At 69.8% G+C, this 57,671-nt stretch carries 46 protein-coding genes and 5 pseudogenes (2 of these 51 cut by a window edge); 25 read left to right on the top strand and 26 right to left on the bottom strand.

Going from position 1 to position 57,671, the window contains the following annotated elements; translation table 11 throughout:
• The 4 genes from glmU to pth form a co-directional block, all read left to right on the top strand.
• Window positions 1–945 carry the 3' portion of a bifunctional UDP-N-acetylglucosamine diphosphorylase/glucosamine-1-phosphate N-acetyltransferase GlmU gene (gene glmU / locus C4B68_RS23565; RefSeq protein ID WP_099501829.1) on the top strand. The gene continues 504 nt to the left of window position 1, outside the view, so only the last 945 of its 1,449 coding nucleotides appear in the window; its start codon lies off the left edge, out of view; the stop codon is at window positions 943–945.
• Between the two features lie 143 nt (window positions 946–1,088).
• On the top strand, window positions 1,089–2,063 hold the full coding sequence (locus tag C4B68_RS23560) for a ribose-phosphate diphosphokinase (protein WP_099501831.1): 975 nt from the start codon (window positions 1,089–1,091) through the stop codon (window positions 2,061–2,063).
• Window positions 2,064–2,258: 195 nt separating this feature from the next.
• Window positions 2,259–2,852 (top strand): 50S ribosomal protein L25/general stress protein Ctc, encoded by a 594-nt coding sequence (locus C4B68_RS23555; RefSeq protein ID WP_099501832.1) that lies wholly within the window; start codon window positions 2,259–2,261, stop codon window positions 2,850–2,852.
• 73 nt (window positions 2,853–2,925) lie between these two features.
• Window positions 2,926–3,537 (top strand): aminoacyl-tRNA hydrolase, encoded by a 612-nt coding sequence (gene pth, locus C4B68_RS23550; RefSeq protein WP_099501834.1) that lies wholly within the window; start codon window positions 2,926–2,928, stop codon window positions 3,535–3,537.
• 6 nt (window positions 3,538–3,543) lie between these two features.
• On the opposite strand, the gene C4B68_RS23545 is transcribed toward pth, so the two are convergent.
• Window positions 3,544–8,007, bottom strand: coding sequence for a caspase family protein (locus C4B68_RS23545; RefSeq protein WP_099501835.1), 4,464 nt, complete (start codon window positions 8,005–8,007; stop codon window positions 3,544–3,546).
• A complete protein-coding gene (locus C4B68_RS23540) occupies window positions 8,004–9,242 on the bottom strand; it encodes a lipase family protein (RefSeq protein WP_099501837.1) in 1,239 nt (412 codons plus the stop codon). The genes C4B68_RS23545 and C4B68_RS23540 overlap by 4 nt, the downstream gene beginning before the upstream one ends.
• Before the next feature lie 146 nt (window positions 9,243–9,388).
• Here C4B68_RS23540 and C4B68_RS23535 point away from each other — a divergent pair, with 146 nt between their 5' ends.
• On the top strand, window positions 9,389–9,874 hold the full coding sequence (locus C4B68_RS23535; RefSeq protein WP_099501839.1) for a hypothetical protein: 486 nt from the start codon (window positions 9,389–9,391) through the stop codon (window positions 9,872–9,874).
• Between the two features lie 199 nt (window positions 9,875–10,073).
• Window positions 10,074–10,754 (top strand): LPXTG cell wall anchor domain-containing protein, encoded by a 681-nt coding sequence (locus tag C4B68_RS23530; protein WP_099501841.1) that lies wholly within the window; start codon window positions 10,074–10,076, stop codon window positions 10,752–10,754.
• Window positions 10,755–10,813: 59 nt separating this feature from the next.
• Here the strand turns inward: C4B68_RS23530 and ppc are convergent, their stop codons facing one another.
• The gene (ppc, locus tag C4B68_RS23525; protein ID WP_099501843.1) at window positions 10,814–13,546 is read right to left on the bottom strand and encodes a phosphoenolpyruvate carboxylase; all 2,733 of its coding nucleotides are present in this window, start codon (window positions 13,544–13,546) and stop codon (window positions 10,814–10,816) included.
• Between the two features lie 335 nt (window positions 13,547–13,881).
• On the opposite strand from ppc, the pseudogene C4B68_RS23520 reads away from it, so the two are divergent.
• A pseudogene (locus C4B68_RS23520) lies at window positions 13,882–14,891 on the top strand (acyl-CoA desaturase).
• Window positions 14,888–15,568 (top strand): TetR/AcrR family transcriptional regulator, encoded by a 681-nt coding sequence (locus tag C4B68_RS23515; protein WP_099501847.1) that lies wholly within the window; start codon window positions 14,888–14,890, stop codon window positions 15,566–15,568. Before C4B68_RS23520 ends, C4B68_RS23515 begins: the two are co-directional and overlap by 4 nt.
• A 148-nt stretch (window positions 15,569–15,716) precedes the next feature.
• On the opposite strand, the gene C4B68_RS23510 is transcribed toward C4B68_RS23515, so the two are convergent.
• Window positions 15,717–16,529, bottom strand: a complete 813-nt coding sequence (locus C4B68_RS23510; protein WP_099501849.1) for a trans-aconitate 2-methyltransferase — start codon at window positions 16,527–16,529, stop codon at window positions 15,717–15,719.
• A 137-nt stretch (window positions 16,530–16,666) separates the two neighbouring features.
• On the opposite strand from C4B68_RS23510, the gene tamR reads away from it, so the two are divergent.
• Entirely contained in the window at window positions 16,667–17,164 is a 498-nt protein-coding gene (gene tamR / locus C4B68_RS23505; protein ID WP_099501851.1) for a MarR family transcriptional regulator TamR, read from the top strand.
• Window positions 17,165–17,235: 71 nt separating this feature from the next.
• Here tamR and C4B68_RS23500 read toward each other — a convergent pair whose 3' ends face one another.
• The gene (locus C4B68_RS23500) at window positions 17,236–18,012 is read right to left on the bottom strand and encodes a LuxR C-terminal-related transcriptional regulator (protein ID WP_099501853.1); all 777 of its coding nucleotides are present in this window, start codon (window positions 18,010–18,012) and stop codon (window positions 17,236–17,238) included.
• Window positions 18,013–18,268: 256 nt separating this feature from the next.
• Between C4B68_RS23500 and C4B68_RS23495 the strand changes: the two genes are divergently transcribed.
• On the top strand, window positions 18,269–18,763 hold the full coding sequence (locus C4B68_RS23495) for a GNAT family N-acetyltransferase (protein ID WP_180289248.1): 495 nt from the start codon (window positions 18,269–18,271) through the stop codon (window positions 18,761–18,763).
• Window positions 18,764–18,852: 89 nt separating this feature from the next.
• Here C4B68_RS23495 and galK read toward each other — a convergent pair whose 3' ends face one another.
• Genes galK through galT form a run of 3 tightly spaced genes read right to left on the bottom strand, consistent with a single transcriptional unit; the run spans window position 18,853 to window position 22,048 of the window.
• Window positions 18,853–20,016 (bottom strand): galactokinase, encoded by a 1,164-nt coding sequence (galK, locus tag C4B68_RS23490; protein WP_373682218.1) that lies wholly within the window; start codon window positions 20,014–20,016, stop codon window positions 18,853–18,855.
• A gap of 11 nt (window positions 20,017–20,027) precedes the next feature.
• Window positions 20,028–20,987 (bottom strand): UDP-glucose 4-epimerase GalE, encoded by a 960-nt coding sequence (galE, locus tag C4B68_RS23485; protein WP_099501857.1) that lies wholly within the window; start codon window positions 20,985–20,987, stop codon window positions 20,028–20,030.
• Window positions 20,984–22,048 carry a galactose-1-phosphate uridylyltransferase gene (galT, locus tag C4B68_RS23480; protein ID WP_099501859.1) on the bottom strand — a complete coding sequence of 355 codons (1,065 nt, stop codon included), beginning with the start codon at window positions 22,046–22,048 and terminating at the stop codon, window positions 20,984–20,986. Before galT ends, galE begins: the two co-directional genes overlap by 4 nt.
• Before the next feature lie 175 nt (window positions 22,049–22,223).
• Here galT and C4B68_RS23475 point away from each other — a divergent pair, with 175 nt between their 5' ends.
• Both C4B68_RS23475 and C4B68_RS23470 read left to right on the top strand, forming a co-directional pair.
• Window positions 22,224–23,981, top strand: coding sequence for a sodium:solute symporter family protein (locus C4B68_RS23475; RefSeq protein ID WP_240634447.1), 1,758 nt, complete (start codon window positions 22,224–22,226; stop codon window positions 23,979–23,981).
• A gap of 80 nt (window positions 23,982–24,061) precedes the next feature.
• Window positions 24,062–24,382, top strand: coding sequence for a hypothetical protein (locus tag C4B68_RS23470; RefSeq protein WP_099501861.1), 321 nt, complete (start codon window positions 24,062–24,064; stop codon window positions 24,380–24,382).
• 215 nt (window positions 24,383–24,597) lie between these two features.
• Here C4B68_RS23470 and C4B68_RS23465 read toward each other — a convergent pair whose 3' ends face one another.
• Window positions 24,598–24,999, bottom strand: a complete 402-nt coding sequence (locus C4B68_RS23465) for an ATP-binding protein (protein WP_099501863.1) — start codon at window positions 24,997–24,999, stop codon at window positions 24,598–24,600.
• A 235-nt stretch (window positions 25,000–25,234) separates the two neighbouring features.
• Here C4B68_RS23465 and C4B68_RS23460 point away from each other — a divergent pair, with 235 nt between their 5' ends.
• The 5 genes and pseudogenes from C4B68_RS23460 to C4B68_RS23440 all read left to right on the top strand — a co-directional run bounded on the left by C4B68_RS23460 (window position 25,235) and on the right by C4B68_RS23440 (window position 28,719).
• Entirely contained in the window at window positions 25,235–26,086 is an 852-nt protein-coding gene (locus C4B68_RS23460; RefSeq protein ID WP_099501865.1) for a helix-turn-helix domain-containing protein, read from the top strand.
• 8 nt (window positions 26,087–26,094) lie between these two features.
• Window positions 26,095–26,370: a DUF397 domain-containing protein gene (locus tag C4B68_RS23455; protein ID WP_099501867.1), complete on the top strand. Its 276-nt coding sequence runs from the start codon at window positions 26,095–26,097 to the stop codon at window positions 26,368–26,370.
• Window positions 26,371–26,609: 239 nt separating this feature from the next.
• Window positions 26,610–27,206, top strand: a pseudogene (locus C4B68_RS23450) (replication initiator); the annotation flags it as partial.
• A complete protein-coding gene (locus C4B68_RS23445) occupies window positions 27,206–27,433 on the top strand; it encodes a helix-turn-helix domain-containing protein (RefSeq protein WP_180289249.1) in 228 nt (75 codons plus the stop codon). The pseudogene C4B68_RS23450 and the gene C4B68_RS23445, both read left to right, overlap by 1 nt.
• A complete protein-coding gene (locus C4B68_RS23440; RefSeq protein ID WP_099501868.1) occupies window positions 27,433–28,719 on the top strand; it encodes a tyrosine-type recombinase/integrase in 1,287 nt (428 codons plus the stop codon). The genes C4B68_RS23445 and C4B68_RS23440 overlap by 1 nt, the downstream gene beginning before the upstream one ends.
• Before the next feature lie 169 nt (window positions 28,720–28,888).
• Here C4B68_RS23440 and C4B68_RS23435 read toward each other — a convergent pair whose 3' ends face one another.
• The 3 genes and pseudogenes from C4B68_RS23435 to C4B68_RS42500 form a co-directional block, all read right to left on the bottom strand.
• The gene (locus tag C4B68_RS23435) at window positions 28,889–29,353 is read right to left on the bottom strand and encodes a hypothetical protein (RefSeq protein ID WP_099501870.1); all 465 of its coding nucleotides are present in this window, start codon (window positions 29,351–29,353) and stop codon (window positions 28,889–28,891) included.
• A pseudogene (locus C4B68_RS23430) lies at window positions 29,340–33,227 on the bottom strand (polymorphic toxin-type HINT domain-containing protein); the annotation flags it as partial. The gene C4B68_RS23435 and the pseudogene C4B68_RS23430, both read right to left, overlap by 14 nt.
• The gene (locus tag C4B68_RS42500) at window positions 33,208–33,456 is read right to left on the bottom strand and encodes a hypothetical protein (RefSeq protein WP_206337088.1); all 249 of its coding nucleotides are present in this window, start codon (window positions 33,454–33,456) and stop codon (window positions 33,208–33,210) included. The gene C4B68_RS42500 and the pseudogene C4B68_RS23430, both read right to left, overlap by 20 nt.
• Before the next feature lie 514 nt (window positions 33,457–33,970).
• On the opposite strand from C4B68_RS42500, the gene C4B68_RS44795 reads away from it, so the two are divergent.
• From C4B68_RS44795 to C4B68_RS23415, 3 genes are all read left to right on the top strand, one after another.
• On the top strand, window positions 33,971–34,099 hold the full coding sequence (locus C4B68_RS44795; protein ID WP_373682219.1) for a hypothetical protein: 129 nt from the start codon (window positions 33,971–33,973) through the stop codon (window positions 34,097–34,099).
• A gap of 286 nt (window positions 34,100–34,385) precedes the next feature.
• Window positions 34,386–34,799 (top strand): cytidine/deoxycytidylate deaminase family protein, encoded by a 414-nt coding sequence (locus C4B68_RS23420; protein ID WP_099501873.1) that lies wholly within the window; start codon window positions 34,386–34,388, stop codon window positions 34,797–34,799.
• Between the two features lie 165 nt (window positions 34,800–34,964).
• Entirely contained in the window at window positions 34,965–35,207 is a 243-nt protein-coding gene (locus C4B68_RS23415) for a hypothetical protein (protein WP_099501875.1), read from the top strand.
• A gap of 22 nt (window positions 35,208–35,229) precedes the next feature.
• Here C4B68_RS23415 and C4B68_RS23410 read toward each other — a convergent pair whose 3' ends face one another.
• The 10 genes from C4B68_RS23410 to rsmI form a co-directional block, all read right to left on the bottom strand.
• Complete coding sequence (locus C4B68_RS23410; protein ID WP_099501876.1) at window positions 35,230–35,937, bottom strand: helix-turn-helix transcriptional regulator; 708 nt, start codon at window positions 35,935–35,937, stop codon at window positions 35,230–35,232.
• A 240-nt stretch (window positions 35,938–36,177) separates the two neighbouring features.
• A complete protein-coding gene (locus C4B68_RS23405; RefSeq protein WP_099501877.1) occupies window positions 36,178–37,992 on the bottom strand; it encodes an outer membrane protein assembly factor BamB family protein in 1,815 nt (604 codons plus the stop codon).
• A gap of 117 nt (window positions 37,993–38,109) precedes the next feature.
• The gene (locus tag C4B68_RS23400; protein WP_099501878.1) at window positions 38,110–39,966 is read right to left on the bottom strand and encodes an outer membrane protein assembly factor BamB family protein; all 1,857 of its coding nucleotides are present in this window, start codon (window positions 39,964–39,966) and stop codon (window positions 38,110–38,112) included.
• Window positions 39,967–40,265: 299 nt separating this feature from the next.
• The gene (locus C4B68_RS23395; protein ID WP_099501879.1) at window positions 40,266–42,074 is read right to left on the bottom strand and encodes an ABC-F family ATP-binding cassette domain-containing protein; all 1,809 of its coding nucleotides are present in this window, start codon (window positions 42,072–42,074) and stop codon (window positions 40,266–40,268) included.
• Window positions 42,075–42,213: 139 nt separating this feature from the next.
• Window positions 42,214–43,128 carry a 4-(cytidine 5'-diphospho)-2-C-methyl-D-erythritol kinase gene (locus C4B68_RS23390; RefSeq protein ID WP_099501880.1) on the bottom strand — a complete coding sequence of 305 codons (915 nt, stop codon included), beginning with the start codon at window positions 43,126–43,128 and terminating at the stop codon, window positions 42,214–42,216.
• Complete coding sequence (gene rsmA / locus C4B68_RS23385; RefSeq protein ID WP_099501881.1) at window positions 43,125–44,024, bottom strand: 16S rRNA (adenine(1518)-N(6)/adenine(1519)-N(6))-dimethyltransferase RsmA; 900 nt, start codon at window positions 44,022–44,024, stop codon at window positions 43,125–43,127. Before rsmA ends, C4B68_RS23390 begins: the two co-directional genes overlap by 4 nt.
• 155 nt (window positions 44,025–44,179) lie before the next feature.
• The gene (locus C4B68_RS23380) at window positions 44,180–45,592 is read right to left on the bottom strand and encodes a resuscitation-promoting factor (protein WP_099501882.1); all 1,413 of its coding nucleotides are present in this window, start codon (window positions 45,590–45,592) and stop codon (window positions 44,180–44,182) included.
• 152 nt (window positions 45,593–45,744) lie between these two features.
• Complete coding sequence (locus C4B68_RS23375) at window positions 45,745–46,638, bottom strand: TatD family hydrolase (protein WP_099501883.1); 894 nt, start codon at window positions 46,636–46,638, stop codon at window positions 45,745–45,747.
• A 46-nt stretch (window positions 46,639–46,684) separates the two neighbouring features.
• Entirely contained in the window at window positions 46,685–47,074 is a 390-nt protein-coding gene (locus C4B68_RS23370; RefSeq protein WP_099501884.1) for a hypothetical protein, read from the bottom strand.
• A 502-nt stretch (window positions 47,075–47,576) separates the two neighbouring features.
• Window positions 47,577–48,425 carry a 16S rRNA (cytidine(1402)-2'-O)-methyltransferase gene (rsmI, locus tag C4B68_RS23365; protein ID WP_099501885.1) on the bottom strand — a complete coding sequence of 283 codons (849 nt, stop codon included), beginning with the start codon at window positions 48,423–48,425 and terminating at the stop codon, window positions 47,577–47,579.
• Between the two features lie 62 nt (window positions 48,426–48,487).
• Here rsmI and C4B68_RS23360 point away from each other — a divergent pair, with 62 nt between their 5' ends.
• From C4B68_RS23360 to C4B68_RS23345, 5 genes and pseudogenes are all read left to right on the top strand, one after another.
• Complete coding sequence (locus C4B68_RS23360; RefSeq protein ID WP_099501886.1) at window positions 48,488–50,230, top strand: dolichyl-phosphate-mannose--protein mannosyltransferase; 1,743 nt, start codon at window positions 48,488–48,490, stop codon at window positions 50,228–50,230.
• Window positions 50,231–50,393: 163 nt separating this feature from the next.
• Window positions 50,394–52,037, top strand: a complete 1,644-nt coding sequence (locus C4B68_RS23355) for a penicillin-binding transpeptidase domain-containing protein (RefSeq protein ID WP_099501887.1) — start codon at window positions 50,394–50,396, stop codon at window positions 52,035–52,037.
• A 92-nt stretch (window positions 52,038–52,129) separates the two neighbouring features.
• Complete coding sequence (locus C4B68_RS23350) at window positions 52,130–53,803, top strand: penicillin-binding transpeptidase domain-containing protein (protein ID WP_099501888.1); 1,674 nt, start codon at window positions 52,130–52,132, stop codon at window positions 53,801–53,803.
• A gap of 46 nt (window positions 53,804–53,849) precedes the next feature.
• Window positions 53,850–53,957 (top strand): annotated as a pseudogene (locus C4B68_RS44430) (YbaK/EbsC family protein); the annotation flags it as partial.
• Window positions 53,958–54,299: pseudogene (locus C4B68_RS23345) on the top strand (EamA family transporter); the annotation flags it as partial.
• Window positions 54,300–54,642: 343 nt separating this feature from the next.
• On the opposite strand, the gene C4B68_RS23340 reads toward C4B68_RS23345, so the two are convergent.
• The 4 genes from C4B68_RS23340 to C4B68_RS23325 all read right to left on the bottom strand — a co-directional run.
• Complete coding sequence (locus C4B68_RS23340) at window positions 54,643–55,803, bottom strand: serine hydrolase domain-containing protein (RefSeq protein ID WP_099501947.1); 1,161 nt, start codon at window positions 55,801–55,803, stop codon at window positions 54,643–54,645.
• A 148-nt stretch (window positions 55,804–55,951) separates the two neighbouring features.
• Complete coding sequence (locus C4B68_RS23335) at window positions 55,952–56,356, bottom strand: organic hydroperoxide resistance protein (protein ID WP_206337134.1); 405 nt, start codon at window positions 56,354–56,356, stop codon at window positions 55,952–55,954.
• A gap of 300 nt (window positions 56,357–56,656) precedes the next feature.
• Window positions 56,657–57,136, bottom strand: a complete 480-nt coding sequence (locus tag C4B68_RS23330; RefSeq protein ID WP_206337133.1) for a MarR family winged helix-turn-helix transcriptional regulator — start codon at window positions 57,134–57,136, stop codon at window positions 56,657–56,659.
• A gap of 29 nt (window positions 57,137–57,165) precedes the next feature.
• Window positions 57,166–57,671, bottom strand: the 3' portion of a protein-coding gene (locus tag C4B68_RS23325; protein ID WP_099501890.1) for an energy-coupling factor ABC transporter ATP-binding protein. Its footprint extends 256 nt past the window's final position; only the last 506 of its 762 coding nucleotides appear in the window; the start codon falls outside the window, past its right edge; the stop codon is at window positions 57,166–57,168.

Genomic DNA, 57,671 nt, shown 5'->3' with positions numbered 1-57,671 from the left:
GACTCGCAGCGTGCCATCCGCGAGATCAACTCCGGGGTCTTCGCCTTCGACGGGCAGCTCCTCGCGGACGCGCTCGGCAAGGTGCGTACGGACAACAGCCAGGGCGAGGAGTACCTGACCGACGTCCTCGGGATCCTGCGCGAGGCGGGGCACCGCGTCGGCGCGGCCGTCGCCGCCGACCATCACGAGATCGCCGGCATCAACAACCGCGTCCAGCTCGCCGAGGCCCGCCGGATCCTGAACGACCGGCTGCTCACGCGGGCCATGCTCGCCGGGGTGACCGTCATCGACCCGGCCACCACCTGGGTCGACGTCACCGTCACCTTCGAGCAGGACGCGATCGTGCACCCGGGGACGCAGCTCCAGGGCGCGACGCACATCGCGGAGGGCGCCGAGGTCGGCCCCAACTCCCGCCTCAAGGACACGAAGGTCGGCTCCGGCGCCCGCGTCGACAACACCGTCGCCGACAACGCCGAGGTCGGCCCGCAGGCCACCGTCGGCCCGTACGCCTACCTCCGCCCCGGTACGTGCCTCGGGCTGAAGGCCAAGGTCGGTACGTACGTCGAGCTGAAGAACGCGAAGATCGGCGACGGGACCAAGGTTCCCCATCTCTCGTACGTCGGTGACGCGACGATCGGCGAGTACACCAACATCGGTGCCGCCAGTGTCTTCGTGAACTACGACGGACAGGACAAACACCACACCACGATCGGGTCGCACTGCCGTACCGGTGCGGACAACATGTTTGTGGCTCCTGTCACGGTCGGGGACGGCGCGTACACCGCGGCGGGCTCGGTCATCACCAAGGACGTACCGCCCGGTTCGCTGGCCGTAGCCCGTGGCCAGCAGCGGAATATCGAGGGTTGGGTGGCCCGCAAGCGTCCGGGGAGCGCGGCCGCGAAGGCGGCGGAGGCGGCTTCCCGGGAGCCGGAGGGCGAAGGCTGACCGGAAACGGGCACGTCTGACACGGCGTACCGTGATAAGTGCACATCGCACCGTGCACCCGCACCCCAGCTGAGACGACCTTTCACGCCCAGTGGAGATGTCGGCTCAACGCCCAGCTGAGACACCTCTGAGGAGACAGTGCTGTGACCGGGATCAAGACGACCGGCAAGAAGAAGATGATGTTCTTCTCCGGCCGCGCCCACCCCGAACTTGCCGAGGAGGTCGCCCACCAGCTGGGTGTCGGGGTCGTCCCGACGAAGGCCTTCGACTTCGCCAATGGCGAGATCTACATCCGCTACCAGGAGTCCGCGCGCGGCGCCGACTGCTTCCTGATGCAGAGCCACACGGCTCCCATCAACAAGTGGATCATGGAGCAGCTGATCATGATCGACGCTCTGAAGCGGGCTTCGGCGCGGAGCATCACCGTGATCGTGCCCTTCTACGGTTACGCGCGGCAGGACAAGAAGCACCGCGGACGTGAACCGATCTCGGCGCGTCTGATCGCCGACCTGATGAAGACGGCGGGTGCGGACCGCATCCTCACGGTCGACCTGCACACCGACCAGATCCAGGGCTTCTTCGACGGCCCGGTCGACCACCTCTTCGCCCTGCCGATCCTCGCGGACTACGTGGGCGCGAAGGTCGACCGCGACAAGCTGACCGTCGTCTCCCCCGACGCCGGCCGGGTGCGCGTGGCCGACCGCTGGTGCGACCGCCTCGACGCCCCGCTGGCGATCGTGCACAAGCGCCGCGACAAGGACGTCGCCAACCAGGTCACCGTCCACGAGGTCGTCGGTGACGTGAAGGGCCGTGTGTGTGTCCTGGTCGACGACATGATCGACACCGGTGGCACGATCTGCGCCGCCGCGGACGCGCTGTTCGCGCACGGTGCGGAGGACGTCATCGTGACGGCGACGCACGGTGTGCTCTCCGGCCCCGCGGCCGACCGTCTGAAGAACTCCCAGGTGAGCGAGTTCGTCCTCACGGACACCCTGCCCACGCCGGGTGAGCTGGAGCTCGACAAGATCAAGGTGCTGTCGATCGCGCCGACGATCGCGAACGCGGTCCGTGAGGTCTTCGAGGACGGTTCGGTGACGAGCCTGTTCGAGGAGCAGTAGACCTCGGTCTACTGCGATCCCCTAGATCGATTTCTGGTACGGCCTTCCCGCCCAGTAAGCTGTCACAGTTGCTCGGCGAGGGAGGCCGTACCGCTTGAAAAGGCGTACGGCGGTCCGTTATCGACGCGCTCTTCGTAGCAGGCCGATGGTTTTGGCCGGGTGACCACCTTCCCCAGCTATCTACGAGGAGTGAACATGTCCGAGGTCAAGCTCGTCGCCGAGACCCGTACCGAGTTCGGCAAGGGCGCCGCCCGCCGCATCCGCCGTGAGAACAAGGTTCCCGGCGTTGTCTACGGCCACGGTGCCGACCCGGTCCACATCGCGCTGCCGGGCCACGAGCTGCTGCTCGCCCTGCGCACCTCGAACGTCCTGCTCTCCCTGGACATCGAGGGCAAGACCGAGCTGGCGATCCCGAAGGCCGTCCAGCGTGACGCGATCAAGGGCTTCCTCGAGCACGTCGACCTGCTCCTCGTGAAGCGCGGCGAGAAGGTCACCGTCGAGATCCCGGTCCACGCCCAGGGCGAGCTGGCCGCCGGCGGCAACCTGCTGGAGCACGTGCTCAACACCCTGACGGTCGAGGCCGAGGCCACCCACATCCCGGAGTCGGTCACCGTCTCCGTCGAGGGCCTGGAGGCCGGTGCCTCCGTCCTCGCCAAGGACATCACCCTCCCGAACGGCACCACGCTGGCGATCGACGAGGACGCGGTCGTCCTGCAGGTCCTGGCCGCCCAGGCCGAGGAGCCCGCCGCCGAGGGCGAGGGTGAGGGCGAAGTGGCCGCCGAGGCCTGATTCCCCCCGGAATCTTCATCTGTGTCAGCCGCCGCTCCCACCAGGAGCGGCGGCTGGCGCGTATCAAGGACATATGGGAGACACGGACGTGACGACCGATGCCAACGCGCCCTGGCTGATCGTGGGCCTGGGCAACCCCGGCCCCGACTACGCCATGAACCGGCACAACGTGGGCTTCATGGTGGCCGACCTGCTGGCGGAGCGGATCGGCGGGAAGTTCAAGCGCGCCGGCAAGGCGCAGGCGCAGGTGATCGAGGGGCGCATCGGTCCGCCCGGTCCGGCGAACCGCCGGGTGATCCTGGCCAAGCCGATGTCGTACATGAACCTGTCCGGGGGCCCGGTGAACGCGCTGCGGGACTTCTACAAGGTGCCGGTGGCGAACATCGTGGCCGTCCACGACGAGCTGGACATCGACTACGGCGTCCTGCGCCTCAAGCTCGGCGGCGGCGACAACGGCCACAACGGGCTGAAGTCCATGACGAAGGCGATGGGCCCGGACTACCACCGGGTGCGGTTCGGCATCGGACGTCCTCCAGGCCGTCAGCAGGTCGCCGATTTCGTCCTGAAGGACTTCTCGTCGACCGAGCGCAAGGAGCTCGGCTACTTCGTGGACCGGGCGGCGGACGCCGTGGAGAGCCTGGTCATCGAGGGCCTGGAGCGGGCGCAGTCGACGTACAACTCGTGACCTCCGTCAGCTCGGAGTCGTGACTCCCGCCGAACTCGTGGCTCCCGTGGCCTGGAGCGCCTCGTTGAGGTACGCGTGTTCCTCAAGGGCGTCGGGGTAGGCCGCGATCCAGCGCCCGGCGTAGTCCTGGAGGGCCGTGTGATGGGGTGCTGAGGGGGCGTATTCGGCGAGGCGCCTGATGACGCGCCAGGCCTCCTCGCCGTCCCCGTGCTGCTGGAGCCAGTCCAGTGCCTGCTGGACCGTGCCCCGGTCCGGTGCCTCGAGCTGCCGTTTCTGGAAGAGCAGCGGGGCGATGACGAAGGACGCCTCCTGGGTCGTGCGGTGCTCTTCCCTCAGCCAGGCCTCGCCGTAGCCGATGGCGCGTTCGGCGTACTTCGGTGGGAGGTTGCGCAGCTTGAGCAGCTGGCGCAGGACGAAACTGGCGTCCGCCGTGCGGCCGAGTTCCCTGAGCCAGCGCAGTGCCCGCCGGATCGCGGGGTCGTGCGGGGCTTCGGCCTCCCTGAGCCGGTGCAGGAGCCGGTTGAGGACGAAGGATTCGGCCAGGTCCGCCTTCTGTCCGTTGGGTCCGAGCCAGACCATCGCGTACTGGATGAGGCGTTCCTCGAGGGGCGCGGGCAGGGGCGGCAGCGTGAGGGTGTACTCCAGCAGGTGGTTCTGCTCGCTGGGGCCCGACCGGCGCTGTCCTTCGAGCCGGTCGAGCAGCAGGCCCCCGATCTGTGCCGCCTGTTCGTCCGTCACCTCGTCGGTGCGCGGAATCAGGCCGTTGAGGACGCGGATGCTCACCTCGGGGTTCTGGGGCTCCGCCAGCCAGGCCAGCACGTACTGGAGGGTGAGGCGCGCCACCTCGGAGGCTTCGAGTTCGTCGGTGGCGACGTCCTTGCAGCGCAGCAGGACGCGCAGGACGTAGCTGGCCCCGTCGGTGAGGCCGAAGGTTTCCAGCCAGGTCAGTGCCCGGGTGACGCCGAAGCGCAGGGCGGTCGGCGCCTCGCTGACGCGGGAGCGGTGGATGTACGGGGCGAGGACGAAGGAGGCGTTGCAGGTCGTCTCGCAGAGGTCGGCGCATCCGCTGTCGTGGGCGCGGATCCAGGTCTCCGCGCGCTCCATGATGGGGTCCCGCTGCTCGGGCGGGAGTTCCTCCAGTTCCAGCAGTTCGCGCAGAACGTAGGTGTGGCCGGGTTCGGGCGGTACGCCGGTGCCGCCGTGTTCCGGCGTGGACTTCTTGCTCATCGGGTGTCTGCTCATCCGGTCGAGCGCGATGGCGGCCCCCCGCATGCGCTGATCCCGTGTCATCTCCGCGCCGCGGCCGAGCAGGCGGCTGAGGAGCATGGTGTTGTCGACAGTCGTGCCGTGTTTCTTCAGCCAGCGCAGGGAGCGTTCGAAGGTGGTGTCGGCGACGGTCTGCGGGTCCAGGTCGTCGGTGGCGATGTTCCGGCAGAGGAGGAGTTCGCGCAGGACGAAGTCGGCCTGTTTGTTCTCGACGTTGATGTCGAGCCACTTCAGGGCGCGGTCGACGGTCTTTCCCGGGTCGTACGGGTCGGTGCCGGTGCCGGCGCGGTGGAGCAGCCGGGCGAGGACGAAGGACGCCGCCGGTCGTGTGCCGTGGTCGACAAGCCAGGTGTGGGCGGACTCGGCGGCTTTGCGGACGAGCTTGATGTTGGGGAGGTCGTTGCGGCCGACGATGGCGGCGAGTACGTAGTTGGCGAGTTGTTTGGGGCTGTGGACGACGAGCCAGCCGAAGCCGAGCCGGACGATGTACTCGGCGCCGGAGGCGGGGATCTCGCGTTGGCGCAGCGCCGCGGAGAGGACGAACGCGGCGCGTTCGCGGGTCTGGTGTTCCTTGAGCCACTGTTGTGTGGCGGTGGAGATACGGCGCCAGTCGTCCTCGGCCACGTGGCGGGATCGCAGCAGGGGGATCAGCAGGCGTTCGGTGCCGAGGTCGCGGGGGAATCGCTCGGCCAGTGCGATGGCGGTGCGGGTGATCTCCTCCGCCATGGCCGGGCGGTGGTCGTCGACCTGGAGCAGGGCTTCGACGCGTATGCGGGCCTCAGCGGTGGTCCCGTACTTCTGGAGCCAGTCGCGGGTGCGGGCTTCGAGGTGGTCGCGGTCCTCGTCGGCCAGCGGGCGGGCCAGGTTGTTGATCAGGTGGACGGCGTCGATGTCGGTGGTGGCGTTCTCGTCCAGCCAGGTCAGCGCGGCGGCCGTGAGGGGGGCGGGCGGGCGGTCGTCGCAGTTGCGGATGGCGTTGGCGAGGAAGACGCGGGTGAGGGCGGGCTGGGGAACCTCTCGCGTCCAGGGGGCGATGACGGTGTCCCAGTTGTCGGTGATCCCTTGCCGCCAGGGGGTGGTGGAGATCATCGCCACGAGGAGGCGCATGCCGTGCTCGGGAGCGGTGAGCAGCATGGCCACGAAGGCCTCGGCGTGCTCACCCAGCCAGCGTGAACAGGCTGCCGCGAGCCGTTCCTGTGCCTGCTCGTGGAGATCGGCGGCCCAGCGGGTGAGGTGTCGGGTGGCCCGGCGGAAGGAGCGCAGGTCGCCGAGGAGTGCGGCGAGGAGTTTGCGCAGGGTGGCGGAGTGGACGGATACGTCGTCCTTCAGACAGGTCTGCTGGAGGAAGGCGTCGGTGACGATGTCGTGGACGGTGTCGATGGTGTCGGGGCTGTCGGCCTTGGTGGGCACGAGCCAGCCGAGCGCTTCGAGATGGTTGACGATGGTTTCGCCGTCGTCGTCGGGTTCGCGGGCGTAGGAGTCCAGGAACCGGTCGACGGCCGCTTCGACGGCTTGCCGCTCCTGGGCGCAGGAGAGGGCGGCGACGGTGGCGGCGAGCAGCGCGGTGCGGTCTGGGGTTCCGTCGGGCTGGGAGCCGAGGCCTTCGGGGGTGCGCCGGTCGAGCCAGTTGACGAGGTCGCGGGGGCGGGGTGGGGCGGCCGGTGGTCCGTCGGGGCCGACGAGTTGTTCCACGGCGAGGGCGTGCAGCAGGGCGAAGATGGGCCGTTCTCCGCAGATCTCGGCCATCTTCGGGTAGCCCCAGGCTTCGAGGGCGCGGGGTGCGGCCTTGGCGAAGATCTGTGCGGCGACGGCCTCCCGGTAGGCGTCGTCCTGGGAGAGACCGATTTCCTCGAAGAGGTCCTGGGAGCCGTGTTTGCGGACGTCGCGCAGGGCGCCGGGGCGCACGGAGGCGAGGCAGGCGATGCGTCCGCCGGCCTGGTCCTCGGTGTAGAGGTCGCGGACGAGGGCTTTGAGGTCGAGGCCCTGGTGCTGGTCGAGGTAGTCGAAGATCAGCAGGAGGGGCCGGTCGGGCCGGGCCTTGATCTCTTCCTGGACTTCGGCGAGCAGGTCGGCGGCGGAGAGTCCGGCGTCCTGTTCGAGGTGCAGTACCTGCCACTTCTTCTCGTGGGCGCGCCGGGCAACTTCCAGGCAGGTACGAGTTTTTCCGGCGCCGGCGGGTGCGGTGAGCAGGACGCCGCGCAGGGGTCCGCCGTATCCGGAGGTGGTGGGCGGGTCGGCGAGCCGGGCCAGCAGGTTGTCGGGGTGGGCGCGGTCGTCGGGGTTGTCGGGGGCGACGTAGGGGAGCGTGTCGCCGCTGAGGTAGGTGCCCTTGGGGCCGAGTTTGCGCAGGGCCTCGCGGTGGTCGAGGAGTCCGGGGGCGCGCGGGGTGGGCGCGTCCCATCGGTAGGGGGTGCCGTTCCAGTCGCGGGCGTCGATGCGGGGGGTCTGCCGGCCGGCGAGGTCGGCGGTGCGGGCCCGGACCGGTTCGATCAGCTGGGTGAGGTCCGGTGGCCAGGCGCTCGCCGATGCAGTGGCGGAGTTCAGCTCGTCGAGCAGGGCGCGGGTGAAGGCCCCGCCGTCCGGGTCGCTGTTGGCGAGGGCGCCGTCCTGGACCGCGTACATGTTCAGCAGGAGTGACTGGGCTCCCTCACCGGGGGCGGGGACGGAGAGGTGGCTGCCGGCGTAGCCGCCGACGGTGGCCATGAAGCCCCGGCAGGCGTCGACGAAGAGCGCCTTGCGCCCGGTGTTCTGGAAGCGGGTGCTGTGCTGGAGTGCCTTTTGGAGGTTGTCCAGGTTGAGGGTGTACTCCCGGTCGGGGGCGGCGTCGGCGTAGAACAGATGGTGTTCGTCGCTGCGCGGATCGAGCGCCCCGTGCCCGCTCCAGGCGAACCACAGCAGGTCGTCGTGGCGTTCGGGCAGCTCCTTGTCGATGATCGTCCACACCGCGTCGTGGGTGGCGGGCAGGACGGGGATGCCCATGGCGTGGGCCCGGGTGCGGACGTCGGTGTCGTTGTGGCGCATGGCGGAGACGCACAGCCGGATGTTCCGCGCGGGTACGCCGCTGTCGAGCAGCCACTGGGCGTGGCCGAGGGCGTCCTGGGCGGGACCGTCGAGATCGGTGATCTTCCGGTGGGTGTACGTCTCCACGGCGACGAGCAGCGCGAAGGTCCGTTCCGGATCGAGCTGGGGCGGCTGCGGGCTCATGCGCCGCTCTGCAGGATGCCCGCGAGCAGCCGGTGGACCTCCGGGTTGGGGAAGTAGCCGCTGTGCGCGGCAGGGAAGGGCTGTCCGCTGGACAGCTCGATGTCCGTCACGCGCCCGGGGAACACCGGTTCGGCGGTGAAGCCGAGCAGGTCGCGGCGGTCGTACACGTTGGTCCAGGCGGGGAAGTGCCCGGGCAGCGGGCTGCCGGGGACCAGGCCGGGCAGCGCGCCGATCTCGTGCAGGTGGGCGGCCTGCGATCCGACGGTGACCAGATGCCGTACGCCGGGCAGTTCCTCCTGGGCGAGCAGGTCCACGGCGGCGATGCCGCCGAGGCTGTGCGCGAGCAGCACGACGGGGCCGTGGGTGCGGGCGACCTCGGTGACGCGGTCCTTGATGAGGGTGCGCAGGCCGTGGCCGCGCGCCAGGTACTTGAGGATGTCGCCGGCGTTGGGGTGGCTGCGTGTCATCAGCCATGCCCGGCGCTTCTCGAGCGCGCGCATCACGCCGAGTTTGTGGGCGACGTAGCCGTGCCCGAGGACCAGGAAGAAGCCCACTCCGCGGGTCTGGCCGCCGAGTTCGCCGGTGATGATCCGGACGGCCTCGTCGCGCTCGTCCTTGGTCCACAGCAGGGGCGCGCCACGCCGCTGGGCGCTGCCGGCGAGCTGGGCGACGGCCGCGGTGGCGACCGCCTGGGGCAGCTGGCCGGGGCCCAGCCCGTGCGTGAGGGCGTCGCTGCCTTCGGGGCTGTCGAGGACGGTCGTCAGGGCGACGGCGAACTCCTCGCGGGCGCCCGCGATGTCGAGGAGCCGCTCCAGCGGGGCCGGGGGGCCGGCGGCGAGAGCACGCGCGCGGTCCTCGACCCGCTTGCCCGAGCGGTCGCCGAGCATCAGGCCTCCGGCGTCGTCGAGACCGCCGTCGTCCCCCTTCTGGCGGCGGAGCGGCACCAGCGGGTCCTCGTAGAGCACACCCCAGGTCACGGCGTCCCGGTCGTCCTCGGCGAGTTCCTCGACCACGACGGGTTCCGGTTCGGGTTCCGGTTCGGGCGCGGGGACGGGAGCGCCGGGCAGCACCGCGGTCCCCACGTTCGGCGGCACACCGAAGGCGTCGCCCCAGTAGCAGTCGTGCACCGGGGTGCCGGGGACGATGGCTCCGAGCCGGTCGCGCAGCAGTGTCAGCGTCTCTCCGTAGGCCGGCTGCCGTACGCCCGTACCGTGAATGAACAGCAACGCGCTCATCGCTCTCCCCCGAAGCCCGAAGTCCGAAGTCCGTCATGGCTTCACTGCCATGTCCCGTTCATTTTAAGGAAGTTGCGGGATGGCTCTGAAGTTCCCGATCGGACCAACATTGACTTCCAGTGACCCCATGGCCAAGGATCGCGGCCATGCCTGCCGTCACCTCCAGTCAGAGCGCGTACGCCGCGCTGCGGTTCGGACGGATCGCGGCGATGAGCGCGGTCGCGGCGCTGATCCTGATCGCGGGCGTCTGGGCCTCCTGGGACACCGCCCAGCACGTGATGCTGAGCAAGGGCCGGGAACAGGGGACGATCACCGTGAAGGCGTGCTCGGGCGAGCGTTGTACGGGGCCGTACACGCCGGTGTCGGTGGGGTCGACGGCACGGGCGCGCGTCACCATCGAGTCGTCGGTCGCGGTGAAGAAGGGCGGCACGTACACGGTCACCGTCAAGCCCGGCAGCAGCAAGGTCGTCCGCAGCGGCCCGGCCGGCCTCCTCTACGCCTGGGTCCCGCTCGGCGGCGCGCTGCTGCTCACCTCCGTGGTGGTCGCGGGCGGCCTGCGGCTCACCCGCGCGGCATGGGTGATGGCGGGGGTGGGGATCGCCCAGCTGACGGCGACGTTTCTGGTTCTGTGACCAGGGCAAAGACCACTTCGCCCGTCTCCACATTCGTGGAAGATCTGTGCGTTCCCTGATCGTTATCCGTGACCATTGGGGCGATACGACACACAGGGCGCGTATGGGGCCAGCTTCGGCTTGACCGGCTGTCAGCGGAACAGGAAGCTGAGCCGCCCCCTCCACACCTTCCGTTCCCTCTCTCGAAGACGGACTGCCCATGCGTACCCTCACCCGCGCCGGCTCCCTCGTCGCCGCCGCCTCAGCAGCCCTGCTGATCGCTCCCTCCGCCCACGCCACCGCCCCCGGCGACAACGGCACAGTGAAGATCCACGACGCCACCACAGGCGAGGAGCTTCGCAAGAACGAGCCGCACGTCTGCACCTTCTACCTCGACGCCTTCGGCTTCGACGGCACGCAGCAGGTCGACTGGCACATCGAGGCCTGGGCACCGACCGCCGCGACCAAGGGCGAGACCGTGAAGTCCGGCGCGCTCACGCTGGACGCCGACGGCCACGGCCGCACCGCGGACCTGTCCCTGCCCGACGGGCACTACAAGCTGTTCTGGAACTTCGACGGCGAGAACGGCTCCGCGAAGCACAAGGTGTTCTGGACGGACTGCACGGACGACGAGAAGGGCGGCACCGCGCCGTCCGGCTCGGCGACGCCGTCCGCCACGCCGTCCGCCTCCGCGACCGGCGCCGCGGATGCGAGCGCCGCTCCGACCTCGTCCACGTCCGAAGCGGCGTCCCCGTCCTCCGCCCCGTCCGCGCAGGGCGGCGGCGACCTCGCCGAGACCGGCAGCGGCGCCCCGGTCGGCGCTCTCTCGGCCGCGGCGGCCGCGCTCGTCGCCGCGGGCGGCTACCTGGTGTTCCGCCGCCGCAAGGCGAACCAGGGCTGATACACGGCGGCGCCCCCGTGTTCTCGTACGTACGACAACACGGGGGCGCCGGCACACGCTCAGCCGGTGTTGCGCAGCCCGGCCGCCACACCGTTGACGGTGAGCAGCAGCGCGCGCGACAGCAGCGGGTCGGGCTCGGCGCCGGCCGCCGCCTCGTCGCGCTGGCGCTTGAGCAGGGCGACCTGGAGGTAGGAGATCGGGTCCAGGTAGGCGTCGCGGATGGAAAAGGTCTGCTGGAGCACGGGGTTGGTGTCCAGGAGCTTCTCGCCGCCGGTGACGCGGAGCACCTCACGGACGGTCAGCTCGTGCTCGGCCTCGATCGTGTCGAACACGTGCTTGAGCTCGTCCGGCACCAGGGTGTCGACGTAGTGGCGGGCGATCCGCAGGTCCGTCTTGGCCAGCGTCATCTCGACGTTGGAGATGAAGTTGCGGAAGAAGTGCCACTGCTCGCGCATCTCGTCGAGCACCGTGTCCAGGCCGGCTTCGCGCAGCGCCTTCAGGCCGGAGCCGACACCGAACCAGCCCGGCACGATCTGCCGCGACTGGGTCCAGCCGAAGACCCACGGGATGGCCCGCAGACCGTCGAGCCCGGCGCCGGAATCCGGCCTCCGCGAGGGCCGCGAGCCGAGGTGCAGGTCGGCGAGCTGGTCGACGGGCGTGGCGGCGAAGAAGTACGCCGGCAGGTCCGGGTCCTCGACCAGCCTGCGGTACGCCGAGTGCGCGGCGTCCGAGACCACGTCCATCGCCGCGTCCCAGCGGGCCAGCGCCTCGTCGGACTGGCGCGGGGCGGTGTGCAGCGCGGACGCCTGGAGCGTGGCGGCGACGGTCAGCTCCAGGTTCTCGCGGGCCAGCGAGGGCACCAGGTACTTGTCGGAGATGACCTCGCCCTGCTCGGTCACCTTGATCTCGCCCTCCAGCGTGCCCCACGGCTGCGCGAGGATCGCGTCGTGCGAGGGGCCGCCACCGCGGCCGACGGTGCCGCCGCGGCCGTGGAAGAGCCGCAGCCGTACGCCGTACCGGTGCGCCACGTCACGCAGCCGCCGCTGGGCACGGTGGATCTCCCACTGCGAGGTGGTGATGCCGCCGAACTTGGAGGAGTCCGAGTAGCCGAGCATGACCTCCTGGACGTCGCCGCGCAGCGCGACCAGCCGCCGGTAGGACGGGTCGGAGAGCATGTCCTCCAGGATCGTGTCGGCGGCCTTGAGCTCGTCCGTCGTCTCCAGCAGCGGCACGATCCCGATCTTCGCCCAGCTGGCGTGCAGGTCCAGCAGCCCCGCCTCGCGGGCCAGCACGGCGGCGGCGAACACGTCGTCGGCGCCCTGGCACATCGAGATGATGTACGACTCGATGACCTCGGGCCCGAAGATCTCCAGGGCCTTCTTGACCGTCTCGAACACACCGAGGGTCTTCTGACCGGCGGCGTCCAGCGGCGCGGGGGTCGAGGCGAGCGGCCGCCGGGACCGCAGCTCCTTGGCGAGCAGCTTGGCCCGGTAATCGCGGGGCATGTCCGCATACCGCCACGACTCCTCGCCGAGGCGGTCGAAGAGCTGGCCGAGCGCGTGGTGGTGGGCGTCCGCGTGCTCGCGTACGTCCATGGTGGCGAGCTGGAGGCCGAAGGCGGCGAGCGTGCGGATCGTACGGTTCATCCGGCCGTCGGCGAACAGGGCGCCGCGGTGCTCGCGCAGCGAGGTCTGGATGAGCGTGAGATCGCGCAGCAGCTCGGCCGTGCCCAGGAAGTCGCGGCCCGGCTCGTACGGGGTGCCCTTGGCGAGGCGCTGCTTGGTGTTCTCCAGCTTCTGCCGGATGCAGGTGGCCTTGAGCCGGTAGGGCTCCTCGGCGTTGAGGCGCTTGTAGCGGGGGCTGATCTCCGGCAGCCGCTCCAGGTCGGTCTGGAGGGACTCCAGCAGCTCCTCCGTGGCACCCGTGTAGCGGATCGAGTTCGACAGGAAGCCCCGCAGCTCGTCGATCAGCTCCAGCGCGTCGTTGATGCCGTGCTCGTGCTGGAGGATCAGGACGTCCCAGGTGACGTCCGGGGTGACGTTCGGGTTGCCGTCGCGGTCGCCGCCGATCCAGGTGCCGAAGGTGAGCGGGCGGGTGTCGTCCGGCAGGACGACACCGACGCGCTCCAGCTCGGCGGTCAGGTCCTCCAGTACGTCGCCCACGGCCCCCGCGTGCAGTTCGTCGAGGTAGTAGATGGCGTTGCGGGCCTCGTCGGAGGGCTCGGGGCGTACGACGCGCAGCTCGTCCGTCTGCCACACCAGGTCGATGTTCTCGGCCAGGCGGGTGTCGTGGCGGCGGCGGTCGGCCTCGATGACCGGGGTCTCCAGGAGGGCGGCGATCCGGCGCAGCTTGTTGAGGACCGAGCGGCGGGCGGCCTCCGTCGGGTGGGCGGTGAAGACCGGGCGGACGTTCAGGTGCTTGACCGTCTGGCGCAGGTGCTCGGGGTCGGCGTCCTTGAGCCGGTCGGCCGTACGGGCGAGCAGACCGCCCTCGGCGGCACGCTTGGCGCGCAGCTCGCGGCCACGGTGCACCTGCTCGGTGACGTTCGCCAGGTGGAAGTAGGTCGAGAAGGCGCGGACCAGCTTGGCCGCGGTCTCCAGCTCGGTGCCGCGCAGCAGCTCGGCGGCGGCCTCTCCGTCCTCGCGGGTCAGTCGGCGGACCCTCTCGACCAGTTCCAGCAGCTCGGGGCCCTCCTGCCGGACGAGGGCTTCACCCAGCAGATCACCCAGACGGCGGATGTCGGCACGCAGCTCGCTGCTGGTCGTCGTGGTCTGGTCGTCGGCACTGCTCACAGGTGCGGCTCCTTGCAGTGTTGCGTCTGAAGAGTGTGGAAGCTCGTCTGAAGCTCGTCTGGGAGGAAACCCGGGTGGCGACCGCGCGGCGGTTGCCGCTTAGGGACGTGGCATCCGGGAAGAAAACAGAACGGACCGCGCTGTCCGACCGACTCCAAGGATAGGTGTCCACAGGGACGCGCAGGCTCACGGGCTCTTGCCGCCAAGCTACGCGCTGCCATACTTACGACGCCGTAGGTTACGGAGCCGTAGGTCTTCCCGTCAGACGGAGGGCGGACCCTGGTGTTCCGCGCTCGGCCACTCTCCACACCCTCGAAACCCCACAGGGGACGCCCATGACCACGAGCTCCGATGTGATCGACGACGCCCCACAGGCGAACAACGACACCTCCCTCCCCTCCGCCACGCTGGGCGGCGAGAAGAAGGGGTCACTCGAACAGATCACCCTTCTCCTCTTCATCATCGTCCCGTTCCTCGCGCTGGTCGCGGCGGTGCCCCTGGCCTGGGGCCGGGGGGTGAGCTGGCTGGATCTCGGCCTGCTGGTCTTCTTCTACTACCTGGGGTGCCACGGCGTCACGATCGGCTACCACCGCTACTTCACGCACGGGTCCTTCAAGGCGAAACGCCCGCTGCGGATCGCGCTCGCCATCGCCGGCTCGATGGCGGTCGAGGGACCCCTGGTCCGCTGGGTCGCCGACCACCGCAAGCACCATAAGTTCTCCGACGCGGAGGGTGACCCGCACTCCCCGTGGCGCTACGGCGAGACGGTTCCGGCCCTGATCAAGGGCCTGTGGTGGGCACACATCGCCTGGATGTTCGACGAGGAGCGGACTCCGCAGGACAAGTACGCGCCGGATCTGATCAAGGACCCGGCGATCCGTGCGATCTCCCGCCAGTTCATCTACTGGACGTTGCTGTCACTCGCGCTGCCGCCGCTGATCGGGGGCCTGGCGACGATGTCGTGGTGGGGCGCCTTCACCGGTTTCTTCTGGGGCTCACTCGTACGGGTGGCTCTGCTGCACCACGTGACGTGGTCGATCAACTCGATCTGCCACGCGGTCGGCAAGCGCCCCTTCAAGTCGCGTGACCGTTCGGGCAACGTGTGGTGGCTGGCCGTGCTCTCCTGCGGCGAGTCCTGGCACAACCTGCACCACGCCGACCCGACCTCGGCGCGCCACGGTGTGCAGCGCGGCCAGCTGGACTCCTCGGCGCGGATCATCCGCTGGTGCGAGCAGCTGGGCTGGGCGTACGACGTGCGCTGGCCGTCACGGTCGCGTATCGATTCCCGCCGCAACCCCGACCCGTCCGGCTCCCGCGCAAGCCGGAAACCGCTGACGCGGCATGATTGACGGCGTGGCGACCGACTCCAGCAGAACCCCGAGCAGCAACGAAAAGCCGCGGCGCACGCGCCGCACCCGCATGACCGGTGCCGAGCGCCGTCAGCAGCTGCTGGAGATCGGCCGCACCCTGTTCGCGGCCAAGGGCTTCGAAGGCACGTCGGTGGAGGAGATCGCGGCGAAGGCCGGGGTCTCCAAGCCGGTGGTGTACGAGCACTTCGGCGGCAAGGAGGGCCTGTACGCGGTGGTGGTGGACCGCGAGATGCGCCGCCTGCTGGACATGGTGACCGGCTCCCTGACCGCCGGCCATCCCCGCGAACTGTGCGAACAGGCCGCCTTCGCCCTCCTCGACTACATCGAGGAGTACACGGACGGCTTCCGCATCCTCGTCCGCGACTCCCCGATCCCCCAGTCGACGGGTTCGTTCGCGTCGTTGATCTCGGACATCGCCACCCAGGTGGAGGACATCCTGGGCCGCGAATTCAAAAGCCGCGGCTTCGACCCGAAACTGGCCCCGCTGTACGCCCAGGCCCTGGTCGGCATGGTCGCCCTGACCGGCCAGTGGTGGCTGGACGTCCGCAAACCCCGCAAGGCCGAGGTCGCCGCCCACCTGGTGAACCTCGCCTGGCACGGCCTGGACGGCCTGGAGCCGAAGCCACGCCTGATAGGCCACCGCAAGGCGTAGACGTCCTCAGCGCGGAGGGGCTGGTTCTGAGCCCGTCCGGCCTTTGAGGACGAGCGCGAAGCGCGACAGCGGGGGTCTGGGGGCGGCAGCCCCCGGGGACGGGACGGGAAGGGGCGGAGGGGGCGAAAAACCCTCTCGGCGGCAAGCGTCACCCCGCTTTCCGCGCCACGGCGAACAGCCGCCGGAACGGCAGGACAGTCCCGTACGACTGAGCCGGATAGGCGCCGCGCAGCAGATCCCGGTACTCGGCGACGAAGGCATCCCGGGCCTCCGGGTCCTCGGCGAGGACGGTGAGGACGGGCCGCAGTGCCGTGCCCTTCGCCCAGTCGAGAACCGGATCCTCGCCCGCCAGCACCTGCAGGTACGCCGTCTCCCACACATCGACCTCGCGGCAGCCGAGGCGGGCCAGCCGGTCGAGGTACACCAGAGGATCGTGGACGGAGTCCTCGTGCCGCAGTACGCCCTCCACGCGGCCCTTCCAGCGGGCGGTGGCGGCGAGTTCGCGCAACAGCGCGTGCAGGGGCGCGTCGATGTTGTGCGGAACCTGGAAGGCGAAGGTGCCGCCCGGGGCGAGTGCGTCGAGCCAGGCCGGGAAGGAGCCGAGATGCCCCGGCACCCACTGCAGCGCCGCGTTCGACACGATCAGGTCGTACGTCTGCGGGGGCACCCACGTCGTGAGGTCGGCGTGGGCGAAGTCGAGCCGGCCGCCGCCGGACGTGGGGCCGGCGTACTCCTCGGTCCTGGCGAGCATCTCCGGGGAGTTGTCGTAGCCGGTGATGTGCGCGGCGGGCCAGCGTTCGGCGAGCTGGACGGTGACGTTGCCGGGGCCGCAGCCGAGGTCGGCGATGCGGGCCGGGTCACGGGGCAGCGCGGGGACGCGGGCGAGGAGGTCGGCGAAGGGGCGGGTGCGGTGCTCCGCGTGGCGGAGATACTGGGCGGGATCCCAGGTGGCGGCAGGCATGGGTGAGCCTCCTCGAGGTCGGTCGCTGTCAGCCGTACGCGATACCCCGAGCATAGAATCTCGATATCAAGAGATTCAACAACAAGAGGGTCGACATCAAGAGACTTCATGTCGACAGAACCATTACAATGATCCTCATGGAGGACGAGGTCGATCGGCTGGTCGGAGCGTGGCGCCGGGAGCGCCCTGACCTCGACGTGGAACCGCTCGAGGTGCTCAGCCGGGTGAGCAGACTGGCCCGGCATCTGGACCGTGCCCGCCGCCTGGCGTTCTCCGAGCACAGCCTGGAACCCTGGGAGTTCGACGTCCTGACGGCGCTGCGGCGCGCGGGAACCCCCTACCAGCTCTCCCCCGGCCAACTGCTCACCCAGACCCTGGTCACCTCGGGCACGATGACGAACCGCATCGACCGGCTGGCGAAGAAGGGCCTGGTGGAGCGCCTCCCCGACCCGAGCGACCGCAGAGGCGTGCTCGTACGTCTGACGGACGAGGGCCGCGACCGCGCGGACCAGGCCCTGGCAGGCCTGCTGGACCAGGAGCGTGCGATCCTCGGGGAACTGTCACGCGCCCAGCGGATCGAACTGGCGGCCCTGCTACGCCAGTTGACCGCCCCGTTCGACAACATCCCCGGCTGAGGGCCCACCGGGCGGATCATGCCGGAGACGCGGGACCTGGCACGCACACCTGGCCCCGCTCGCCGCGTTGATCAGGCGCTGTTGGTTTCCTCCGGCCTGATCCGCCCGGCAGACCCCAGGTCGACGGGCCCGACCCCGGCGCGGCGGGCGAGCGCTACGGCGGCGAGGGTCGAGTGGACGCCGAGCTTCCCGAGCACGTTCTGCATATGTGTACGGACGGTGTGCGGGGAGAGGAACAGCCGCTCCGCGACGGCTTTCCGGCCCAGCCCGGCGACCATGCACCGCAGCACTTCGCGCTCCCGGGGCGTGAGCGACTCGACGAGCCGCTCGCTCTCGGTGCGGTGCTTGCGCGCGGCGGTGAGTTCGCGCAGGACGCCGGTGAGCAGGGCCGGCGGGAGATGGGTCTCGTCCCGCAGCACTCCCCGTATGACGGTGAGCAGCCGCGACAGGGAACAGTCCTTGGCGACCCACCCGGAGGCCCCCGCCTGCAGGGCAAGGGCGGCCCGGCGTGGATCGTCCTTCTCGGCGAGCACGACCGTTCGTACGCTCGGCTGCCCGGACCGCACACCGGCGACGAGCGAGATCCCGTCCACCAGTCCGTCCTCGTTGCTGTCCTGGACGGGGACGGCCGCCGGACGCGGGCCGGGCAGCTGGCCGCCCAGGTCGGCGTCGACGAGCAGTACGTCGAACCTGCGGCCCTCCGCCGCCGCGCGCTCCAGGCAGCGCAGTGCGGCGGGGCCGCTGCCGGCCGCGGACACGTCGACGTCGGGCTCGGCCGCGAGGGCGGCCGCGAGCGACTCGGCGAAGATGCGGTGGTCGTCGACGACCAGTACTCGGATGCGAACCACTGAAACCCCCACTGTCGGGGGACGGCCGGTGCGGGTACGGCGCCCGAAGTGATCCAGAGCCGCTCGAACGGCTCGGAAGCGGGGTGCCGCAGCCGCACGGCCGCCGCCGTGCTGGAACTGCTACCCCCACTTCGGGCGTCGTACCCGACTGTCTCGCCCCCTGATCAGCACCAGCCCCCACCGGCGCCGTTCATCAGAGTACGGCCGGGGGCGGGGAGCGGAAGGCAATTCGCAGAACTGGCCTGCCAGCGCGTTTATGGTGAGCCGTATGTTTCGTATTGAGACAGGAGTCGACAACGACCGCCGGGATCTGCTCCGCCGTCGCCTACGGGACACCAACACGGCGGCGTCCGCGGTCCTGCGCGCCCTGCGCGGAACCTCAGGTGAACGCGAACGCCCCCTCCACGTCTGGGCGTTGGACGAGACAGGGAGCCTGGCGGGCGGCCTGGTCGGCCACACCTGGACGACCTGGCTCCACGTCACCTACCTCTGGGTCGACGAGCCCCACCGCGGCACGGGCCTCGGCTCCCACCTCCTCGCCCAGGCCGAACGCATCGCCCGCGAGGACCGCGGCTGCCTCAACTCACGCCTGGAAACCTGGGACTTCCAGGCCCCCGACTTCTACAAGAAGCGGGGCTACGAGGTGGTGTGCGAAATCCCGGACTATCCACCGGGGATCACGGAGTACACGCTGACGAAGAGGCTGAGGAGGTTCAGCCCGTCTGGGGGTACCCCCTCTGGGGGAGTTTGAGGACGAGCGCGAAGCGCGACAGCGGGGGTCTGGGGGGAGCCCCCGGGTACGGGACGGGTAGGGGCGGAGGGGGCGAAAAAAGCCCTGCCTCAGCTCAACCGCCGCGCCCCCGCCGAGGCCACCGCCGGAAACACCCGCGGCGCAGTGAACCCCACCGCGGCAAAGGCCTCCGTCACCGCCTTGGTGACCGTGTCCGCGTCGGCGGACTCGACCAGCACGACGGCGGAACCGCCGAAGCCACCGCCCGTCATCCGGGCGCCCACCGCGCCGGCGGCATTGGCCGCGGAGACCGCAAGATCCAGCTCATCACAGGAGATACGCAGGTCGTCCCGCAGGGACAGATGCCCCTCCGTCAGGACGGGGCCGATGGCGCGGACGTCGCCCGCGTCCAGCAGGGCGATGACCTGGTCCACACGGTGGTCGTCGGACACGACGTGGCGCACGTAGCGGCGTACGCGCTCGTCGGACAGGCGCGCGAGCGCCGCGTCGAGCTCCCCGTACGCGACATCCCGCAGATGCGAGACCCCGAGCAGCCGCGCGCCCTCCTCGCACCCCGCACGCCGCTCGGCGTACGCCCCGTCGCCCAGCGCGTGCTTCACGCGCGTGTCGACGACCAGCAGCTCAAGGCCGTGAGCGGACAGGTCGAAGGGGACCTGGCGGATGGACAGGTCACGGCAGTCGAGGTGCAGGGCGTGCCCCTCCGTGCAGCACGCCGAGGCCGTCTGGTCCATCACGCCGCAGGGGACGCCGACGAAGTCGTTCTCGGCGCGCTGGGCGAGGCGGGCCAGCTCGGGGCGGGTGAGGCCGAGTTCGTACAGGTCGTTGAGGGCGAGCGCCGTCACGACCTCGAGGGCGGCGGAAGAGGACAGGCCCGCACCCGTGGGGACCGTCGACGCGAGGTGCACATCGGCGCCGCCCACCGCGTGGCCCGCCGAGCGCAGCGCCCACACCACGCCCGCCGGGTAGGCGGCCCAGCCGGCGTTGGCCAGGGGCTCCAGCGACGCCGCGTCCAGTTCGACGACCGGCCCCTCGATGTCGGCCGAGTGCAGCCGCAGCACGCCGTCACCGCGCCGCGCCACGGCCGCGACCGCCGTGTGCGGCAGGGCGAGCGGCATCACGAAGCCCTCGTTGAAGTCGGTGTACTCGCCGATCAGGTTGACCCGGCCCGGTGCGGCCCAGACACCGTCCGGCGCCGCCCCGTACAACTCCTCGAAGCCCTCGCGAACCTCAGTGTGCCCCACCGCATGCCCCACGTCGTTACTCCTCAGTCCCGGTTCTGAGCGAACGCCCACGCGTCCGCGACGATCCCCGCGAGATCCGCGCGGGACGGGTTCCAGCCGAGCCGCTCGCGGGCCGTCTCCGCCGAGGCGACCAGGACAGCCGGGTCGCCGCCGCGGCGCGGGGCCATGACCTCGGGGATCGGGTGCCCGGTCACCTGGCGCACCGTCTCGATGACCTCGCGGACGGAGAAGCCGTTGCCGTTGCCGAGGTTGCAGATCAGGTGCTCACCGGGCGAGGCGGCGGCCACGGCGAGCAGGTGGGCCTCCGCCAGGTCGGCCACGTGGATGTAGTCGCGGACGCACGTGCCGTCGGGCGTCGGGTAGTCGTCGCCGTAGACGGAGATGGCCTCACGCTTGCCCTGCGCCACCTGCAGGACCAGGGGAATCAGGTGCGACTCGGGGTCGTGCCGCTCGCCGCACTCCCCGTACGCGCCCGCCACGTTGAAGTAGCGGAGCGAGACCGCGCCCAGGCCGTGGGCCTTCGCCTCGCCGGTGATCATGTGGTCGACGGCGAGCTTGGAGGCGCCGTACGGGCTGGTCGGCTGGGTCGGCGCGGTCTCGACGATGGGTGTCGTCTCGGGCTCGCCGTACGTGGCGGCCGTGGAGGAGAAGACCAGCTTGCGGACGCCCGCGTCGCGCATCGCGGCGAGCAGCGCCATCGTGCCGCCGACGTTGTTGTCCCAGTACTTCTCGGGCTTCACGACCGACTCGCCGACCTGCGAGAACGCGGCGAAGTGGAGCACGGCGTCGAAGGAGGAGTCCAGCCACTTGGCGGCGTCGCGGATGTCGCCCTCGATGAAGGAAGCGCCCGTCGGCACACCCTCGCGGAAGCCGGTGGAGAGGTTGTCGAGGACGACAACCTCGTGGCCGGCCTCCAGCAGGTGCTGCGCGACCACGCTTCCGACATAGCCCGCGCCGCCGGTGACCAAGTACTTCCCACTCATGAACTCGCTACCTCTCGCAGTCGCTCGGCCGCGGTTTCCGGCGGCACGTCGTTGATGAACACATTCATGCCGGACTCGGAACCCGCGAGGAACTTCAGCTTGCCGGAAGTTCGGCGAATGGTGAAAAGCTCGAGGTGAAGCGCGAAGTCGTCCCGGTTGACGCTCTCGAACTCCTCCAGCGACCCGAACGGCGCCTGGTGCCAGGCGGCGATGTACGGCGTCGGCGGCTCCCCCGCTCCGAAGATCCGGTCGAAGCGCCTCAAGAGTTCCAGATAGACCTGAGGGAATTCTTTGCGCGCGTCCTCGTCGAGGCCGAGAAGGTCGGGCACCCGCCGCCGGGGATAGAGGTGGACCTCGTACGGCCAGTGCGCGGCGTACGGCACGAAGGCGACCCAGTGGTCACTCGACAGGACGACCCGGGAGCCGTCCGCCAGCTCGCGGGCGACGACCTCGTCGAAGAGGTTCTCGCCGCCGGTCGCCTGCTTGTGCGCGGCGAGCGAGCGCAGCATCAGCGCCGTACGCGGGGTGGTGAAGGGGTAGGCGTAGATCTGGCCGTGCGGGTGGCCGAGGGTGACGCCGATCTCGGCGCCGCGGTTCTCGAAGCAGAAGACCTGTTCGACGGAGGAGAGGTGCGACAGCTCCGCCGTCCGGTCCGTCCACGCGTCCAGGACCAGGCCCGCCTGCTCCTCGCTCAGGTCGGCGAAGGACGCGTCGTGGTCGGAGGTGAAGCACACGACCTCGCAGCGGCCGGAGTCACCGGCGAGCGAGGGAAAGCGGTTCTCGAAGACCACGACGTCGTACGAGGAGTCCGGGATCTCGCTCAGGCGGTCACCGGAGGACGGGCACAGGGGGCACTCGCCCGCCGGAGGGTGGTAGGTGCGGCCCTGGCGGTGCGAGGCGATGGCGACGGAGTCGCCGAGCAGCGGGTCGCGGCGCACCTCGGAGGTGGTGACGGTCGGGTCGAGCGGGCGCCGGTCCACCGCGTCGCGCACGACGTCGTCGCGCGAGTCGTAGTAGATGAGCTCACGACCGTCGGCCAGCCGGGTCGAGGTCTTCTTCACAGTCGGACTCCCCATCCGCGCCCAGTCTTACAGGTTCTTCAACCTTGGAGGCTCTTCAAACATAACCGAACACAACAAACCACAAGGCAACAGTAGCGTCAATGCCTGTGGGGTTTTGGGGGGCGTCTGTGAACCACGGGCAGCCTTCTGGGGCGCGTGGGGCATAGATACCGGCATGCCTACCCCCACGTATCTGGCAGACGGGGCCCGGAGCTACCTGGCCGAGGGAGCCAGGACCTACCCGGCGGACGGGTTCCCGCCCCACCTCGCCGCCGAGCTCCGGCTCCCCACGAACTGGCTCGACTACACGATCCTCGGCATCTACTTCGCCGTCGTCCTCGGCATCGGCTTCGCCGCACGCCGGTCCGTCAAGACAAGCCTCGACTTCTTCCTCTCCGGGCGCTCGCTGCCCGCCTGGGTCACCGGGCTCGCGTTCATCGCCGCCAACCTGGGCGCCACCGAGATCCTCGGCATGGCCGCGAACAGCGCACAGTACGGCGTCTACACCGTGCACTGGTACTGGATCGGCGCCATCCCGGCCATGGTCTTCCTCGGCCTGGTGATGATGCCCTTCTACTACGGCTCGAAGGTCCGCTCGGTCCCGGAGTTCCTGCTGCTGCGCTTCGACAGAGCGGCGCACCTGCTGAGTTCGATCCTGTTCGCCTTCGCGGCGATCCTGATCGCCGGTGTGAACCTCTACGCCCTCGCGATCGTCGTCGAGGCGCTGCTCGGCTGGCCGCAGTGGGTGGCGATCGTCGTCGCGGGCCTGTTCGTGCTCGCGTACATCACCCTCGGCGGCCTGTCGTCCGCGATCTACAACGAGGTGCTGCAGTTCTTCGTCATCCTCGCCGCGCTCATCCCGATCTCCGTACTCGGCCTGAAGAAGGTCGGCGGCTGGGACGGTCTGACCGACTCGCTCACGGCGACCCACGGCGACAACTTCGTCACCGCGTGGGGCGGTACCGGCATCGGCGACCCCAACCCGCTGGGCGCGAACTGGCTGACGATCGTCCTCGGCCTCGGCTTCGTGCTGTCCTTCGGCTACTGGACGACGAACTTCGCCGAGGTGCAGCGCGCGCTGTCCGCGAGGAACCTGTCCGCGGCCCAGCGCACCCCGCTGATCGCCGCGTTCCCGAAGATCTTCATCGTCTTCCTGGTGATGATCCCGGGCCTGGTGGCGGCGGTCCTGGTCCCGAAGATCGGCACGGCGGACTCGGACCTCCAGTACAACGACGCGATCCCGTACCTGATGGAGGCGCTGCTGCCCAACGGCGTCCTCGGCATCGCGGTCACCGGCCTGCTCGCGGCGTTCATGGCGGGCATGGCGGCCAACATCTCGTCCTTCAACACGGTGTTCACGACCGACATCTGGGCGAAGTACGTGGTGAAGGGCCGCGAGGACTCGTACTACGTACGCTTCGGCCGCCTGATCACGGCGATCGGCGTCCTCGCGTCCATCGGCGCGGCGTTCCTGGCCTCGTCGTTCTCGAACATCATGGCCTACCTGCAGGCCCTCTTCTCCTTCTTCAACGTGCCGATGTTCGTGGTCTTCATCATCGGCATGTTCTGGAGGCGGGCGTCGATGAAGTCGGGCTTCTGGGGGCTGCTGGCCGGCACGACGGCCGCGATGGTGAATTACTTCGTGTTCTACCGGCAGGGCATCATCGGCATCCCCTCCGACCAGGGCGCCAACTTCGTCTCGGCCATCGCGGGCTTCGTAGCCGGCGCGGTGGTCATGGTCGCGGTCTCGCTCTTCACCGCCCCGAAGCCGGAGGAGGACCTCCAGGGCCTGGTGTACGGCACACGCTCACCCGGCATGGCCGAACCGCCCGCCGCCGGCGACGACGCGTGGTACCGCAAGCCGGCGCTGCTGGGCTGGGGGGCGGTGATCCTGGCGGCGGCGTGCTACATCCCGTTCTCGTTCTCGCTCTGACGCCTTCCGCCAACTTCCGACGACTTCTGACGGCTTCTCACGGCTTCTCACGGCTTCTCACAAGGGAGGACTGACGGACCATGTCCGAGTACTCGGAGCGCGACGTCCAGCGCGCGGTCACGGAACTGGAGCACAAGTCCGCGACCGCCGCCCGCCTCTTCGACATCCGCCGCATCATCGGCGCCCTGTTCGTCCTCTACGGCATCATCGTCACGATCGCCGGCATCACCGTCTCCGACGCCAACCTCGACAAGGCCGAGGGCATCAACATCAACCTCTGGACGGGCCTGGGCATGCTCGCCCTGGGGCTGTTCTTCCTGGCATGGCTGTGGCTACGACCACTGACACCGGCGCCGATGCCGGAGGAGGGGGAGGAGCAGCAGCCGCCACCCTCGGGGTGACTGCTGCGAGCGGGGCCGGAGTTCTTGAGGGGACTGCGGCCCCCGTACGGCTCTTCAGATCCGTTCAGCCGTGAACAGCTCGGCCGGATCTGTCACTCTTCGGCGAACAGGTCTTCCGCGTCGGGCATATGTTCGGCGCGCACGGCATGGACCATCTCGGCCCACCGAGAGCTGTTCACGTCCGGGCGCCACCCGGCCACGGCCAGCACTGGCCCCTACGCCGCGGACAGGTCGCACCACACGTACTTGCCGCAGTCACCACCCTGCCGCAGCGGATGCCAGCCCCAGTCGTCGGCGCAGGCCCGGACGAGCCCGAGCCCGCGGCCCGTCTCCGCGTCGGAGGCAACCGTCAGGTCGTACGGCGGCGGCACCGGGCTCGCGTCCCACGCACCGATACGCAGGACGCCGTCCCGCCAGTGCAGCCGCAGAGCCGCCGGGCCCTTCGTATGCCGTACGGCATTGGAGACCAGCTCCGCCGCCAGCAACTCGGCGACGTCCGCCAGGCGGATCAGGCCGTGCATCGTGAGGACCAAGCGGACGGTACGGCGGCAGACGGTGACCGCTCGGACGTCATGGGGGATGTGGAGCACGTATTCCCAGGGTTCGGTTTTGGGCATGGGTGAACTCCGATCCAGGAGTGGGGGGTTGAGAGTTCGCGGCGGGCCCGGGCAGTGGCAGTGTCACAGCCGTCCTGGCAGGACGGAGTGGTGCGCTTCCGGGAATCCCGACGTTCCGCAGCGTGTGCGTCGCGTCACTGACGGTAGAGACCAAAATTGGTCTCGCGCAACCCGCTGCCATAATCTGCCCCCGAACGAGTCACCGTTCCAAGGCCGTTGAGACGAGGAGGAATCCATGGCCCGCAGGCGGCAACCCACCGCGCGCCAGATGCGTCTCGGCGCCGAGCTGCAGAAACTGCGCGAGGCCGCAGGGCTCAAGGGACGCGAAGCCGCCGCGGCTCTGGGAACGGACTCGGCCCGGTTGAGCCAGATCGAGTCCGGGGTCGTAGGCATGAGCGAGAACACCGTTCGCCGGCTCGCTGCCAATTACGCCTGCACGGACGAGGAGTTGACCGAGGCCATGGTAGCGATGGCTACGGACCGGACCCGCGGCTGGTGGGAGAAGTATCAGGGCCTGCTGCCAGTTCCGTTTCTGGACATCGCCGAGTTGGAGCACCACGCCACGTACCGTTTCGACGTCGAGTTCCTGCATGTCCCCGGCCTCTTTCAGACGGAGGACTACGCTCGCGGCATCTTCTCGTACCGCGTCCCCGAACTCCCCGACAACGACTTGGCGTTGCGAGTAAGCCACCGCATGGAACGCAAGGTGATCATCACGGGCCCGGCCCTCATCCCGTACGAAGCAGTGATCCACGAGGCGGCTCTGCGTATCCGTGTCGGCAACCGAAGCGCCACACGAACTCAACTGACCCGCATCCTGGAACTCTCCGAAGCGGACCACATCACGGTGCGCGTCATCCCCTTCGACTTGGACGACTTCGGCGGAGCCTGGAGCGCCATGACGTACGCGGGTGGCGCGGTACCCAAACTGGACACCGCGCTTCGCGACACAGCCCACGGCACCGCCTTCATCGACTCCGAATCCCAACTCGGCGCCTTTCGAACGCTCTTCCGTAAGGTGGAGGCGGTATCACTCGAACCCGCACGTTCGCGTGACTTCATCCACAGGCTTGCGAAGGAACTGTGAGGAGCGTCGTGACCACCCCCGGCAACTGGCAGAAGTCGTCCTTCTCAGGCGGCGCCGACGGCAACAACTGCCTCGAACTCGCCGCCACGCCCGCCCACTGGCAGAAGTCCTCCTTCTCGGAGGGAGGCGAGGGAAACACCTGCGTCGAACTCACCGCCACCCCGACCGCCCTGCACCTGCGCGAAAGCGACGACCCCGCCGCCATCCTCACCACAACGCCGCCCCCCCTCGCCCACCTCCTCCACCACATAAAGACCGGCGGGCCCCGCACACCCAGCGCGTGAGGTGACGATTAGCCGCGCGGCGTAACCACCGAAGACGCACCAACGACGCGGCCTCGGTCACCGCGGCGCACCGCCCGAGGAGCCCGCCGCTACCTCCTTCTACGCAGGCCCCCCTCTTCCCATGTCGCCGCCAAATCGCCGGCGACGACGAAGAGGGAGCCGTTCGTAAACGCGATTTCATGGGTGAATCCGGCCGGGTGCGGCAGGATCTCGTCCAGTTGGAAACTCCCTAGCCGGGGCTCGACGTACGCGAGATCGCCGCCTTCGGCACCGACGCCGAACTCACCGATCAGGCCGTGGCCGCCTACGTGGCGAAGTACGCCACCAAGTCCGCCGACGCCTCCGGCGCCCTCGACCGCGCCCTGTTCTGCCGTCCCTGCCAGGGACGCGGCGCCACCGTGCTGCCTCACGGGACTCCGCTCCCCTGCACCGCCTGCGACGGAACTGGACAGGCCCGGCCCCTGCCGCGCCTCGCCGTCGCCCGCCACGTACGGCAGATGATCCGCACCTGCTGGGAGCTGGGCAAGCTACCGGAGTTCGCCGATCTGAAGCTCTGGAAGTGGGCGCACATGCTGGGCTTCCGGGGCCACTTCTCCACCAAGTCCCGCAGCTACTCCACGACCCTCGGCGCGCTGCGCGCCGCCCGCCGCGCCTGGCGCACCGACCAGTCCCGTGTCTACGCCGGCCTGCCCGAGCCCGAGCCGGACACCACGCTCGTCGTCGTCCACTGGGCCTACCTCGGCACCGGCTACAGCCCCGGCGCCGCGCTCCTCGCCGCCGTCGTCTGGCACCGCAGGGAACTCGCACGGCAGTTCATCACCGAAGGGGGTTGCTGATGACCATGCAGGCACCCACCGCACCCCACCAGGGGCCCAGCACGCCGGAGGAGTTGCTGACAGTTCCGCAGGTCATGGCAAGCCTCCAGCTGGGCCGCTCGGCCGTCTACGACCTGCTCCGCACCCGCCAGCTCGCCTCGATCACCCTCGGCCGCGCCCGCCGCATCCCCACCCACGCCCTGACCGACTTCATCCGCACCCGCCTCGACCAGGAAGCCGCCGCCTGATGACCACGCCCCGCGACAACCCCGTCTCCCGCCGCAGCCGTGCGAACGGCGACGGAACCGTGTACCAGCGCAAGGACAGCCGTTGGGAGGCCGCTGGATACGTCCTCGCCCCCGGCAACACGCGCAAGCGCGTCCGCGTCTACGGCAGCACCCGCAAGGAAGCGCTGGCCAAGCTCACCGAGAAGATCGCTGCCAGCAACCGCGGACTCCCCGTCCCCTCCGCGCAGGGCAGCCTGGCTGCGTACCTGACGTACTGGCTGGAGAACGTCGCTGTTCACCAGCTCCGTGAGAACACCCACACCCGCTACACCGCCGTCGCCCGGCTCTACCTCATCCCCGGCCTCGGGCGGAAGAAGCTGGCCAAGCTCACCGCCAAGGACGTCCGCACCTGGCTCAACCAGCTCCGCACCACCTGTCAGTGCTGCACCCGTGGCCTCGACACCGCCCGCGATGAGCCCCGCTGCTGCGCCGCCGGAAAGTGCTGCTCCAGGCGGCTCTCGCCGCTGACACTCGCCTACGTCCACTCCGTGCTCAAGTCCGCCCTGGAGCACGCGGTACGCGAGGAGGAGATCCCGCGCAACGTCGCCCGCAACGTCCGCTCCGGCTCACCCCGACCCCGCCGCTTCGAACCTCTCACCGCCGAAGAAGCACGCGAGTTCCTGACCGCCGCCAGCGGTCACCGGCTGCAGGCGCTGTTCGAGCTCGCCCTGCGCACCGGCCTCCGGAAGGGCGAACTCCTCGGCCTGCGCTGGGAGGACCTCGACTTGGCCGGTGGAACCGCCAGCATCCGCCGCACACTCCAGCGCACCAACTCCGGTGGCCTGACCGCACTCCCGACCAAGACCCAAAGCTCCGAACGACGCATCGCGCTGCCGACGCCGTGCCTGCGCTCCCTGGAACAGCACCGCACCCGTCAGCGTGGGGAGCGCGATGCGACAGGGACAGCCTGGCAGGACAGCGGCTACGTGTTCACCCGGCCCGACGGCACCCCGATCGAAGGAGCCACCCTCACCCGCCACTTCACCGCTCTGCTCGACCGGGCCGGACTCCGCCGCATCCGCTTCCACGACCTTCGCCACTCGACCGCGACCCTCCTCCTGGAACAGGGGGTGGAACTCGTCGTGATCAAGGAACTCCTCGGCCACGCCCACATCGGCGTCACGGCCACCGTTTACGCCCACGTCCGGCTCCGTCTTCAGCGCGACGCTATCGACCTCCTCGGACGCACCCTCCGCAACCCCGGGGACAGCGACGAACCACCGCTCTGCGCAGCGCCCGTCCGCTGACGTTGCCGTCAACTACTGCCGTCACAAGCCCGAGAAGCCCCACCAGAAGTCGATTCTGGTGGGGCTTCTGCGGTGCTTGAGCGTGTTCGCCAGACAGGCGGTCAGCTCTCGTCAGCGTCCTGATGAGATTTGTTACCGAATCCGTTTCAGTCGTTTTCCGTACAGCGAACTAATCCAAATCAAGTCCCGCCACCGCCGCCTGGACCTCATCAGACCCATACCCCGTCCGCAGGAACAATTCCCGGGACCCCAAAGCGGAAACAACGAGCTGCGCGAGCGCATACCAGCGTCTACCGATTCGCAACGGAAGAGTCGCCATGACCTCTGCGCCCGGAGCGCCTACATCATTCACCTCGCCTGAGGAAATTTGAACCTCGACGGCGAATTCCGCCTCATCGTCACGAAGCCAGATGCAGACTCGCGAAGCTCCAGCCACGCGAGCATCAATCTCGCGAAGCGCGCCAACCAGTGTTTGCAGGTCGGCCGTCGTACACCCAAGCTCCATGAGGCGGGACTCCTGGAAATTGGGCAGCTGATACGTGACCTGGAAGATCACTTCGAACTGGTCGACACTGAGGACGATGACGGAAGCCGGCGGACTGGCGCCTCGATCGCCCTGTTCATCGGAGAACATTGTCAAACCAATCCTTCCCGCCCTTGGGAGTGAATACCGTTCCACCTTCACCATCTTCGATGACGACGGATCGCTTATCGGGGTCCCAGTAACCGACTCGACCATTTCGAAGATATCTAGTCTCGACGTTGGGAACATTCCCATTGATCACGCCATCGACGTAGTAAGGGAGGGCTCCGTCATCGACACCTCTCACGAAGTGGGTACCGTCCCCGTCGGGACGCTTCGCCGAATCGAGGGCATGCTTCGAAATATTCTCAGATATTTCGTCGACCTCGGGGCAACTACTATTGTGAACGAGAACTGGCGTCTGGCCAGCGAGTACATAGTACGTGTGGGTCTCGTTGATCGTGAGGTCGTATGTGCGCTGGTGCTGGGTGAATTCGCGGGTGGTGTGGACCGTCGCGGGGGACCCGTCGGCGGTGCGGATGGTCATTCCGGGTTTGAGGGCGTCGGCCTCGACCCACGCGCCTTCGGAGTCTGACCAGAAGGGGTGTGTGGTGGTGGTCGTCAGGGAATCGGTGGCGTCGTCGGTAGTGATGGTGAGGTCGATGAAGTGCTTGTCGTCCTCGGTGACGATGGTCGCGACGACTTCGCTGACAGTGGTCTTGTTCGTGTGTGGATCGGTGACGGTGACCTTGTCGCCGATCTCGACGTCCTCGATGGGTTTGCTGGTGCCGTCGGCCATCAGGACGTCGGTGCCGGCGGTGAAGCTGTGGGCCGCGGCGACAAGGCAGCCGATGGGGATGTTGTCGCCTCGTTTGATGGCCTGTTTGAGGAACGTGACGCCGACCTTCGCGATCTTTCCGAGACCGGTGGTGACGGCACTGACGGTTGCGTCGATTGCCGCTTCCTTGCAGCCCTTGCCGTTGTAGCAGTCAACGTAGGAACGTACGCCGAGGACTTCCCGGACATCGATGTTCGCTTGGCCACCGAACCAGCCAAGTTCGCCCACCGCGTGGCAAAAATCGCCGGTCAGCACACCCGTGCATTGGCTGCGTGCCCAGTTCTCCAGGTTGTGCTGGTAGTCCAAGTTCTCGTGGTAGTAGGGGAAAGTTGCGGCGAGTTCCGCCTGGGTGGGGATGTAGACACCCTGGATGGTGACCGACTGACCGTAAGGCTGAACCGTCACCGGCCTGTTCGTCTCACCGCCTGTTTGTGACTTCCCGGCCGGAGGCTTGTAGAGGACCCCGCCGCCGGTGGGGTTGCCGTTCTTGGAAAGACTGCCGTCGCCGCGGGTCTGGACTCCGGTGCCGCAGCCCTCCTCGAAGCCGGAGCCGCAGGCCAGGCCGAGGCCGGTGGGGTCGGTGAAGGCGAGGGGGTTTTGGGCTGCGTAGGTGTAGCCGTTGAGGGTCTGCGGTTTGTCGATCTCCAGGAGGGGGTCGACGCTGAGGAAGCGTCCGGTGTCCGGGTCGTATTCGCGGGCGCCGAGGTGGGTGAGGCCGGTGGACCGGGTGTCATCGGTGCCGCCGACGAAGCCCTTGGTGCCAGGCCAATCCGCGACCTCCTCGCCGCGAGTGCCGCCGAAAGGCAGGGAGCGGCGCTGGGTGAGTTGCTGGGTGGCTGCGTCGACGGCGAGTTGAGCGGTGCCGTGGTGGTCAGCAAGGGTGAAAGACACAGTGCCGTCGTCGTCCTGGACGGCCTGGTGGCCGTTACCGAGGTCGAAGTAGCGGGTGGCCTTGGGGGTGGTGGAGCCCTTGGGCAGGGTGATCTCGGTGCTGCCGAGGTAGAGGGTGGTCTCGGTCGGGGTGCGGCCGATGAGGCGGTTGCCGTCGGTGTCGTAGAGGTATTCGGTGACCTTGCTGCTGCCGCCCTCGACGGGTTCCGTCACCTTGGTCAGGTGGCCTTCGGCGTCCCAGGCCAAGGTCTGAGCGTCGCCGCCGATGGTGCGGCTGGTGGTGTTGCCCGCGGCGTCGTAGTCGTATGTGTCCTTGGACGTACCCGTCGGGCCGGTCGCGGTGATGGAGTCGAGGGTGTGAACCTGGGGTGTGCCCGGCTCGGGGTAGGCGTAGGTCCGCCGAATGTCCTTGCCCGCGCCGCCTGTGGTGTCGTGGCGAGTCTCGGTCAGACGCTGGCCGGTCTTGCCGTAGGTGTAGGAGGTCCAGTACGGGGCTGGCCCGCCGAGCACGCTGCCGCTGGGCGTGCCCGCGCAGCTCGTCTCGTCCTGGGTCCAGGCTTCGGACAGGCGGCGCAGCGCGTCGTAGGTGAAACACTGGTTGTCGGTGCCGGAGCGGGAGACGTCGGAGACCGACAGGACGTTGCCGGCTTCGTCGTAGTGATAGGTGCTGTGCTGGTCGACGCCGGCCACGTTCTCTCGGTCCACGCGAGAGGTGGCCAGGCGCTGGGTGCCCCACTCGTAGGTGTTGGTCGCCCAGATCTTCTTGCCGCCGCTGTTGGACAGTTCGTGCTGCAGCGGCTTGCCGGTCAGGCTGTAGCTGGTGCCGGCCTGCAGGCCCTGGCTGCCGCTGAGGGCGGTGGGCCACAGGGTCGCGTCGTCGTGTGTGTACGCCACGGTCGCCGCCGCCAGCGCACCGGCCTTCGGATACCCGATGCCCTTGACCAGGCCGGAGACCCCGTAGGAGGTCGTGGTCACATAGGTGCCCGCCAATGCCCCTTCGGAGGAGGGAACGGTGACAGAGGTGCGCTGCGGGCGGTAGAGCCGGTCGTAGGCGACGACCATGGCCGTGTAGGCGTTGGCACCGTCGTAGCGGGTGGACTCGGCGAGGTGGCCCTTGGCTCCGCTGATGGTGTCGTAGACCCACTTTGCGCGCAGCTCGCCGGTCGGCGAGTCCTTGTGCAGTTCGGTCTGACGGCCGAGACCGTCGTGGACATAGGCGAGCGTGGTGCCGCGAGCGTCGGTGGTGGAAGTCAGTTGGCCTCGGTCGTCGTACCTGCTCGTGGCGCTGCCCTTGTCAGGGTCGCTCGTTGCGATCTGCTGCCCGAGCAGGTCGTACCCGTAGGTCCAGGCGTTGCCCTCCGCGTCGGTGACCTTCGTCAGCTCGCCGCGCGGTGTGTAGGCGTACTTGGTCGTGTCGTAGTCGGCCTCTGCACTGCGTGCGTGGTGCTGGCGCACTTCGGTGGTCTGGCCGCGGGCGTCGGTGAGGGTTGTGGTGGCGGTACCTCCGACGGGCGGGATGACGGTGGTGCGGTCGCCGCCGTAGATGGTCTTGGTGATGTTCAGGACGGTGCCGCCGTCCCCGTTTCCGGCGATCTCCCGGACCTCGGTTGGGCGGCCGAGACCGTCGTAGGTACTCCGGGTCTGTGTCTCGACGCTCAGAGCGTCCTGAGGCTTGAACAGACCGGCGGACGGGGCGCCCTCGGCGTAGTAGGTGGCGAACTCCTTGGCTGCGAGGCCGCGTTCGTCGTAGAAGGTGTCGGTCAGCAGGCGGCCGCCGTCGGGGCCGGGCTGCTGGGTCTGGCGGGGTCGCAGGAATCCGTCGTAGAGAAGGTAGGAGGTGCGTTGGGCGCCGTCGTTGCCCAGCGTCTTGGTGCCGACCGCGACGGGCTGTCCCTCGGTGACGCTGTACGTGAACTCATAGGACGGTGTCTGGCTGGTGAGGCGATCGGCCGCCCACACCCTGGTGGAGCGACCCAGCGCGTCGTAGGCGAAGGTGGTGACCTTGTCGTTGGTGTCGGCCTGGGTCAGCGGCAGGCCGCGCCGGATGTCGTGGCTGGTGGTGGAGGTCTGCGCCGTGGTCGCGTCGCCGGCGTTCGCCGGCGGCGTGGTGATCTTCGTGGTGGTCGGGAAGCCAGTGGCGGGAGTGCGCAGGGTTGTCGTGGTGCGGCCGTCGGTGCGCGTCGTGCGGGTGAGCTCGCCGGTCGTGGTGACCTTCACGTCGGCCGTCAGGTCGGTGCTAGTGAGCTCGCGCCCGTACGCCGCGCAGGGAGAGGACCTCCACCGGCTCACCCGAACGCTTGGCCTGAGCCAGCGCCTCCTCCTCGGTCGGCGCGGTCCGTGCCTCGGAAGTCCCCGCATCCGCCACCGCAGCCGCAGATGCCCTGCCCGGGACAGCACCCATCGCGACGGTTGGCGCAAGCACGCTCACCGTCACCGCAGCGGACAGCACCGCTCCGACAACGCGCAGCCGTCTGCCCTTAGGCATGGCACACCCTCCCCGACTCCACAGTCCCCACCCTGGAGTCACACAAGTTTCACAAAGTGAAGGGACTTTAACTGCGCGTTACTTGCACACGTCAAGAGCGAATCGCACAAGTGGATAAGCGCAGTCGCAGCGCTGGGTGGTTACTCAGCCACGCTTCCCGATATGACCGATGGAGAAAGGAAACGCACATATCGCCACGTTCGCGATGCCTACACATTTGGGCACACCGCGCATATCAATCGACGGGTTTCAGACATCCGCCACACGCTCGCTCGGCCCCCTTTACCAAGACTTGACCATCCTCGGCAGTTATCGATAAAGGGGGGTTTCAGCGGACTTGATCCAGTTCCATCGGGTGCCTGGTCTGGATCGTTGTCTCACCTCGCCCGGCCCGGGCACACCGGTCTGCGGCTCGGCACCGCCTGGGCGCAGTCCACGACCGCCAGGGGAAGAGGCCATCTGAGCGCTGGGTGACTGCGCGCCGGCGCATGAGCTGGTATTCATCGTCGCCCCCGTGCTCGGTACTGGGCAGCCCGCAGAGACCGGGCAGTTGACCGTGTTGGCCGCAGGGCCGAGCCCGCACCAGGACACATTCGCCCCCGCCTTCGACGCCCGTCGGCGCCCGTACGATGTGGACCGGTGAGGACTAGGCCGAGGGCAGTACCACCCGGCTCAAGCTCGTGGCCAACAGTTGGGTGCTCGCGGCCTCCGCTGCGGCCGGTGAGGTCCTCACCCTCGCCCGGGGCCCGGCATGGAGCCGCGGACCTTCTTCGACCTCATCGCCGCGCGGGTCGGCACCTGGGCGGCAGCGAACAACGCCGAATCGCCTACGCCCCTACCAACTCCTCGTGGCTGAACCGCCCGATATTCGCTTGCGCACCATCGTCACTCGGGTCAACGTCGTCTGACACCTGACGGAGGCAGAGAAGATGACCACGCAGACTCAGCACGTCGACCACGAACTCATCCAGGCCGCGGCCCACGTCGCGCGCACCCGCTGCCGGGGCGACAACCACACCATGGCAGCCGCAGCCCGCGCCCAGGACGGCCGGATCGTCACCGCCGTGAATGCCTACCACTTCACCGGAGGCCCCTGCGCCGAGCTGGTCCTCATCGGCGCGGCAGCCGCCGAGGGCGCCTACGAGCTGGACACGATCGTCGCCGTGGGCGACCGCGACCGGGGGGCCGTTCCCCCGTGTGGCCGGTGCCGCCAGGTGCTCCTCGACTACTTCCCGGCCCTGAAGGTCATCGTCGGGGCAGGCGACCGCCTTCGGACCGTCCCTATCACCGACTTGCTTCCCGAAAGCTACATCTGGGCCGACCACCAGCTCGACACTGAGTAAACCGAGCCACTCAGCAGAGGCTGACACCACCAGACATCAACAGGGCGAACGTTGTCCGGCAGCCACTGGACACCTCCACACTCGTGATCAAAATGTAAACCCCTCGTGCCGGAATTGTGGGCTCCGTCACAGCGCCCGCTGGCATGCACCTGATGAAGTGAACGAATGCTCGGTCTACTCCTTCGCGTCCTCCCGTTCTGGATCCGCGAGCCCCTGCTCGTCATTGTCGGCCTCCCCTTCGGCGTCCTCCTCGTGTACGCCGCCGTCCGGGACGAGGAATGGATCATGGCCGCCCTCGGCGTCGCGGTCCTCGCGATCACCGCCGCACGCATTCACACCATCGTCAACGCGCTGCGAGCCCGCCGCATGGACAAGGCCACCAACAGCGCTTCGGCAGAAGGCGCGTGACCCCACGTCGGTAAGGATCAGATCAGGGCCCGGGGGCATCCTCCGGGCCCCCCGGCGACGCGGTCACTGGACCCGCCCGGTCCAGCAGGCCCGTTCTCGCCGCCAGTGCCGCCGCCTCAAGCCGCGACCCCACGCCCAGCTTCATCAGGACCCGTTGGACGTGAGTCCGGGCCGTCGACGGGGCGATTCCCATCCCGGCGGCGATCAGGCGCGTGTCCTCGCCGTCCGCGACCCTCACCAGAACCTCCACCTCCCGTGGAGTGAGCATCTGGAGCAGGCGCTGGCCCTCGTCGTCCGGCTGGGCCACGGGATTCAACAGCTCACTGAAGGCGCCCTGGAGCAACTGCGGGGCCACGGCCGCCTCGCCCGCCCGTGCCTTCATGATCGCTCGCTCGACACCCTCTATGCGTTCGTCATGGCGTACGTAGCCCGAGGCGCCCGCGGCGAACGCTGCCGCGATGCCACGTGGGTTCGGTACCGGGCCGAGGACCAGGACCGCCACCTGCGGGCGCTCCCGCTTGATCTTCGCCACCGGGTCGAAGATGCCCGGTTCGGCTGGTGTCGCCGTACCGAGCAGGCACACCTCGGGTGCCCGTGCGATCACCAGCTCCGCCGCCCCCGCGGCCGGAGCCGCCGCGGCGAGCACCCGGTGCCCCCGCAGCTTCAAGGCCGAGGCCAACGCCTCGGCCAGCAGTCGGTGGTCGTCGACCACCATGAGCCGCACTCCCATCAGGCAACCCCCCAGTCCCCCCAAGCATCCCCACTGGTTCCCCGTGGATTAGGAGCCCCCCGGCTCTCCATCCCCCGGAAGCTACACGCTTGTTCGACGTTGCGCTTCCCCTACTGGAGAGAAGTGCCCCGGAATATCGAAATCCCTCCCATTCGGGAGTGTTGAGGAGTGATGAGTCGTACGCGCACGGCCCCGCCCCTGAGCAGGGGCGGGGCCGTCGGTCACGGCGGATCCGAAGAGCTACTTCGCGCCGAAGGCGATCGCCAGGTACTCCTTGTCGCTCGCGGAGTACGGCTTGCGGGCGTACAGCGCCGACATGTACAGGTGGCCGTCGCGGTAGATGATCTCCGCGTAGTCCGGAAGCATGCTGGTCTCCGCGTCGCGGACCGAGTCGGTCGCCGGGTTCTCCAGGAGCTTGGTCTCCTTGAACGAGGTGCCGTCGATGCTGACGACCTGCCCGCCCTTGTCGTACGGCGGACGCTTGTACGCCAGCAGGTTGCTGCCGTCCATCCGCAGCGGGGTGATGGTGTAGCCGTCACCCGCGTCCGCGCGCTGGCCGGTCTGCTTGCCCGTGGCGAGGTCGAAGGCGACGATCTCGTTGGTCCGGCTGTACTCGCCGGTGCCCTCGTGCTCCTCGGTCGGGACGTAGAGCTTGTCGTTGCCGACCGCGAGCAGGGAGCAGTACTCGATCCTGGAGATCCCGTCGCACTTGGCGGCGTACGTCTTGCCGGGCGCCGAGATCTTCGTACGCAGCTTGCCCGTCTTGTTGTCGATGGAGAAGAAGTCGGAGATGCCGCTGCCGTCACCGGCGGAGTCGCCGACGTCGGCGGCCACGACGAGCGGGTTGGTGGAGACGACGCTCGCGTACTCGATGCCCGGCGACATCTCGTACTCGGAGAGCACCTTCCCGGACTTCGGGTCGATGGTCTGGATGTGCAGCTGACGCTGGCTGCCGTACTCACCGCACTTGCGGACCGCGACCAGCTTCTCGCCGCCGCCGTACCCGGCGTCGTAGCAGGTGTCGGTCGGCTTCGGTGCCCACAGCTGCTTGCCGCTGGAGATGTCGAACGCCGCGCCGCCGCTGGTGCTGCCCACGGCGACCGTGTTCGCGCTCACCGTGACGTTGTCGAGGCCGACCAGCTGGTCACCGGACTTGACCGTCTTGGTCCACAGCTTCTTGCCGGTGTCGAGGTCGAGCGCCGCGAGCTGGCTGCAGCCGTGCGAGGGGTCTTCCTTGGTCGGCATGGCGGGCTCGTAGGTGATCGCCGTCCGGTTGGACTCGGTGGTGTGACGGCTGGCCATGCACACCGGGCCGGGGAGCTTGATCGTCCAGAGCTTCGCGCCCGAGTCGGGGTCGTAGCCGTTGACCTCGGCGCTGCCGCTCTTGGCGTACACCTTGTCGGTGAGCCAGGAGCCGGCGGTGGTCACGCTGGTGTCGCCCTTCACGGCGGGCGCCGGGATCTGGAACAGCACCTTGGAGCTGGTGTTGGCCGGGACCTTCTCCTTGCCGTTGGTACCGGAGGACTTGCCGTCGTCCTTGCCGCCGGTGCCGCCGTTGGTGCCCGAGGCGTTGTTCTTGTCGTCGTCCTTGCCGGACGAGTTCGCGTACCAGACGCCGCCGCCGATGATCAGCGCGACGGCCACCACGGCCGACACGATGATGGCCATCTGGCTGTTGAACTTCCGCCCGCCCTGGGAGGCCTGCGGCGGCATCGGCATGGACTGCGGCTGCGGGTAGCCGTAGGGGGACTGCCCGTACGGCGCCTGCCCGTACGGCTGCTGCTGGCCCGGGTAGCCGTAGCCAGGGGCCTGCGCGGGCGGCTGGGACGGGGGCGCGGACGGGGGCGTCTGCGGGTAGCCGTAGCCGGGGCCCTGCGCGGGCGGCGGGGGCGTCGGGGCGCCGAAGCCACCGGGGGGCGGGTCCTGCGGAGCGCCGAAACCGCCGGGCGGCGGGTCCTGCGGGGCGCCGAAACCGCCGGGCGGCGGGTCCTGCGGGGCGCCGAAACCGCCCTGCGGGGGCTGGTTCGGCGGTGGCGGGGGCGGCGGCTGGCTCATGACGTGTGTACCTCGGGATGCGATGGGATGACAGGCTGGAACGGGACCGGCCTGAGCTGGACCGGCCTGAGTCGAGGGGCGACCGGGAGGGCCGAGTCGACGGCGTGGGTCACGGCGTCAGTCATTGCCGTAGGCCAGCATCAACTTCTCCTTCGCCTCGTCATTGCCCGTCAGCCGGGTGGTGGAGATGTAGAAGCGCCCGTCCACGTAGTCGACCGCCATCGAGAAGAAGCCGTTCTCGATGTCCGCGGTGCCCCCCGGGTTCTGCAGCAGCTTCGTCGGCTTGTGGCTGCTGCCGGTCGTCGGGATCGACACGACCTGACCACCGGCGTCGTACGACGGCTCGACATACGCGATGAGGTTCGTACCGCTCATCTTCAGCGGCAGCGCCATCTCGTTGTCCGAAGGGGACTTGACGCGCCACTTCTCCTTGCCGGTCTCCAGGCTGAACGCCACGATCTCATTGGCGCCGCTCTTCGCCTCGGTCGGCAGGTAGAGAGTGTTGGCGTCGGCGGCGGTGCCGAAACAGCCCGTCAGGTCACGGTCGATGATGGCGTAACCGCACTCGGGCGCGAAGGTGTCCTTGCTGTCCAACTGCGAGCGGATGTCACCGTTGTTCTTCAGCGTGGTGACGTTGACCCGCTTCTTGTCCTTGTTGGTCATGTAGAGGACGACGGGGTCGACGGAGTACGCCCGCTCGACCCTCCAGCCCTCGGGGATCTTCGTCGTCCACTTGGCCTTGCCGGTCGCCGGGTCCAGTTCCTGGACCTCGTCGTGCTCGGTGTCGGATCCGACCCCACAGGACGAGACGGCCAGCAGCTTGGGGCCACCCGCGAACCCGGCCGGATAGCAATTCCCGTAATTCGTCTTGTCCCACAGCTTCTTGCCGCTGCTGACGTCGTACGCCGTACCGGACTGCATGCGGCCCACCACCAGCGTGTCGCCCGCGATGGCCAGCTCGATCGAGAGCGTGCTGTCGAAGAGTTCGCCGTCCGAGACCTTCCCGCTCCAGCCCTTTTCGCCGGTGTTGAGGTCGATCTCCTGGAGCTGGTTGCACTTGGCGCCGCTGCTGGAGCCGCTCATGTACGCCACGACGACCTTGTCGTCCGACGTCTTCTGCGGAGTGACCGCGCAGATCTTCTGCGGGAAGGCGATCGCGTCCCAAGTCGGCTTGCCGTCCCCGACGTTGTATGCGAAGACCTGCTTGTACGCCGCCTTCACCGCGGCGGTGTCGGTGATCCACAGGCCGGGGGCGTCGGCACCGGAACCGGGCGCGTCGGGTGCCGTCTTGTACCAGAGCACCCTCGCCTCACCGGCCTGGCGGCCCGCGTTGAGGTCCTCGGTGTCCTCGACGCCGTCGCCGCTGCCGTCACCGGGGTTGACCGGGTCGTCGGACGCGGAGGGCTGCTTCGAACTGCCCTGGCTCTTCTGGGCGCTGGGCTTCTTTTCGCCGTCATCGCCGCCGCTGACGGCCCATACGGTGCCGCCGACGACGAGCAGCGCGGCCACGGCGGCGCCTATGACCATGGCTGGCCGGCCCTTGAAGGGGTTCTTGGAACCGCCGCCGGGGCCGCCGGGCGCGCCCGGGTACTGCGCCTGGGGCGGATAGCCGTAGCCCGGCTGCGGCTGTCCGTAGGGGGCGGCGGGCTGGCCGTACGGGCCCGGCTGCTGCGGCTGCCCGTACGGGCCCGGCTGAGCGTAGGGGCCGGGCTGAGCGTAGGGGCCGGGCTGCTGGGGGTATCCGTAGCCGGGTTGCGGGGCACCGGCGGGCGGCGCCTGCGGGGGCGCGGGCTGCTGAGGCGGCTGCGCGGTCGAAGGGGGCGTCGCCTGGGGCGAGTTGGGGGGCGAGTTGGGGGGCGTGCCGAAACCGCCCTGCGCCCGTGGGTCCTGCGGTGCGCCGAAACCACCGGCCGGCGGCTGGTCCTGCGGTGCTCCGAAGCCGCCCTGCGGCGGCTGATTGGGCGGCTGACTCATCAGCGGCTCCCCCCTCTTCACTGATGTGGCGCCCCACCGGCGGCGCCGGATGCGCGCCGGGCCCGGTGGTTCTCAAACTGCTCTCAGACGGCTCTTTCTATCACTGTGGCGCGCTGCAACAGGGGGTCGGTCCTTGCCCTGTTCCCAAGGGAGGACCGGCCTGTGATGCCGTCGTTACGCGCCTTCACCCACCCTTCACGCGGGGCGCGCACCGCGTGTTCAAACCGGGGCGTGCGGGGCCCCCGAAGGGCGCGCACCTCAGACGTACACGCCCTCACACTCCAGGCGTACGCGCCGTCTTACGCGTCCTCCGCGAGCTCCAGCCAGCGCAGTTCCAGTTCCTCGCGCTCTCCCACCAACTCACGCAATTCCGCGTCAAGTTGGGCGACCTTCCCGAAGTCGGTCGCGTTGTCGGCGATCTGGGCGTGCAGCTTGGTCTCCTTCTCGGAGATTTTGTCCAGCTGCCGTTCGATCTTCTGGAGTTCCTTCTTGGCGGCGCGGGCATCTGCGGCGGACGCCGCCTTCGCGGGGGCCGCCGCGGAGGAGGCGAGGACGGCGGCGGCCGCGACCTCCTCCAACTTCTTGCGCCGCTCCAGGTACTCGTCGATCCCGCGCGGCAGCATCCGCAGCGTGCCATCGCCGAGCAGCGCGAACACGTTGTCCGTCGTGCGCTCGATGAAGAACCGGTCGTGGGAGATCACGACCATCGAGCCGGGCCAGCCGTCGAGCAGGTCTTCCAGCTGGGTGAGGGTCTCGATGTCGAGGTCGTTGGTGGGCTCGTCGAGGAAGAGGACGTTGGGCTCGTCCATGAGCAGGCGCAGGATCTGGAGCCTGCGCCGCTCACCACCCGACAGATCCCCGACCGGCGTCCACTGCTTCTCCTTGTTGAAGCCGAACGTCTCACAGAGCTGCCCCGCGGTCATCTCGCGGCCCTTGCCGAGGTCGACCCGGTCACGCACCGCCTGGACGGCCTGCAACACGCGCCAGTTCGGGTCGAGTTCGGCGACCTCCTGGGAGAGGTAGGCAAGCTTGACGGTCTTGCCGGTGACGATCCGCCCGGCCGCGGGCTGCCGCTCCCCGTCGCTGCGGGCGGCCTCGGCGAGGGCGCGCAGGAGGGAGGTCTTGCCGGCGCCGTTCACCCCGACGAGTCCGACCCGGTCGCCGGGGCCGAGGTGCCAGGTGAGGTGCTTGAGCAGCACCTTGGGTCCGGCCTGCACGGTCACGTCCTCGAGGTCGAAGACGGTCCTGCCGAGCCGGGAGCTCGCGAACTTCATCAGCTCGCTCTTGTCGCGGGGCGGCGGCACGTCCGCGATCAGTTCGTTGGCGGCCTCGACGCGGAACCGCGGCTTGGAGGTGCGGGCGGGGGCGCCGCGCCGCAGCCAGGCGAGCTCCTTGCGGACGAGGTTCTGCCGCTTGACCTCCTCGGTCGCGGCGATGCGCTCCCGCTCCGCCCGGGCGAACACGTAGTCGGAGTACCCGCCCTCGTACTCGTACACCGCGCCCTTCTGCACGTCCCACATGCGCGTGCAGACCTGGTCGAGGAACCAGCGGTCGTGGGTGACGCAGACGAGCGCCGAGCGCCGCTCGCGCAGATGCCGCGCGAGCCAGGCGATGCCTTCCACGTCGAGGTGGTTGGTGGGCTCGTCGAGGATGATCAGGTCCTGCTCCTCGATGAGCAGCTTGGCGAGGGCAATACGGCGGCGCTCACCGCCGGAGAGGGGGCCGATGACGGTGTCGAGCCCCTGCGGGAACCCGGGCAGGTCGAGCCCGCCGAAGAGACCGGTGAGTACGTCCCGGATCTTGGCGTTGCCCGCCCACTCGTGGTCGTCCATGTCCCGGATGACCTCGTGGCGGACGGTGGCCGTGGGGTCGAGCGAGTCGTGCTGCGTCAGGACGCCGAGGTGGAGGCCGCCGGAGTGGGTGACGCGTCCGGTGTCGGCCTCCTCCAGCTTGGCGAGCATGCGGATGAGGGTCGTCTTGCCGTCGCCGTTCCGGCCGACCACGCCGATGCGGTCGCCCTCGCTGACGCCGAGGGAGACTCCGTCGAGCAGGGCGCGGGTGCCGTACACCTTGCTGACGTTCTCGACATTGACCAGGTTGACGGCCATTTCTCTCCTGACGAGGGGGACGATCGACCCTCAAGGGTAGTCCGCGCGACGCGGGGCCTGACTCTTGCCGGCCGGGGCTGGAGAGTTTCAGCCCGTCCGGCGTTTGAGGACGAGCGTTCAGCGCGATGCGGGGCCTGGGCTAGAACGGGCTGTGCCCCCGCACTGTGGCCCCCGGCGCAGGCGCCGACGCCGTACGCACCGTGCGGCACGTGCCGGAGGCCGACAGCGCCTCGGCCACCTTCGACGCCGACTCCGGGTCACGGGCGAGGAACGCCGTGGTCGGCCCCGAACCGGAGACGAGCGCCGCGAGGGCACCGCCCGCGCGGCCCGCGGCGAGGGTGTCGGCGAGGGCAGGGAAGAGGGACAGCGCGGCGGGCTGCAGGTCGTTGGAGACGGCGGCGGCAAGCGCGTCGGGGTCGCCCTTGGCGAGGGCGTCGAGGAGTTCCCGGGCGGCGACGGGCTCGGGGATGTCGAGGCCCTCGCCGAGCCGGTCGAACTCCCGGAACACCGCCGGAGTCGACAGCCCGCGGTCGGCCATCGCGAACACCCAGTGGAAGGTCCCGCCGACCTCGAGCGCCGTCAACTGCTCACCGCGCCCGGTGCCCAGCGCCGCCCCGCCCACCAGGCTGAACGGCACGTCGCTGCCCAACTCCGCGCAGATGTCGAGGAGTTCGTCGCGCGAGGCGTTCGTACCCCACAGGGCGTCGCAGGCGAGCAGCGCACCCGCGCCGTCCGCGCTGCCGCCGGCCATGCCGCCGGCGACCGGGATGTCCTTGGCGATGTGGAGGTGGACGGCGGGGTCGATGTCGTACCGGCGGGCGAGTTCGAGGGCGGCGCGGGCCGCCAGGTTCGTACGGTCCAGGGGCACCTGCGCGGCGTCCGGGCCCTCGCACGTGATGCGAAGCTCGTCCGCGGCCGTGACCGTCACCTCGTCGTACAGGCCGACCGCGAGGAAGACATTGGCGAGGTCGTGGAAGCCGTCGGGGCGGGCGCCGCCCACCGCGAGCTGGACGTTGACCTTGGCAGGGACGCGTACCGTCACCGTCTCCGTCACGGCTGGACCGACTCCTTGTTCTCGGCGGCGTTCTCGGCGCCGCGATTCTCGGCGATACGGGCGAACTCCTCGACCGTGAGCGACTCCCCGCGGGTCTGCGGCGAGACCCCGGCGGCGACGAGCGCGGCCTCGGCGGCGGCCGCGGACCCGGCCCACCCGGCGAGGGCGGCGCGCAGCGTCTTGCGCCGCTGGGCGAAGGCGGCGTCGACCACGGCGAACACCTCGCGCTTCGTGGCCGTCGTCTTGAGGGGCTCGGTGCGCCGGGTGAGCGACACAAGCCCGCTGTCGACGTTGGGCGCGGGCCAGAAGACGTTGCGGCCGATGGCACCGGCCCGCTTCACCTCGGCGTACCAGTTCGCCTTCACGGACGGGACGCCGTACACCTTCGAGCCTGGCGCCGCCGCGAGCCGGTCCGCGACCTCCGCCTGCACCATCACGAGCGTGCGCTCGATGGTGGGGAAGGTGTCGAGCATGTGGAGGAGGACGGGGACGGCGACGTTGTACGGGAGGTTGGCGACGAGTGCGGTGGGGGCGGGGCCGGGCAGTTCCTGTACGTGCATCGCGTCCGAGTGCACGAGCGCGAACCGCTCCGCGCGCTCCGGCATCCGGGCCGCGATGGTCGACGGCAGCGCGCCGGCGAGCACGTCGTCGATCTCCACCGCCGTGACGCGGTCGGCGACCTCCAGCAGGGCGAGTGTCAGCGAGCCGAGGCCGGGTCCCACCTCGACGACCACGTCGTCGGGGCGGACGTCGGCCGTGCGGACGATGCGGCGCACCGTGTTCGCGTCGATGACGAAGTTCTGGCCGCGCTGCTTGGTGGGCCGCACACCGAGGGCACCCGCGAGCTCGCGGACGTCGGCGGGACCCAGGAGGGCGTCGGGGGTGGGGCTGGTCACGGACCAAGGGTACGGGTGCGGAGGAGGTGCCAGCCCGCCCGGCGTCCCGCTCCAGCCCGTCCGGCGTTTGAGGACGCGCGCGAAGCGCGATACGGGTCTGGGGGCAGCGCCCCCCAGGTACGGGACGGGCAGGGGCGGAGGGGGCGAAACCCGCCTCACCCCCGCAGCCGAGCCCCACAATGCGGCCAAGGACTCGCCCCACGCAGCACATACAGCTTCTTCGCCCGATAGGTCTGCTCCGCCGCGGAGGCATCCTGAGGACGCCCACTCCCCCCGAGGGCATGCCACGTCCGGGCATCGAACTGATAGAGCCCTCCGTACACACCGGAGGGATCCACGGCATCCTTCCGCCCTCCGGACTCGCACCTGGCAAGCCCCGCCCAGTTCAGCTGGTCCACGTCGGTATCGCCGACGGACCGAGGACGCGGCTTCGTACCGACCTTCACCCGCTGCACCCGCGGCTCCCGCACCACCTCGGCCTTGATCCACCTCGGCCTCTGCCGGACCCCGTTGACGGTCCGGACCGCGTACGTGACCCGCCGCGCCCCCGGCCGACCGGCGCGCTCGACGACCTCCGTGCCCTTGAACAGCGTGGGATCCAGGATCCGCTCCACTGCGAACGGAATGACCTCCTCGCGGACCTCCTTGCTCCGGGTGACACGCATCACGGTGATCGTCTGCCCGTCGCGCGGGAAACTCCCGGGCGGGACGGAGGTCGTGTCCTGCCCGTGCAGGGTGATCCCGGCCTCCTCGACGGCCTCACGGACGCTCGCCGCGTTCGTACGGATCGTCCGCGCGCGACCGTCCGCCATGATCGTCACCGTGCGCTCGGTGCGCACATCGAGCGCGAGGCCCTGACGCCCGATGCGCTGGGAGCGCGAAGCCGACAGGTACGCGCCTTCCGCGCGTACCCCCAGCTGTCTGAGCGCCCCGTCCACCGTGTGCGCCGTCGTCCACACCTGGCGCCGCTGTCCGTCGAGCGTGAGGTGCACGGGGCGCCCGTGGTGAACCGCGACCTCGTCGCCGCTGGCGAGCGCCGTGCCGGGCGCGGGAGCGACCACGTCGTGCGCCCCCACCTCCACGCCCTCGTCGGCGAGCAGCTCGGTCACGTCGTCGGCGAAGGTGTGCAGCGTGCGCGACTTCCCGTCGACGCTGAGCTCGATCGCCTTGTCGTTGGCGAGGAACGCGGAGGTTCCCCCGGCCAGGAACGCGACGACCAGCGCCTGCGGGAGGAGTCGCCGCAGGGGGTCGGGGCGCTCGGTGCCGCGCTTGTGCCGGGCCGCGCGCCGTGCGGCGGCCCGCCCGCCGCTCCCGGGCGCCCCCTCCGCCCCTTCTGCGCCCTGCTCCGATTCCCCCGGCTCCTCCTGCTGCCGCGGAAGCCGGGGCTCAGTCGGCAGCTCGGTCGCGGAGACGCGCGCCTCGTACGCGGGGCGGTACGTGTCCGGGTGGCCATGACCGGCGTCCGGCTCGACATCCTCGTACGTCCCGGTGACACCACTGGGATCAGTGGCACCAGCGGCGCCAGTGACACCGGTCGGTCCATACGTCTCGTTCTGCGGGCTGCTCACGGCGACACACGCTCCACGGAGATCCGGATCGGGCGACCAGAACCTAGCGGAGCGGTCGTCACTCTCCCAAGCAACGCGGCTACACTGTGTCGCGACACTCCCCTGAGGCGCACCCGCGTTTGACCAGGTGATACCTCCGGAACCGTTATCGGTCAGTAATCGAACGCACGCGCAGTGTTCGCGGAGATCGAGGTCGCCAGCGTGTCCTCGTCGATGCCGCGCACGGCGGCCATGGCGCGCACCGTGATCGGAATGAGATACGGCGCGTTGGGCCGTCCGCGGTAGGGCGCGGGGGTCAGGAAGGGCGCGTCGGTCTCGACGAGGACGAGTTCGAGGGGCGCCACGGCGAGCGCGTCACGCAGGGGCTGGGCGTTCTTGAAGGTCACGTTCCCGGCGAAGGACATGAAGTAGCCGGCGCGGCCGCAGATCTCGGCCATCGCGGCGTCGCCGGAGTAGCAGTGGAAGACCGTCCGCTCGGGGGCGCCCTCCTCCTTGAGGATGCGCAGCACGTCGGCGTGGGCGTCGCGGTCGTGGATGACCAGGGCCTTGCCGTGCCGCTTGGCGATCTCGATATGGGCGCGGAAGGACCGTTCCTGCGCGGCCCTGCCCTCCGGGCCCGTACGGAAGTAGTCGAGCCCGGTCTCGCCGACGCCCTTGACCTGCGGGAGGGCGGCGAGGCGGTCGATCTCCGCCAGCGCCTCGTCCAGTGCGGCGTCCCCGCCCGGCTGCCGGGCGCCCTGCCGGGACCAGCCGTCCGGGTCGCCGTCCACGATGCGGGGCGCTTCGTTGGGGTGCAGCGCGACCGTCGCGTGGACGGCGTCGTACGCGGCCGCGGTCTCCGCCGCCCAACGCGAACCGTTCACGTCGCATCCGACCTGCACGACCGTCGTCACACCGACCGACGCGGCCTTGGCCAGGCCCTCCTCGACCGTGCCGGACTGCATGTCGAGGTGGGTGTGCGAATCGGCGACGGACACGCGCAGGGGCTCCGGCAGGGGCGGGGCGTCATCGTCGGCGGGCGCGGCGGGAGGCGTATCGGAAGGCATGCCCCGATCCTACGAAAGGGGCATGCCGGGCCTCACCCGAGCGAGGTCACCCCGCCTTGCGGTGCTGGAAGGGGTGCAGCAGATCCGAGAGGTGCCAGTGGTGCGGCTCCTTGGGCGCCGCGGGGGGCTCGGACGACCGCGACGCCGGGCCGTGGTGGTGCATGGAGTCGAGGACGGAGGACACCTGGCCGGGGCGCATGATGCGCACCACGTGGCTGTCGCAGTTCAGGCAGCTGGGGCGGCGCAGCGGCGACGGCACGACCTGGCCGTTCGCCACATACCTCACGAACTCACTGCCTTCGGCGTCGAGGTGGTGCTCTATCTCGTACGACTGCTCCCAGCCGTGCCCGCAGCGCATGCAGGCGAAGGAGTACGACTCATGGACGACGGCGGTCGCCGCGCTGCGCTGCCCGGTCCGTCCTGCGATCTCACTCATGCCAGCTCCTGTGTCCGCTGGACAAACACCTCCGCGGGTGGAGGTGGAGGACGGGTGCGTCCCCTCAACCAGTGGACACTTCTCCCGGCGCGAGCGCACGAGACCTGTCGACTGTTGGAGCCCTCTTGGCCGTTCCTTGCCGCAACCCCCCTGGTGACAGGCCCGGAATTTGCCCATCCGCGACAGGGCCTTTGCCCCCATATGGAGCAGCGCGAGGGGCGCGGCGACGCGGGCGCGAGCGGCACAACTGGCCGGGTGACCCGCGCGACAGCGCGGTGCGAGCCGCGCCACGGACCGCGTGACCCGCGCGACAGCGCGGTGCGAGCCGCGCTGCGAGGGCATCACCGGCACGACGGCACGGGTGCGGGCGGCACCACAGACCGGGCGACCGGCGCCACCACACGGGTACGAACCGCGCCACGGGCCGCGCCACCGGCGCGACAGCCTGGTGCGAGCCGCGCCACGGGCCGCGTCACCGGGCGCCACGGACCGCGCAGCCGCGCTACGACCCCGCGTTCTTCGCGGCGACGACCGCGTCGAAGACCTCCCGCTTGGGAACCCCCGCCTCCGCCGCCACGGCCGCGATCGCCTCCTTGCGCCGCTCCCCCGCCTCCTCGCGCACCCGCACCCTGCGCACCAGCTCGGCGGCGTCCAGTTCCCCGGCGCCCTTCTCGGCGGCGCCCTCGACGACGACGGTGATCTCGCCCCGTACGCCCTCGGCGGCCCAGGCGGCCAGTTCGCCCAGCGGGCCCCGCTTGACCTCCTCGTACGTCTTCGTCAGCTCGCGGCAGACGGCGGCGCGCCGCTCCGCCCCGAACACCTCGGCCATCGCGGCGAGGGTGTCGTCGAGCCGGTGGGGCGACTCGAAGTAGACCAGCGTGCGGCGCTCGTCGGCGACCTCGCGCAGCCGGGAGAGCCGCTCGCCCGCCTTGCGCGGCAGGAAGCCCTCGAAGCAGAAGCGGTCGACGGGCAGCCCCGAGAGCGCGAGCGCGGTGAGCACCGCGGACGGGCCGGGTACGGCGGTGACCTTGATGTCCTTCTCGACGGCGGCCGCGACCAGCCGGTACCCGGGGTCCGAGACGGACGGCATCCCGGCGTCGGTCACCAGCAGCACCCGCGCCCCGCCGGCCAGCGCCTCGACAAGCTCCGGCGTACGGGCGGACTCGTTGCCCTCGAAGTACGAGACGACCCGCCCGCCGGGCTGTACGCCCAGCGCCTGGGTGAGCCGCCGCAGTCGCCGGGTGTCCTCCGCGGCGACGACGTCGGCGTGCTCGAGCTCCTGGGCGAGCCGGGGCGGAGCATCGGCCACGTCGCCGATGGGAGTGCCTGCCAAAACGAGGGTTCCTGTCACGGTTCCATCCTCGCAGGGCCCAGGCGCGGGACTCCCACAGACGTGTTCCCTACGATGGCGCGGTGACCAGTACCGCGTCCTCCACGGACACCCGGCAGGGCCAGGCCGCCCAAGACAGGCGGCTGTCGTGGCAGCCGCGGCTGCGCCGCTTCGGATACTCGGCGCCGCCGAGAAGCGACGTGCGCGAGCGGCTCGTGCCGCCGTACGCCGAGCCCAGTCCGCGCGTCTGGGCGGCGGTCGGGCTGCGCCACGAGGTCGCCGAGCGCATCACGCGCTGGTCGGGCTGGGGCGGCCCGCTCCTGGTGACGCTGCTCGCCGGGCTGATGCGGTTCTGGAACCTGGGCAGCCCGAAGGCGGTGATATTCGACGAGACGTACTACGCCAAGGACGCCTGGGCACTGATCCACCGCGGGTACGAGGTCAACTGGGCGAAGGACGCCAACGACCTGATCCTGCAGGGCAACGGCCGGGTGACGATCCCGGGCGACGCCGCCTATGTGGTGCATCCGCCGGTCGGCAAGTACGTCATCGGGCTCGGCGAGTGGATCTTCGACTTCAACCCCTTCGGCTGGCGCTTCATGACGGCGCTGCTCGGCACGCTGTCCGTGCTGCTGCTGTGCCGGATCGGGCGCCGCCTGTTCCGTTCGACGTTCCTCGGCTGCCTCGCGGGCGCGCTGATGGCGGTGGACGGACTGCACTTCGTGATGAGCCGCACATCACTACTCGACGGCGTGCTGATGTTCTTCGTACTCGCGGCCTTCGGCTGTCTGGTGATCGACCGCGACAGGGCGCGGGAACGGCTCGCGGCCGCGCTGCCGCCGGACGGGGACGGAGTCGTACGGCCGAACGCGCACGTGGCCGACACGACCGGTCTCGGCCTACGGCCGTGGCGCTGGCTGGCGGGGCTGTGCCTGGGGCTCGCGATCGGCACCAAGTGGAACGGCCTGGTCTTCCTGGCGGCATTCGGCGTGCTGACCGTGCTGTGGGACGTGGGCACCCGCAAGGTCGCGGGAGCCCGGCACCCCTACATCGCAGTGATCAAGCACGACCTGGGCTGGGCGTTCCTGGCGACAGTCCCCGTGGCGATCGCCACGTACATCGTCTCGTGGACCGGCTGGATCCTCTCGCCCGACGACGGCAGCGGCGGCTACTTCCGCAACTGGGCGGTGACGGACGGGAAGAACAGCTCCTGGAGCTGGCTGTTCCCGGACTGGTGGCGCAGCCTCTGGCACTACGAGAACGAGGTCTTCGAGTTCCACAAGAACCTGTCGTCCCCGCACACCTACGAGTCCAACCCATGGAGCTGGCTCGTCCTGGGCCGCCCGGTCTCGTACTTCTACGAGTCCCCGGCGCCCGGCAAGGACGGCTGCCCCGCCGACGCGGGCGAGAAGTGCGCGCGCGAGGTGCTGGCACTCGGCACCCCGGTGCTGTGGTGGGCGGCCTGCTTCGCGGTCGCCTACGTGCTCTGGCGCTGGGCGTTCCGCCGCGACTGGCGTGCGGGCGCGATCGCCTGCGGCATCGCGGCCGGCTACCTCCCCTGGTTCATGTACCAGGAACGCACGATCTTCTTCTTCTACGCCATCGTCTTCCTGCCCTTCCTCTGCCTGGCCGTGGCCATGCTCGTCGGCGCGATCCTCGGCCCACCCGGCTCGAGCGAACGCCGCCGCGTCATCGGCGCCGCGAGCGCGGGCGTACTGGTCCTGCTGATCGCGTGGAACTTCATCTACTTCTGGCCGATCTACACGGGCACCGCCATCCCCATCGACAGCTGGCGGGCGCGGATGTGGCTGGATACCTGGGTCTGACGACAGGGACCTCCGGGCCTGACGACCGGGACGTCCGGGGCTAACGATTCGGAGAACGTCAGCCCCATGAGTCACTCCTCGCCCTTACAGTGCGGGACGGACCCATTTTTCTGAACGCGTTCAGAAGTTCGGGAGAAGGCCCCCCGGGGAGGGGAATCGCGCGATGCGCAAGGGGGCAAAGGCTGCCGTCGTCGGCGGCGTGTTCGCCGTGATGGTGGGCGGCGCCGGGTACGGGGCGTACAACGTCGTCAGCGCGGTCAGCGGGGGCGGCGGCTCGGGCGCGGGCGGACCCGCCGCGGCGGAGACCGGGCCGCCGAGCGGTGCGGAGGTCAAGGAGACCAGCGGCAAGTTCTTCGCGGCCTGGGAGAAGGGCGACGCGGCCGAGGCGGCGTCGTACACCGACTTCGCGGAGAACGCCGAAGGCTTGCTGGCCGGTTACCGCGCCGACGCGCACCTCACCGACGTGAAGATCACCCCGGGTACGCCGTCCGGCACGACCGTGCCGTTCTCGGTGAAGGCGACGGTGTCGTACGACGGGAAGAGCAAGCCCTTCTCGTACGACTCCGAACTGACCGTCGTACGCGGGCAGACCACCGGCAACGCGCTGGTCGACTGGCGGCCGTCCGTCGTCCACCCGGAGCTGGAGGACGGGGACACGCTGGTCACGGGCGAGTCGGCGAGTCCGGTGATCGAGGCCGTGGACCGCAACAACGTTGTCCTGACGAAGGAGAAGTACCCCTCCCTGGGGCCGATCCTGGGCGCGCTGCGCGACAAGTACGGCGCCACGGCGGGCGGTTCACCCGGCATCGAGCTGACCATCCGGCGCGGGAGCGAGGAGAGCGCCGACAGGACCCTCGTGACCCTTGCCAAGGGGCAGGCGGGCAAGGTCCGTACGACGCTCAGCGCCACCGCGCAGGCCACCGCGGAGAAGGCGGTCGCGCGGTACTCCGAGTCGTCCGTGGTGGCGGTGAAGCCGAGCACCGGTGAGGTGCTGGCGGTCGCCAACCACCGGGAGGACGGCTTCAACGCGGCGTTCCTCGGCAAGCTCGCGCCCGGCTCCACGATGAAGATCATCACCGCGGCCATGCTCATCGACAACGGCGTGACCACGATGAACGGCCCGGCGCCCTGCCCGCCGACCGCCACCTGGCAGAGCCAGACCTTCCACAACCTCACGGACATGGCCCCCAACGAGGGCGCCAGCCTCGCCAACAGCTTCATGCGGTCCTGCAACACGGCCTTCGTGAAGCTCATCGACGGCACCGACGCGAGCCCGCTCACGGACGAGTCGCTCACGACCGAGGCGCAGACGCGGTTCGGCCTCGGTCAGGACAACTGGAAGACCGGCATCCCGTCCTTCGACGGCAGCGTCCCCGCCTCCGGCGGCCCGGACCGCGCGGCGAACGCGATCGGCCAGGGCCAGGTCCAGATGAGCCCGCTGAACATGGCCTCGGTGACGGCGACCGCCATCACCGGCACGTTCCGCCAGCCGGTCATCGTGCCGCTGGAGCTCGACGACCGCGAGCCCGCGCGGGCGAAGGGCCTGCCGATGAACACCGTCGCGCAGCTCAAGCGGATGATGCGGCTCACCGCGACGAGCGGCACCGCTGCTCGCGTCATGGCCGGGCTCGGCGGCGACATCGGCGCCAAGACCGGCTCCGCCGAGGTCGACGAACAGGCCAAGTCCAACAGCTGGTTCACCGGTTACCGGGGCGACGTCGCGGCCGCGGCCATGACGCAGGAGGGCGGCCGCGGCGGCGACGCCGCGGGCCCGATCGTCGCAGCTGTGCTACGAACTGGTGGCTGAAGTCACCCCTCGCGGGGCGGGACCCTAGGGTGGTGCTCTCGTTGTGCAACGAGAGCACGGGGGCATCAGGGAACAGCGGAGGACTGGGAGCTGTGGGCAAGAGAAGGCGCGTCGCCGAGCGACGGAAGACGAAGCAGCCCGCCGTTTACGGCGGGCTGATCGCCGTGGTCGTGGCCGGCGGGGCGTTCGGCGCCTACAGCCTGTTCGACGGCGGTGCGGCGGCCGAGGACAGGGCCTCGACGACCGCCGACGGCGAGTCCGCCCGGACGGGCCCGCTGACGGCCACCGAGGTGCGCACCGCGACCGCCGCCTTCCTCGACGCCTGGCAGAGCGGTGACGTCGCGAAGGCCGCCGCCGCCACCGACGACTCGGCGGCCGCGACGACCGTCCTGACCGGCTACGGCAAGGACGCGCGCATCACCGGCGTGAAGCTGACGAGCGGCAAGCGCTCGGGCGCCTCCGTCCCGTTCTCCGTCAAGGCCACCGTCACCTACAAGGACAAGAGCGAGCCGCTTGCGTACGAGTCGAACCTGACGGTCGTACGGAGCGCCAAGGACGGCACCCCGCTGGTCGGCTGGAAGCCGTCCGTCGTCCACCCGGACCTGCAGGACGGCGACCGGCTCGTCACGGGCGAGTCGGGTGCGCCGCCGGTCACCGCCCTCGACCGCGACGGCGAGGAGCTGACCACCGAGAAGTACCCCTCCCTGGGGACGGTTCTCGACGGGCTGCGCGAGAAGTACGGCAAGACGGCCGGGGGCAAGGCGGGCATCGAGCTGCGCGTGGTCCGCAAGGCCGCGGAGAAGGGCACCCAGAAGAGCCCCGACAAGACCCTGGTCACGCTCAGCGAGGGCACCCCGGGGACCGTGAAGACGACGCTCAGCCCGGCCCTCCAGGCCGAAGCCGAGAAGCAGGTGGCCGCCAAGTCCAAGGCGTCGGTGGTCGTGATGCGCCCCTCGACCGGCGAGATCCTCGCCGTCGCGAACACCGGCCACGGCTTCAACACCGCCTTCCAGGGCTCCCTCGCCCCCGGCTCCACGATGAAGGTCATCACGGCGTCGATGCTCTTCGACAAGGGCCTGGCCTCGGCCGACAAGAAGCACCCGTGCCCCAAGACCTCGACGTACGGCGGATGGAAGTTCCACAACGACGACGACTTCGAGATCAAGGACGGCACGTTCAAGGCGAGCTTCGCGCGGTCCTGCAACACGGCCTTCATCACCCAGGCGGAGAAGCTGAAGAACGACGACCTGACCAAGCAGGCCCAGCAGGTCTTCGGGCTCGGCCTGAACAACTGGGCCATCGGCGTCCCGTCCTTCGACGGAGCGGTGCCGGTGCAGAGCGCCGCGCAGATGGCGGCGTCGCTGATGGGCCAGGGCGGGGTCCGTATGAACCCGCTGAACATGGCGTCGGTCTCCGCCACGGTCCAGGCGGGCACCTTCCACCAGCCCTACCTGGTCTCTCCGACGGTGGACAACCGCACCCTGGCCAAGGCGTCCCGCACCCTGTCCGCCTCCACGCTCTCCCAGCTCCGCGACGTCATGCAGTACACGGCCGCCGCCGGCACCGCCGCCGAGGCCATGTCCGGCCTCGGCCCTGACTACGGCGCCAAGACCGGCTCCGCCGAGGTCGACAACCAGGACAAGCCGAACGGCTGGTTCACGGCCTACAAGGGCGACTTGGCGGCCGCGGGCGTCGTACAGCAGGGCGGACACGGCAGCGACACAGCGGGACCGATCGTGGCGGCACTGCTGAAGGCGGGGAGCTGATTATCTCGGTCGCATGCCCCGTACACCCACCGCCAGCGTGCCGTTCATGACCGCCATCGAAGAGAACGCCGCGCACCCCCGTTTCGCCGAGGCCCTGCAGGAGTTGGGGCTGGGGGAGGTGAACGGGCGCGTCCGGCACTTTCCGGATGCGACCTCCGGCTCCTCCCTCGGGTACATCGCCTGGCTGATGGCCGTCGAGGGGGTGGCGATCCCGGCGTACGCGGCGTACCGCTGGCGCGGTCAACTCGTGTCCGTCCTCCGGCCGTTCGCCGCCGTCGGCTTCCTCGGCGCGGCGCTCTCCGTGTCGGCGTACGGGCTCGTCCTGTGGGCACAGACCCGCGCGGAACTGGCACCGATCGCGGCCCTGCGGGAGTCGTCGATCATCGTCGGGGCCGCCATCGGGGCGGTGTTCTTCAAGGAGCGCTTCGGGGCACCTCGGATCGCGGCGGCCGGGCTACCGGTGCTGGGGATCGGCCTGATGCTGCACGCGGGATAGTCACCGGCACGGCGCCGGACGGGCCATGCGGCGCGGCCACTCAGTCCGTCCCTGCTGAACTCGCTTCGGGCCCCTACAGCCCCGTCGCAGCCGCGGACGAAGCAGTCGTCGAAGTGCATCCTTCCGGCGGCTCCTTCGACTGACGACGAGACCGGCAGGGGCGGCCCGGGACACGCCGCACCCGCCCGACCGGGGTGTCAGTGGCTCCGCCTACGCTGCGGAGCAGAGGCCGGACGGAGCGCCCCCCGCGGGGCCCGCGGCACAGGGGGGTGGGTACTGGTAGGGCCCCGGAAGCCATCCCGGGCCTGAATCGAGAGACGCCGCACCCCACCCCCTCCTCCGCCTACGCCCCGATCGCCGTCCGCACCGCCCCCACCAGCGCCTGCGCCCGCGCGTCCGCCGTCACGCTCTTGCGGAAGCCGTTCGTCACGTACCCGAAGGCGATCCCCGACTCGGGGTCGGCGAAGCCGAGGGCGCCACCGCGGCCGGGGTGGCCGAAAGAGCCAGGGGTGAGCAGGGGCGAGGCCGTGCCGTGCAGCATGTAGCCGAGGCCGAAGCGGGTGTTGACGACGAGGACGCGGTCGGGGCCGGCGGAGTGTTCCGCACGGGCCGCCTCGACGGTCTCGGGCGTGAACAGCCGTACCCCGTCCACCTCCCCGATCAGCGCCGCGTAGAAGCGGGCCAGTCCCTCGGCCGTTGCGATGCCGTTGGAGGCGGGGAGGACGGCCGCCCGGTACGCCGGGTCGTTCTCGTCCGGCGCCGGAGTGATCGCGGCGAACGCGCGGCGGGTGAGCGACGACGGATCCGCGTACGCCTCCGAGACCGAACGTTTCGGCCGGGTCTTCAGTCCGCCCGCCGCCGACGGGGCCTCCACCTGCCCGACCCGGCCCACGCGCCCCGCCTCGGCCTCCGGCAGCCCGACCCACAGATCCAGCTCCAGCGGCCCCGCGATCTCGTCCGCGATCCACGCGCCGATCGAGCGTCCGGTCACCCGCCGTACCAGCTCACCGGTCAGCCAGCTGTACGTCTGCGCGTGATAGCCGTGGTCGGCCCCCGGCTCCCAGACCGGCGCCTGCGCGGCCACCACCACGGCCGCGAGGTCGGGATCGGCCGCCTCGGCCGGGGTGAGCGGGCGGTCGAGGACGGGCAGTCCGGCACGGTGCGCGAGCACATGCCGCACGAGCGTCCGCTCCTTGCCCGCGTCCTTGAACTCCGGCCAGTACTGGCCGACCGGAGCGTCCAGATCGAGCTCCCCGTGCTGGACGAGCAGCAGGAGTACGGCGGCGGCCACGCCCTTCGTCGCCGAGCGCACGATCTGCGCGGTGCCGTGCCGCCAGGGCTCGGTGCCGTCGACGTCTCGCGCGCCGCCCCACAGGTCGACGACCTTGTGCCCGTCGCGGTACACGGTGACCGCGGCGCCCCGGTCCCCGAGCACTTCGAAGTTGCGCACGAACGCCTGCCTGACCGGCTCGAAGCCCTCGGCCACTGTGCCGTTCACGTCCACGTCCGTACCCCTGTCCCGCTTGCCTCCGACGGTGGATGCAACACGCATCGACCGCCCGCGATTCCTTAGGGCCTGTCTTTCGGATCACGCCTGGGCCGGGGGGATGAGGCAACGCATCCCGAAGTCGGCGTGATCCGAAAGGCAGGCCCTAGCCCAGCAGGATCGTGACCTCGATGTTGCCGCGGGTGGCGTTCGAGTACGGGCAGACTTCGTGAGCCTCGTCCACGAGCTTCGCCGCCATGTCCTGGCCGACCACGGGGAGCGAGACGCTCAGGGCGACCGCGAGGCCGTAGCCGCGCTGCTTGTTGGGGCCGATACCGACCTTCGCGGCGACCGTGGAGCCGGAGAGGTCGTATCCGGCGCGGCGGCCCACCAGCACCAGGGCGCTGTGGAAGCAGGCGCTGTATCCGGCCGCGAACAACTGCTCCGGGTTCGTGCCGTTGCCGTCGCCGCCGAGCGCGGGCGGCATCGCGACCCTCAGGTCTAGCTGGCCGTCCTGGCTGGTCACATAGCCGTCCCGGCCACCGTGCGCGGTGGCCTCGGCGACGTACATGATCTTCGTCGGGCGGGTGTCTCCATCGGTGCCGTCCGTCACGGCAGGACCTCCCCCACACAGGTGTGCAACTACATCGCGCACAAGATACCCGCCAGTATGGACGCCCGAACTACCAGGGTGCAGAAACCGCGGCTGCCCCCGCACGACGGTGCGGACCTGTGGGTTTTTCGGATCTGGAGACGGTTCCTGTATTCCAACGTCTGATCCACACGACGGGCGGATGTACCGGCACGGCCCCGACCCACCCACCGGCAGCAAGCGAACCGGTGGAAAGCGACCGCCAACAGGCGCCGCGCATCAGCGGCCCCGCAAGGCCGCCCCCTCCGCACACTCCGCCAAGCGCCACAGCTCCTCCCGAAGGCGCACGGCATCGGCCCCCTCCACCCCCGTCGCAGCCAGCAACGCCCGCGGTACGCCCTCCGCGCGCTCCCGAAGCAGCTCCCCACGCCCGGTAAGGGTGACGCGCACAGAGCGTTCGTCGTGCGCCGAGCGCTCACGCCGCACAAGCCCCGCCGACTCCAGCCGCTTCAGCAGCGGCGACACCGTGCCGTAGTCGAGGCGCAGCGCGGTCGCCAGCTCCTTGACCGTGGTTTCGCCGCGCTCCCAGAGGACGAGCAGGACGAGGTACTGCGGGTAGGTGAGGCCCAGCTCCTCCAGCAGTGGCCGGTACGCGGCCGTCACGGCGCGCTGAGCGGCGTACAACGCGAAGCACAGCTGATCGTCAAGCAGCAGCGACCCGGCCGCCCCCGCCAACCCAGCCGCCCCGGCAGCCCCCACCGCCCCGACGTCGTCGTCCTCTTGATTCGTCACGCGCCCATTGTCACGGAGCGCGGATCGAACCCGAAGGGAAGCTCCAGACGATGGCTGCGCATGAGCTCGCCGTTGGAGAGCAGCTCGCCGGTCTTCCCGTCGGCCGCGATGACGCCCTCGCTGAGGATGAGCGAACGGGGGCACAGTTCAAGGGCGTACGGCAGATCGTGCGTGACCATGAGGACGGTGACGTCCAACGACCGCAGAATGTCGGCGAGTTCGCGCCGGGAGGCGGGGTCGAGGTTGGACGAGGGCTCGTCCAGGACCAGGATCTCCGGCTCCATCGCCAGGACCGTCGCCACTGCGACCCGGCGCCTCTGCCCGAACGACAGATGGTGCGGCGGCCGGTCGGCGAAGGACGCCATGCCGACCTGCTCCAGGGCCATACGCACCCGTGATTCCAGCGCGTCCCCCTTCATCCCCGCAGCGGCCGGCCCGAAGGCCACGTCCTCACGGACGGTCGGCATGAAGAGCTGGTCGTCCGGATCCTGGAAGACGATGC

Source organism: Streptomyces dengpaensis, assembly GCF_002946835.1.
Lineage (GTDB): Bacteria > Actinomycetota > Actinomycetes > Streptomycetales > Streptomycetaceae > Streptomyces > Streptomyces dengpaensis.
This window is presented reverse-complemented; position numbering and strand designations above follow the sequence as displayed.

Excerpts from the sequence above, each read along its gene's own strand:
- C4B68_RS23495 (WP_180289248.1), top strand. The coding sequence starts at position 18,269 with ATGGTGAGCCGTATGTTTCGTATTGAGACAGGAGTCGACAACGACCGC.
- galE (WP_099501857.1), bottom strand. The coding sequence starts at position 20,987 with ATGAGTGGGAAGTACTTGGTCACCGGCGGCGCGGGCTATGTCGGAAGC.
- C4B68_RS23460 (WP_099501865.1), top strand. The coding sequence starts at position 25,235 with ATGGCCCGCAGGCGGCAACCCACCGCGCGCCAGATGCGTCTCGGCGCC.
- C4B68_RS23400 (WP_099501878.1), bottom strand. The coding sequence starts at position 39,966 with ATGAGTCAGCCGCCCAATCAGCCGCCGCAGGGCGGCTTCGGAGCACCG.
- C4B68_RS23415 (WP_099501875.1), top strand. The coding sequence starts at position 34,965 with ATGCTCGGTCTACTCCTTCGCGTCCTCCCGTTCTGGATCCGCGAGCCC.
- C4B68_RS23440 (WP_099501868.1), top strand. The coding sequence starts at position 27,433 with ATGACCACGCCCCGCGACAACCCCGTCTCCCGCCGCAGCCGTGCGAAC.
- C4B68_RS23555 (WP_099501832.1), top strand. The coding sequence starts at position 2,259 with ATGTCCGAGGTCAAGCTCGTCGCCGAGACCCGTACCGAGTTCGGCAAG.
- C4B68_RS23465 (WP_099501863.1), bottom strand. The coding sequence starts at position 24,999 with ATGCCCAAAACCGAACCCTGGGAATACGTGCTCCACATCCCCCATGAC.
- pth (WP_099501834.1), top strand. The coding sequence starts at position 2,926 with ATGGGAGACACGGACGTGACGACCGATGCCAACGCGCCCTGGCTGATC.
- C4B68_RS23545 (WP_099501835.1), bottom strand. The coding sequence starts at position 8,007 with ATGAGCCCGCAGCCGCCCCAGCTCGATCCGGAACGGACCTTCGCGCTG.
- C4B68_RS23395 (WP_099501879.1), bottom strand. The coding sequence starts at position 42,074 with ATGGCCGTCAACCTGGTCAATGTCGAGAACGTCAGCAAGGTGTACGGC.
- C4B68_RS23535 (WP_099501839.1), top strand. The coding sequence starts at position 9,389 with ATGCCTGCCGTCACCTCCAGTCAGAGCGCGTACGCCGCGCTGCGGTTC.
- C4B68_RS23445 (WP_180289249.1), top strand. The coding sequence starts at position 27,206 with ATGACCATGCAGGCACCCACCGCACCCCACCAGGGGCCCAGCACGCCG.
- C4B68_RS23470 (WP_099501861.1), top strand. The coding sequence starts at position 24,062 with ATGTCCGAGTACTCGGAGCGCGACGTCCAGCGCGCGGTCACGGAACTG.
- C4B68_RS23510 (WP_099501849.1), bottom strand. The coding sequence starts at position 16,529 with ATGCCTGCCGCCACCTGGGATCCCGCCCAGTATCTCCGCCACGCGGAG.
- C4B68_RS23410 (WP_099501876.1), bottom strand. The coding sequence starts at position 35,937 with ATGGGAGTGCGGCTCATGGTGGTCGACGACCACCGACTGCTGGCCGAG.
- C4B68_RS23375 (WP_099501883.1), bottom strand. The coding sequence starts at position 46,638 with ATGCCTTCCGATACGCCTCCCGCCGCGCCCGCCGACGATGACGCCCCG.
- C4B68_RS23420 (WP_099501873.1), top strand. The coding sequence starts at position 34,386 with ATGACCACGCAGACTCAGCACGTCGACCACGAACTCATCCAGGCCGCG.
- C4B68_RS23515 (WP_099501847.1), top strand. The coding sequence starts at position 14,888 with ATGATTGACGGCGTGGCGACCGACTCCAGCAGAACCCCGAGCAGCAAC.
- C4B68_RS42500 (WP_206337088.1), bottom strand. The coding sequence starts at position 33,456 with ATGCCTAAGGGCAGACGGCTGCGCGTTGTCGGAGCGGTGCTGTCCGCT.
- C4B68_RS23355 (WP_099501887.1), top strand. The coding sequence starts at position 50,394 with ATGCGCAAGGGGGCAAAGGCTGCCGTCGTCGGCGGCGTGTTCGCCGTG.
- C4B68_RS23530 (WP_099501841.1), top strand. The coding sequence starts at position 10,074 with ATGCGTACCCTCACCCGCGCCGGCTCCCTCGTCGCCGCCGCCTCAGCA.
- C4B68_RS23405 (WP_099501877.1), bottom strand. The coding sequence starts at position 37,992 with ATGAGCCAGCCGCCGCCCCCGCCACCGCCGAACCAGCCCCCGCAGGGC.
- C4B68_RS23335 (WP_206337134.1), bottom strand. The coding sequence starts at position 56,356 with ATGTACGTCGCCGAGGCCACCGCGCACGGTGGCCGGGACGGCTATGTG.
- C4B68_RS23540 (WP_099501837.1), bottom strand. The coding sequence starts at position 9,242 with ATGAGCGCGTTGCTGTTCATTCACGGTACGGGCGTACGGCAGCCGGCC.
- C4B68_RS23370 (WP_099501884.1), bottom strand. The coding sequence starts at position 47,074 with ATGAGTGAGATCGCAGGACGGACCGGGCAGCGCAGCGCGGCGACCGCC.
- C4B68_RS23435 (WP_099501870.1), bottom strand. The coding sequence starts at position 29,353 with ATGTTCTCCGATGAACAGGGCGATCGAGGCGCCAGTCCGCCGGCTTCC.
- tamR (WP_099501851.1), top strand. The coding sequence starts at position 16,667 with ATGGAGGACGAGGTCGATCGGCTGGTCGGAGCGTGGCGCCGGGAGCGC.
- C4B68_RS23475 (WP_240634447.1), top strand. The coding sequence starts at position 22,224 with ATGCCTACCCCCACGTATCTGGCAGACGGGGCCCGGAGCTACCTGGCC.